51 protein-coding genes (2 of these 51 cut by a window edge) are annotated in these 57671 nt (G+C 39.5%); 39 read left to right on the top strand and 12 right to left on the bottom strand.

Annotated features, from left to right (window positions below; all coding sequences use genetic code 11):
• From pta to BFL47_RS10095, 4 genes are all read left to right on the top strand, one after another.
• A protein-coding gene (pta, locus tag BFL47_RS10110) for a phosphate acetyltransferase (protein WP_069659673.1) crosses the window boundary here: on the top strand, window positions 1-1504 show its 3' portion. Its footprint begins 590 nt before the window's first position; 1504 of the gene's 2094 nt are visible here — the last part of the coding sequence; the start codon falls outside the window, past its left edge; it ends in the stop codon at window positions 1502-1504.
• 18 nt (window positions 1505-1522) lie between these two features.
• Window positions 1523-2722 carry an acetate/propionate family kinase gene (locus BFL47_RS10105; protein WP_069659672.1) on the top strand — a complete coding sequence of 400 codons (1200 nt, stop codon included), beginning with the start codon at window positions 1523-1525 and terminating at the stop codon, window positions 2720-2722.
• A 528-nt stretch (window positions 2723-3250) separates the two neighbouring features.
• Window positions 3251-4264: a sensor histidine kinase gene (locus BFL47_RS10100; protein WP_069659671.1), complete on the top strand. Its 1014-nt coding sequence runs from the start codon at window positions 3251-3253 to the stop codon at window positions 4262-4264.
• Window position 4265: 1 nt separating this feature from the next.
• A complete protein-coding gene (locus tag BFL47_RS10095) occupies window positions 4266-4985 on the top strand; it encodes a LytR/AlgR family response regulator transcription factor (protein WP_069659670.1) in 720 nt (239 codons plus the stop codon).
• Here BFL47_RS10095 and BFL47_RS10090 read toward each other — a convergent pair.
• From BFL47_RS10090 to metK, 3 genes are all read right to left on the bottom strand, one after another.
• Entirely contained in the window at window positions 4982-5719 is a 738-nt protein-coding gene (locus BFL47_RS10090; protein WP_069659669.1) for a lysophospholipid acyltransferase family protein, read from the bottom strand. The genes BFL47_RS10095 and BFL47_RS10090 overlap by 4 nt on opposite strands.
• Window positions 5716-6279, bottom strand: a complete 564-nt coding sequence (locus BFL47_RS10085; RefSeq protein WP_069659668.1) for an NUDIX domain-containing protein — start codon at window positions 6277-6279, stop codon at window positions 5716-5718. The genes BFL47_RS10090 and BFL47_RS10085 overlap by 4 nt, the downstream gene beginning before the upstream one ends.
• Window positions 6280-6349: 70 nt before the next feature.
• Window positions 6350-7603 (bottom strand): methionine adenosyltransferase, encoded by a 1254-nt coding sequence (gene metK / locus BFL47_RS10080; RefSeq protein WP_069659667.1) that lies wholly within the window; start codon window positions 7601-7603, stop codon window positions 6350-6352.
• A 225-nt stretch (window positions 7604-7828) separates the two neighbouring features.
• Between metK and BFL47_RS10075 the strand changes: the two genes are divergently transcribed.
• From BFL47_RS10075 to BFL47_RS09940, 27 genes are all read left to right on the top strand, one after another.
• Window positions 7829-8701, top strand: coding sequence for a diacylglycerol/lipid kinase family protein (locus tag BFL47_RS10075; RefSeq protein ID WP_069659666.1), 873 nt, complete (start codon window positions 7829-7831; stop codon window positions 8699-8701).
• A 5-nt stretch (window positions 8702-8706) separates the two neighbouring features.
• The gene (locus BFL47_RS10070) at window positions 8707-9048 is read left to right on the top strand and encodes a translation initiation factor (RefSeq protein ID WP_069659665.1); all 342 of its coding nucleotides are present in this window, start codon (window positions 8707-8709) and stop codon (window positions 9046-9048) included.
• Window positions 9049-9326: 278 nt separating this feature from the next.
• Complete coding sequence (locus BFL47_RS10065; protein WP_069659664.1) at window positions 9327-10154, top strand: MotA/TolQ/ExbB proton channel family protein; 828 nt, start codon at window positions 9327-9329, stop codon at window positions 10152-10154.
• Between the two features lie 93 nt (window positions 10155-10247).
• The gene (locus BFL47_RS10060; RefSeq protein ID WP_069659663.1) at window positions 10248-10868 is read left to right on the top strand and encodes a biopolymer transporter ExbD; all 621 of its coding nucleotides are present in this window, start codon (window positions 10248-10250) and stop codon (window positions 10866-10868) included.
• A 21-nt stretch (window positions 10869-10889) separates the two neighbouring features.
• The gene (locus BFL47_RS10055) at window positions 10890-11432 is read left to right on the top strand and encodes an ExbD/TolR family protein (RefSeq protein WP_069659662.1); all 543 of its coding nucleotides are present in this window, start codon (window positions 10890-10892) and stop codon (window positions 11430-11432) included.
• 47 nt (window positions 11433-11479) lie between these two features.
• Entirely contained in the window at window positions 11480-12310 is an 831-nt protein-coding gene (locus BFL47_RS10050; protein WP_069659661.1) for an energy transducer TonB, read from the top strand.
• 228 nt (window positions 12311-12538) lie between these two features.
• Window positions 12539-13435 carry a PstS family phosphate ABC transporter substrate-binding protein gene (locus BFL47_RS10040; protein WP_069659659.1) on the top strand — a complete coding sequence of 299 codons (897 nt, stop codon included), beginning with the start codon at window positions 12539-12541 and terminating at the stop codon, window positions 13433-13435.
• A 7-nt stretch (window positions 13436-13442) separates the two neighbouring features.
• Window positions 13443-15104, top strand: a complete 1662-nt coding sequence (locus tag BFL47_RS10035) for a tetratricopeptide repeat protein (RefSeq protein ID WP_069659658.1) — start codon at window positions 13443-13445, stop codon at window positions 15102-15104.
• 54 nt (window positions 15105-15158) lie between these two features.
• The gene (locus BFL47_RS10030) at window positions 15159-15533 is read left to right on the top strand and encodes an NADH-quinone oxidoreductase subunit A (RefSeq protein WP_069659657.1); all 375 of its coding nucleotides are present in this window, start codon (window positions 15159-15161) and stop codon (window positions 15531-15533) included.
• 106 nt (window positions 15534-15639) lie between these two features.
• Complete coding sequence (locus BFL47_RS10025) at window positions 15640-16182, top strand: NADH-quinone oxidoreductase subunit B (RefSeq protein WP_069659656.1); 543 nt, start codon at window positions 15640-15642, stop codon at window positions 16180-16182.
• Window positions 16182-16679: an NADH-quinone oxidoreductase subunit C gene (locus BFL47_RS10020; RefSeq protein WP_069659655.1), complete on the top strand. Its 498-nt coding sequence runs from the start codon at window positions 16182-16184 to the stop codon at window positions 16677-16679. The genes BFL47_RS10025 and BFL47_RS10020 overlap by 1 nt, the downstream gene beginning before the upstream one ends.
• 2 nt (window positions 16680-16681) lie before the next feature.
• Entirely contained in the window at window positions 16682-17890 is a 1209-nt protein-coding gene (locus BFL47_RS10015; RefSeq protein WP_069659654.1) for an NADH-quinone oxidoreductase subunit D, read from the top strand.
• On the top strand, window positions 17883-18422 hold the full coding sequence (locus BFL47_RS10010) for an NADH-quinone oxidoreductase subunit NuoE family protein (protein ID WP_069659653.1): 540 nt from the start codon (window positions 17883-17885) through the stop codon (window positions 18420-18422). Before BFL47_RS10015 ends, BFL47_RS10010 begins: the two co-directional genes overlap by 8 nt.
• The gene (gene nuoF, locus BFL47_RS10005; protein ID WP_069659652.1) at window positions 18422-19789 is read left to right on the top strand and encodes an NADH-quinone oxidoreductase subunit NuoF; all 1368 of its coding nucleotides are present in this window, start codon (window positions 18422-18424) and stop codon (window positions 19787-19789) included. Before BFL47_RS10010 ends, nuoF begins: the two co-directional genes overlap by 1 nt.
• An 18-nt stretch (window positions 19790-19807) precedes the next feature.
• Window positions 19808-20815 (top strand): 2Fe-2S iron-sulfur cluster-binding protein, encoded by a 1008-nt coding sequence (locus tag BFL47_RS10000; protein WP_069659651.1) that lies wholly within the window; start codon window positions 19808-19810, stop codon window positions 20813-20815.
• On the top strand, window positions 20815-21864 hold the full coding sequence (gene nuoH / locus BFL47_RS09995) for an NADH-quinone oxidoreductase subunit NuoH (RefSeq protein WP_069659650.1): 1050 nt from the start codon (window positions 20815-20817) through the stop codon (window positions 21862-21864). Before BFL47_RS10000 ends, nuoH begins: the two co-directional genes overlap by 1 nt.
• A 5-nt stretch (window positions 21865-21869) precedes the next feature.
• Entirely contained in the window at window positions 21870-22367 is a 498-nt protein-coding gene (locus tag BFL47_RS09990; RefSeq protein ID WP_016196927.1) for a NuoI/complex I 23 kDa subunit family protein, read from the top strand.
• 54 nt (window positions 22368-22421) lie between these two features.
• A complete protein-coding gene (locus BFL47_RS09985) occupies window positions 22422-22919 on the top strand; it encodes an NADH-quinone oxidoreductase subunit J family protein (protein ID WP_069659649.1) in 498 nt (165 codons plus the stop codon).
• Entirely contained in the window at window positions 22919-23248 is a 330-nt protein-coding gene (gene nuoK, locus BFL47_RS09980; RefSeq protein ID WP_069659648.1) for an NADH-quinone oxidoreductase subunit NuoK, read from the top strand. Before BFL47_RS09985 ends, nuoK begins: the two co-directional genes overlap by 1 nt.
• A gap of 67 nt (window positions 23249-23315) precedes the next feature.
• Window positions 23316-25226, top strand: a complete 1911-nt coding sequence (gene nuoL, locus BFL47_RS09975) for an NADH-quinone oxidoreductase subunit L (RefSeq protein WP_069659690.1) — start codon at window positions 23316-23318, stop codon at window positions 25224-25226.
• A 23-nt stretch (window positions 25227-25249) separates the two neighbouring features.
• Window positions 25250-26728 carry a complex I subunit 4 family protein gene (locus BFL47_RS09970; protein WP_069659647.1) on the top strand — a complete coding sequence of 493 codons (1479 nt, stop codon included), beginning with the start codon at window positions 25250-25252 and terminating at the stop codon, window positions 26726-26728.
• A 30-nt stretch (window positions 26729-26758) separates the two neighbouring features.
• Window positions 26759-28138 (top strand): NADH-quinone oxidoreductase subunit N, encoded by a 1380-nt coding sequence (locus BFL47_RS09965; protein WP_069659646.1) that lies wholly within the window; start codon window positions 26759-26761, stop codon window positions 28136-28138.
• A 32-nt stretch (window positions 28139-28170) separates the two neighbouring features.
• Window positions 28171-28806 (top strand): DedA family protein, encoded by a 636-nt coding sequence (locus BFL47_RS09960; RefSeq protein ID WP_069659645.1) that lies wholly within the window; start codon window positions 28171-28173, stop codon window positions 28804-28806.
• Between the two features lie 18 nt (window positions 28807-28824).
• Complete coding sequence (locus tag BFL47_RS09955) at window positions 28825-29370, top strand: inorganic diphosphatase (RefSeq protein ID WP_069659644.1); 546 nt, start codon at window positions 28825-28827, stop codon at window positions 29368-29370.
• A gap of 6 nt (window positions 29371-29376) precedes the next feature.
• On the top strand, window positions 29377-30702 hold the full coding sequence (locus tag BFL47_RS09950; protein WP_069659643.1) for a hemolysin family protein: 1326 nt from the start codon (window positions 29377-29379) through the stop codon (window positions 30700-30702).
• Window positions 30703-30710: 8 nt separating this feature from the next.
• Window positions 30711-31409, top strand: coding sequence for a 16S rRNA (uracil(1498)-N(3))-methyltransferase (locus BFL47_RS09945; protein WP_069659642.1), 699 nt, complete (start codon window positions 30711-30713; stop codon window positions 31407-31409).
• Window positions 31410-31423: 14 nt separating this feature from the next.
• Window positions 31424-32086, top strand: coding sequence for a DUF4159 domain-containing protein (locus BFL47_RS09940; protein WP_069659641.1), 663 nt, complete (start codon window positions 31424-31426; stop codon window positions 32084-32086).
• A 34-nt stretch (window positions 32087-32120) separates the two neighbouring features.
• Here BFL47_RS09940 and BFL47_RS09935 read toward each other — a convergent pair whose 3' ends face one another.
• Window positions 32121-33683 (bottom strand): SUMF1/EgtB/PvdO family nonheme iron enzyme, encoded by a 1563-nt coding sequence (locus BFL47_RS09935; RefSeq protein ID WP_069659640.1) that lies wholly within the window; start codon window positions 33681-33683, stop codon window positions 32121-32123.
• 103 nt (window positions 33684-33786) lie between these two features.
• Between BFL47_RS09935 and porV the strand changes: the two genes are divergently transcribed.
• Window positions 33787-34947 carry a type IX secretion system outer membrane channel protein PorV gene (gene porV / locus BFL47_RS09930; RefSeq protein ID WP_245681343.1) on the top strand — a complete coding sequence of 387 codons (1161 nt, stop codon included), beginning with the start codon at window positions 33787-33789 and terminating at the stop codon, window positions 34945-34947.
• A gap of 49 nt (window positions 34948-34996) precedes the next feature.
• A complete protein-coding gene (ispF, locus tag BFL47_RS09925; RefSeq protein ID WP_069659639.1) occupies window positions 34997-35494 on the top strand; it encodes a 2-C-methyl-D-erythritol 2,4-cyclodiphosphate synthase in 498 nt (165 codons plus the stop codon).
• Here the strand turns inward: ispF and BFL47_RS19605 are convergent.
• Window positions 35483-35638 (bottom strand): FeoB-associated Cys-rich membrane protein, encoded by a 156-nt coding sequence (locus BFL47_RS19605; protein ID WP_131677823.1) that lies wholly within the window; start codon window positions 35636-35638, stop codon window positions 35483-35485. The two genes, ispF and BFL47_RS19605, sit on opposite strands and share 12 nt — an antisense overlap.
• Window positions 35639-35747: 109 nt before the next feature.
• Between BFL47_RS19605 and typA the strand changes: the two genes are divergently transcribed.
• Both typA and BFL47_RS09915 read left to right on the top strand, forming a co-directional pair.
• Window positions 35748-37553 (top strand): translational GTPase TypA, encoded by a 1806-nt coding sequence (gene typA, locus BFL47_RS09920; protein WP_069659638.1) that lies wholly within the window; start codon window positions 35748-35750, stop codon window positions 37551-37553.
• Between the two features lie 495 nt (window positions 37554-38048).
• The gene (locus tag BFL47_RS09915) at window positions 38049-38942 is read left to right on the top strand and encodes an FkbM family methyltransferase (protein WP_170827300.1); all 894 of its coding nucleotides are present in this window, start codon (window positions 38049-38051) and stop codon (window positions 38940-38942) included.
• A gap of 233 nt (window positions 38943-39175) precedes the next feature.
• Here BFL47_RS09915 and BFL47_RS09910 read toward each other — a convergent pair whose 3' ends face one another.
• Window positions 39176-40669: a polysaccharide biosynthesis C-terminal domain-containing protein gene (locus BFL47_RS09910; RefSeq protein WP_069659636.1), complete on the bottom strand. Its 1494-nt coding sequence runs from the start codon at window positions 40667-40669 to the stop codon at window positions 39176-39178.
• 64 nt (window positions 40670-40733) lie between these two features.
• Here BFL47_RS09910 and BFL47_RS09905 point away from each other — a divergent pair, with 64 nt between their 5' ends.
• The 4 genes from BFL47_RS09905 to BFL47_RS09890 are packed head-to-tail and all read left to right on the top strand — an operon-like array spanning window position 40734 to window position 44707.
• A complete protein-coding gene (locus tag BFL47_RS09905; RefSeq protein ID WP_069659635.1) occupies window positions 40734-41753 on the top strand; it encodes a glycosyltransferase in 1020 nt (339 codons plus the stop codon).
• Between the two features lie 15 nt (window positions 41754-41768).
• The gene (locus BFL47_RS09900; RefSeq protein ID WP_069659634.1) at window positions 41769-42692 is read left to right on the top strand and encodes a glycosyltransferase family 2 protein; all 924 of its coding nucleotides are present in this window, start codon (window positions 41769-41771) and stop codon (window positions 42690-42692) included.
• Window positions 42676-43950 (top strand): glycosyltransferase, encoded by a 1275-nt coding sequence (locus BFL47_RS09895; RefSeq protein WP_083257104.1) that lies wholly within the window; start codon window positions 42676-42678, stop codon window positions 43948-43950. Before BFL47_RS09900 ends, BFL47_RS09895 begins: the two co-directional genes overlap by 17 nt.
• Complete coding sequence (locus tag BFL47_RS09890; RefSeq protein ID WP_069659633.1) at window positions 43943-44707, top strand: glycosyltransferase family 2 protein; 765 nt, start codon at window positions 43943-43945, stop codon at window positions 44705-44707. Before BFL47_RS09895 ends, BFL47_RS09890 begins: the two co-directional genes overlap by 8 nt.
• Here the strand turns inward: BFL47_RS09890 and BFL47_RS09885 are convergent.
• The 6 genes from BFL47_RS09885 to BFL47_RS09860 form a co-directional block, all read right to left on the bottom strand.
• Entirely contained in the window at window positions 44704-45903 is a 1200-nt protein-coding gene (locus BFL47_RS09885) for an anhydro-N-acetylmuramic acid kinase (RefSeq protein WP_069659632.1), read from the bottom strand. The two genes, BFL47_RS09890 and BFL47_RS09885, sit on opposite strands and share 4 nt — an antisense overlap.
• Before the next feature lie 80 nt (window positions 45904-45983).
• A complete protein-coding gene (locus BFL47_RS09880) occupies window positions 45984-47807 on the bottom strand; it encodes a glycoside hydrolase family 35 protein (protein ID WP_069659631.1) in 1824 nt (607 codons plus the stop codon).
• Between the two features lie 10 nt (window positions 47808-47817).
• Window positions 47818-50253 carry a sugar-binding domain-containing protein gene (locus tag BFL47_RS09875; RefSeq protein ID WP_069659630.1) on the bottom strand — a complete coding sequence of 812 codons (2436 nt, stop codon included), beginning with the start codon at window positions 50251-50253 and terminating at the stop codon, window positions 47818-47820.
• A 22-nt stretch (window positions 50254-50275) separates the two neighbouring features.
• A complete protein-coding gene (locus BFL47_RS09870; protein ID WP_069659687.1) occupies window positions 50276-51973 on the bottom strand; it encodes a RagB/SusD family nutrient uptake outer membrane protein in 1698 nt (565 codons plus the stop codon).
• 10 nt (window positions 51974-51983) lie between these two features.
• A complete protein-coding gene (locus BFL47_RS09865) occupies window positions 51984-55178 on the bottom strand; it encodes a SusC/RagA family TonB-linked outer membrane protein (RefSeq protein WP_083257103.1) in 3195 nt (1064 codons plus the stop codon).
• Between the two features lie 111 nt (window positions 55179-55289).
• Window positions 55290-57671 carry the 3' portion of a hybrid sensor histidine kinase/response regulator transcription factor gene (locus BFL47_RS09860; protein ID WP_069659629.1) on the bottom strand. The gene runs 1758 nt beyond the window's last position, so the window shows 2382 of its 4140 coding nt (coding positions 1759-4140); its start codon lies beyond the right edge, outside the window; the stop codon is at window positions 55290-55292.

The raw sequence follows: 57671 nt of genomic DNA, 5'->3' as shown, positions 1-57671 counted from the left end.
CTTATTAGCTATTATTCCTGATGATAGGGGGTTAGAAAGTCCTTCCATGAAAGAAATTTACGAAAACTTAGGTGGTAAATTACTCTTTGGCGAAGGTCAGCTGGCTAATCAGGTTGATAACTTCGTTACTGGAGCGATGAACGTTCCTAACTTCCTAAACCATATTAAAGAAAACGTACTGATTGTAACTCCTGGTGATCGTGGTGACATTATCCTTGGAGCCATGCAGGCCAATCTGTCTACCAACTATCCTAAAATTGCAGGTATTGTGTTAACAGGTGGTTTAATTCCGGAACAACCAATTTTAAGGTTACTTGGTGGTTCTCAAACCATTTTCCCGATCATTGCGGTTAAAACAGGTACTTTCCAAACAATCACCCAAATTGATGGCATCAAGCCAAAAATTACTACCGATAATGTGAATAAAATTCAACTGGCCATCGATACGTTCAGTAAGTACATGAACATTAAGTCTCTGGAAGAAAAGATCGTCACTTTTACATCAGAAGGTATCACTCCTCATATGTTCCAATATCAATTGGGTCAATGGGCTAAGCGGACCATCAAAAATATTGTATTGCCAGAAGGTCAGGATGACCGGATCCTGAAGGCCGCTACCCGCTTAATTAACCAGGGAATTGTGAACTTAACTATCCTTGGTGATCCGGAAGTTATCGCAGCATCTGTTAAAAGACTGGGATTGGATCTTGACTTTAATAAGGTTAAAATTATTGACCCTGTTAAATCTGAGTACTTTGAAGATTATGTGTCAACCTTGTATGAGTTAAGGAAAACAAAGAATGTAAACATGAGCATGGCTCGCGACTTAATGACCGATGTTTCTTACTTTGGAACCATGATGGTTTATAAGGGACATGCCGATGGTATGGTTTCCGGAGCGGTGCATACTACTTCTCATACGATCAGACCGGCTTTACAGTTTGTCAAAACTAAACCAGGTACTTCAGTGGTATCTTCCGTATTCTTTATGTGTCTTCCTGATCGCGTATCTGTTTTTGGAGACTGTGCGGTTAATCCAAACCCAACTGCCGAACAATTGGCTGAAATTGCGATCTCTTCTGCAGAAAGTAGTATCCGTTTTGGTATCGAACCACGTATCGCTATGCTTTCTTACTCATCAGGAACATCCGGCGAAGGTGAAGACGTAGAAAAGGTTCGTCGTGCTACTGAAATCGTGAAACAAAAACGTCCTGATTTGAAAATTGAAGGACCTATTCAATATGACGCTGCTGTTGACCCTATCGTTGGTAAACAAAAAATGCCTGATTCTGAAGTAGCCGGACAAGCAAGTGTGTTGATTTTCCCTGATTTAAATACAGGTAACAATACCTATAAAGCAGTTCAAAGAGAAACCGGTGCCTTGGCAATCGGACCAATGCTTCAGGGTTTAAATAAACCCGTTAATGATTTAAGTCGTGGTTGTACTGTTGATGACATATTTAATACTGTAATTATTACAGCTATTCAAAGTCAGCAGAATTAATTTTAATAAGATAGACACATGAATATATTTGTTGTTAACTGTGGTAGCAGTTCCATAAAATACCAATTATTTAAATGGCCTTCTGAAGAACCTATCTGTAGTGGATTGGTTGAGCGTATTGGTCTCGAGAATTCCATTATTACGCATAAGGTGTATACTTCAGCTGGCGAACAGGTTATCAAACGTGTGTTAGATTTACCAGATCATGATGCAGGTATGCAACAAGTAGGCGCATTGCTTACTGAGCCTGGCATTGGTGTAATTCAAAATCCGGAAGAAATTGAAGCTGTAGGTCACCGTATTGTTCATGGTGGTGAGTCTTTCGTTCAAACAACTATTGTTACTCCGGAAGTAAAGGAAGAAATTAAGAGACTGGCTATTTTAGCTCCTCTTCATAACCCTGGTCATTATGTGGGTATCAATGTAGCACAGAAGATTTTTTCAAAAGCAACTCATGTAGTTGTTTTTGATACTGCATTCCATGCCACTATGCCCGAAAAGGCATTCCGATATGCTATTCCTGAATCTTTCTATACTGATTATGGTGTGCGTGTATATGGATTCCATGGTACCAGTCATAAATATGTAAGCGAACAAGCTATTGCTTACCTTGAAAAACCTGATGCCAAAATTATAACCATTCACCTCGGAAATGGCTGCAGTATGGCGGCTGTTGATGCTGGCGTTTGTGTGGATACCAGTATGGGCTTAGGTCCGTTGGACGGCTTGATTATGGGCACCCGTTGTGGAAATATCGACCCTTCTGTAGTGTTCTTCCTAGTTTCTCAATTGGGATATGATATTGCTCAGGTTGATAATTTGTTCAACAAACAAAGTGGTATGCTGGGACTAACCGGTTTCAGTGATATGCGCGACATTCTGAAAGCGATTGATGCTGGAGATGAGAAGGCTAAACTTGCTTACGATATGTACGCATACCGGATCAAGAAGTATATCGGATCTTATGCTGTAGCAATGAATGGTCTTGATGCCATCATATTTACTGCAGGAGTAGGCGAAAATGATGATTATTTGAGGGAAGCAGTATGTGCGGGTATGGATTTTACCGGCATTAAACTGGATACAGAAAAAAATCATAAACGTGCAAAGGGATTGAGAGAAGTAAATCTTCCTGATTCAAGAGTTAAGGTGCTGATCGTTCCAACCAATGAAGAATTGGAAATTGCAAAAGAGTGTTTTGAGCTTTTAGAAAAGTAGATTCAACAAAGGATTTAAGGCATTATTGAGTTCTTTTTGATCCTTTTTAAATAACTAGTTGTTCGAAGGTCGTTTCCATTCAGTGGGAACGGCCTTTTTTTTTGTCCTTTTTTTAAGCTGGAAGGGGTGCTTGGAATAAAAAAGGGGGCGATGAAAGAAGATTAGTGTTAACTACTGATTAGCCTAACCCTATTCTAAAAGGGAACAACCTAATAGTAACTAGTCATCAGATTATGGGTGAGGCCACAGTGACGCCACGGTGAGGCCACAGTGAGGCCACCTTTTACTGCAAAAACGTGGCCTCAACGTGGCCTCACTGTAGCATCACGCTAGCATCAAGGGTAATCTTACCTTAATCGGGTTATAAGTATACTACTCCTTGATAATATTTCTCATTGATGATTTCTTTGCTGCTTTATAAAGCGCACCATGCGGAGTTGCTGCTAAATTTGGTGCATTAGAAGACAAACCTATCCTGTTGGTATAATGCTTTCTGATATTTAATTTGTTTATAGCTACTTTAGGCTGATGAATAAGTTGCGAACAGCATTCCTTCATGTCTTCATATGGATAGCCATCTTGTTGTTGTTTATTTATGTGTCGAGTAGAAACGGTGCAGTAAAAGACTCCATCGTAATCTTTTTATATTTTGGCCTGGTCAATATTGCGATTTTCTACATCAATTACCTCTATATTTTACCCAACTATTTAAATAGCCGAAGGTATCTGGGATGTACACTTAGCATTATTTTGCTTGTCCTTTTTTCTGCATGTGTTAAATATGCCATCGCTAGTATCTTCAGTGAAATTATTTTAGTTCAGGGACATAACCAGGATTACTATGTTAATTTTTGGGAATACCTTTTTATAGCCACCATTACAGGGACATTTTTTGTCTTTTTAAGTACGGCTTATAAGTTTACGGTGGACTGGTTCCTGAATGAAAAGATCAGGAAGAGTCTGGAGAATGAAAAACTCAGTACGGAACTTGCCTTTCTCCGCTCGCAAATTAACCCGCATTTTTTATTCAATTCCTTAAATAATATTTACTCCCTGGCTTATCAGCAATCCGAAAAAACCCCTGAAGCTATATTGAAACTATCTGAAATTATGCGGTATATGCTGGAAGATAGTAATGAGCCCAAAGTGCCGTTGCACCGGGAGATCAGGTATTTAAAGAACTATATTGAACTACAGACGCTGCGGTTTAAAAATGGGGCTTTTGTTGATTTTGGGATCAAGGCTGTGGAGGATCAGATACAGATCATCCCGCTGATATTGATCGCTTTTGTTGAAAATGCTTTCAAACATGGAATTGTATCCGATGCAGATCATCCGGTTAAAATTGATCTGCAGGTGCAGCATAATTTGATGATTTTCGAGGTATGGAATTTGAAAAGCGCTCAGAATAAAGATAATACAGGAGGGATTGGATTAAGTAACGTGAAACGACGATTGGAATTGTTGTACGAAGGCCGTTATGAACTGCTGATAGATGAGACGATTTCTACCTACTATTGCAAATTAGCCTTACATTTATAATATGATACGCTGCCTCGTAGTTGATGATGAACCTTTGGCTCTTGATATATTAGTTGATTATATCGCTAAGGTTCCAGATTTGAAATTAGTTAAAGCGACGACCAGCGCATTTGAGGCACTAGCTTTGGCGCAGGAAGAGGATATCGACCTTATCTTTCTGGATGTGCAGATGCCTGAGCTTACCGGGATCCAGTTTTTAAATATTATAAAGGGTAAGTGTAAGGTGATTTTGACGACGGCTTATTCGCAATATGCACTGGATGGTTATGAATTGGATGTTGCCGATTACCTCTTAAAACCGATTGCCTTTGATCGTTTTTATAAGGCTGTAGTAAAGGTGCAGCAGCAACAGAGTTTGCTGGCACCGGCAGTCTTGGTCCCTGAAAAGCAGAACAATGGGGTACCCGATTTTATATTTGTGAAAACTGAACACCGGATTCAGAAAATTTATATCAATGATATCCTATATATTGAAGGGTTAAAAGACTATATCTCCATTTTTACGGCTTCAGAACGGATTATTACGCTGCAGTATATGAAGAAAATGGAAGAGGTGTTGCCTTGTGCGATTTTTGCAAGGGTTCATAAATCTTACATTGTGGCTATTGATAAGATTGAGAGCATTGAAAGGGGAAGGATTCAAATTGGGGATAAAATTATTCCGATAGGGGATACTTACCGGGAGGCGTTTTTTAATAAGATCCAGGATCGGAATATTTAAGCTATAAATTCTCTGATCTGTTTTTCAGCTTGCAGAATCACTTCATCTGGAGAGAGTCCGGCGGCATCAACGGGTTTGAGTACTGTAAGTTTCATGTGTTCACCAAAGCTGAGTGGGTACTTACCGTACCGGGTTAACTTCCAGGAATTCTCAATGGCAATGGGTACGACAAGTGCGTTGGGTGCCCTTTTAAGGATCGTAGTCACTCCGCCAAGTATAAAAGGTTTCATGCAGCCATCTTTAGAGCGTGTCCCTTCAGGGAAGATGCCTGCGGACCAATTGTTTTCCTTCATCCGTTTGGCAAGTTTCAATATTTCGGCAATGGATTGTTTGGGATCTTTGCGGTCGATGTTTGCTGCACCACCATATTTAAGATTGAAAGAAATACTTGGAATTCCTTTGGTGAGTTCAATTTTGGAAACAAATTTAACGTGATATCTTCGTAAGAACCAGATCAGGGGAGATACGTCGTACATGCTTTGATGGTTGGCCACAAAAATCAGAGGTCTTCCTATGGGCAGATCGTATTCGTTTTTAAACTGTACCCGGCATCCTACTATATAATAGGTAGCGACTAAAAAGAAGTTCATGATATCAACGGAAAGTTTATGTCCGGCATACCCCCCGAATTTAAGACTTAACCACTGGATGGGGTGAAAGATGACGAGGAATAAGCCAAACATCAGGTAATGAATCGGAGACAGGATATAGCCGAGGAGCTTTTTTACTTTCATGCTAGTTTATTTTCTAACAATAAGATCTTCACTTTCAAAATAGCGGCTATGCTCATGGAATCGGTGATTCTATTGTCGAGCACCATCTGATAGGCTTGTTCAAATGGCACGCGTTTGAGTTGAAGTTCTTCGGTTTCTTCGGGCTCTGCCTGGCCTAGTTGAAGTCCGCGTGCCAGATAGATGATTCCGAATTCGTCAGATACTGAATTGGAAAGATGAATATGCTGCAATTCGGTCCAGTTTGATGCGGTTAATCCGGTTTCTTCCAGCAATTCTCTTTTGGCAGATTCAAGCGGGTTGATGCCTAATGGCCCACCACCTTCTGGGATTTCCCAGCTGTATTGATTCAGGGCAAAGCGAAACTGACCAACAAGCCAGATATGAAGGTCCTCATCCAGGGCGATAATACCTAATGCGAAGTTTTTGAAATGCACTTTTCCGTAAATACCATTCCCACCGGAGGGGTTAAGTACCTTATATTCGGTTACATTTATCCATGGGTTGGTGTAAACTTCATTCTGAGATAAGACTTTCCATGGATTAGTGTCTTCATTTATCATGGTGCAAAGTACTAAAAAAGGGGCTGTAATTACAGCCCCTTTTATTTAAAAATAGTTTTTCGAGTTCACCTTAAAGGCCAAAAGCAGCTTTCACCTGATCCTGGTAATCTAATTTTTCCCAGGTGAAAAGTTCTACCTCTATGGTTTTCTTTTCGCCATTGGCACCTTCGAAAACCTTAGTTACGATTTCATTTTCTCTTCCCATATGTCCGTAAGCAGCTGTTTCAGAATAAATCGGGTTGCGGAGTTTTAGGCGGGTTTCAATTCCATAAGGAGTCATATCGAAAAGCGCGGTGATTTTCTCAGCAATTTCACCGTCTGTCAGGTTTACTTTAGCGGTATTGTAGGTGTTCACATAGATCCCCATAGGGTCTTTAACGCCAATAGCATAAGAAACCTGTACCAGAATTTCATTACAAACACCTGCTGCTACGAGGTTTTTGGCAATATGACGTGTTGCATAGGCTGCTGAACGGTCAACTTTAGAAGGATCTTTACCTGAAAATGCACCACCACCGTGAGCACCTTTTCCTCCATAAGTATCCACAATGATCTTACGACCAGTTAAGCCGGTGTCGCCATGCGGACCACCGATTACAAACTTGCCGGTAGGGTTAACGTGGTATTTTATTTCTCCGTTAAACAGTTGTTGCAAATTTGCAGGAAGTTGAGCCTTTATTCTTGGAATAAGGATAGTGATCACATCTTCTTTGATCTTGTCCTGCATTTCCTTTTCAGGAGCAAAGTCATCATGTTGAGTGGAAATTACGATGGCTTCAATACGGATAGGGCGATGATCATCGCTATATTCGATAGTAACCTGTGATTTTGCGTCAGGGCGCAGGTAGGAAATGTCTTTGTTTTCGCGACGTAAAACAGCGAGTTCAACAAGGAGTTTATGGGCTAAATCTAATGCTAAGGGCATGTAATTAGTGGTCTCACTTGTGGCATAACCAAACATCATTCCCTGGTCTCCTGCACCTTGCTGTTGCTTTTCCTGTCGGTCTACTCCCTGATTGATATCGGCTGATTGTTCATGGATGGCAGATAATATGCCACATGAATTTGCTTCAAACATATATTCAGACTTGGTATAGCCGATTTTTCGGATTACATCACGGGTGATTTTTTGAACGTCAAGGTAAACTGTTGATTTTACTTCTCCGGCAAGTATTACCTGTCCGGTTGTTACCAATGTTTCGCAGGCAACTTTAGATTCGGCATCCCAGGCTAGAAAGTTATCAATTAATGCATCGGATATCTGATCGGCCACTTTATCAGGATGACCTTCAGAAACTGATTCGGACGTAAATAAATAGGGCATATTAAATAGTTTTAGAAATAAGATAAGCTAAAACGGAAGGCATGCAGCTAAGATTGCGCGAAGAAGTAAATAAACAGGTATTAGCGATTTTTTTACGTGGTTGCAATCTCATTCCTTTTCGGAACAAAGCAAATCAGTCCACTTAGCGCTGCAAATTTATAAGATTTTTTATATTATGAGAAATTAAAACCTAATTTAGCCCAAGAATATAAGAGGCATAACTGGTTGAAAAAGAATATACTATTTATCATAAATCCAATATCGGGAGGCAAAAACAAGCTTGACTTCCCTTTTTTAGTAAAAAAATACCTTGATAATCGTCTTTATACAGCTGAATTCGCTTATACAAACCGACCAAAACATGCCTTTGAAATGACGCTTGAAGCGGTTGATAAAGGTGTTGAGGTGGTTGTGGCAGTGGGTGGAGATGGAACTATAAATGAGGTTGCTTCTGCGATTTTGGGAAGTAAGACCATTATGGGGATCATTCCGTGTGGTTCGGGTAATGGCCTTGCCCGTTCGTTAGGTATTCCACTGAATAAAAAAAAGGCAGTGTTGCAATTAAATAAATGGAATACCCGTTTAATAGATTCGGCCTGTTTAAATGAATACAAATTTTTTAATATGGCTGGTTTGGGTTTTGATGCCTATATTAGTCATAAGTTTGCTTCATTAAAGGGTAGGGGCTTTTCGGGATACGTTAAAACTGCTTTTTCCGAAGTGATCAATTATAAGCCAGACCGGTATAGAATAGACATAGATGGGAAAGAATATATACGGGATGCCTTTATGATAAGTATTGCTAATTCCAGTCAGTATGGAAATAATGCGCATATTGCGCCGAAGGCACTGCTTGACGACGGACTTCTGGATATTTGTGTGATAAAACCTTTTCCTCTATATCTCTTTGTTTCAATGGGTTTGCGAATGTTTGCGAAAACTTCTGAAAAATCGAGGTATGTCGAAATAATAAAAGGGAAAACTATACGTATACAGTCTGATAATAATGCAATGGTTCATATTGATGGGGAAGCAATAAATCTAGGGAAGGAAATCTTGATTAATGTGAACCCTTTGTCTCTTTGTGTTTTATATTAGCAATAATGTCAAAAAAAAACAACATTAACGGAGTGGTTTATTCGACGGATCCAAGTTTCGAGTATGACTATGAAGTTACACCTGAAGCAATAACTTTAGGTGCGGGGCAACAGGATTTACGGGTTCAGCTTGACAAAAAGCAAAGAAATGGGAAAGCTGTTACATTAATAACTGGTTTTAAAGGAACGGTTACTGACCTTGAAATATTAGGAAAGAAGTTAAAAACCAAATGTGGTGCCGGTGGGGCTGCAAAAAATGGAGAAATTATTGTACAGGGCGATTTTCGTGATAAAATCTTAGATTATTTAAAATCTGAGGGTTATAGAGTGAAAAAATCAGGTGGATAATGCAAATATGAGCTTAAGTGTGATTTTTTAGTTCATTTAGCATCACTAATTTGTAATTTTAGAAAAAAATCGTTTTTATTGTATAATATTGTTAAAAATAAAGACGGATTAATTAAACAATGTCAGTTCAGTAAATAATGCTATAGGGGTGATTTAATTTTAAATGTAATTAGAATCACATTTTATTAGTTTTAAAACTTCTATTTTTGTTATCATAATTTTCAATAAATCGTAACTATTATATTTTAATTAACACTAAAAACTAAATTTCAAGAAGAATGGCAACCGCACCAAAACCAACAACTGCGAAGAAAGAAAGCTCTGGTTCAAGCATTTTTGCAAGTCTAACAATCGTTATCTGTATCGTTATTGGAATCCTTATTTGGAAGTTCGTTATGGGACATCCATCAAATTTTGACGGAGGAGATCCAGAATTAGGTCACCCACTACCCGGAAACTTTTTCGGTATGATTTACAAAGGAGGAGTTATTGTACCAATGCTTTTTGGTATGTTTTTAATGGTAATCGTATTTTCAATTGAGCGGTTTATCGTAATTTCGAAAGCTGCTGGATCAGGCAGTGTAGAACATTTTGTTAGAAAGATTCAGTCTTTATTATCAGCTGGAAGCATTGACACAGCGATTGCTGAATGTGACAAACAAAAAGGATCTGTTGCAAACGTGATTAAATCAGGTTTGAGAAAGTACAAAGAAGTGGAAACAGACCAGACAATGGATATTGAGCAAGCTTCATTAGCAATCCAGAAGGATATTGAAGAAGCTACTTCTTTAGAAATGCCAATGTTGGAACAAAACTTAACAATCATTGCTACCCTGGTATCTACAGGTACATTGGTAGGTTTGTTAGGAACAGTAACAGGTATGATCAAGTCGTTTGCTGCCTTAGCTACAGCAGGTGCTCCGGATCAGGCAGCATTAGCAAATGGTATTTCTGAAGCGCTTATTAATACTGCAACCGGTATTTCGGTATCAACAGTAGCGATCATCATGTACAATATCTTCACATCGAAAATCGATAAGTTGACTTATTCAATTGATGAAGCAGGTTTCTCAATTGTTCAGACTTACGCAAGTACACATAAATAATAATTGATAAAAATATTTCGGATGGTCTTATGGAATATCCGAAATATTTTCATCAATAGGTAAAGAGATTAAGGAATCATATAAAGTAGAACGATGCCTAGAGTAAAAGTACCAAGAAAGAGTACCGCAATTGATATGACGGCAATGTGTGATATGGCTTCCCTGTTGTTAACATTTTTTATTTTAACAGCAACAGCTCGTCAACCAGAAGCCCTTATCGTTGATACTCCTTCATCAACAGTAAAAATTAAAGTTCCAGAAGTGGACATTGCTACGATAACAATTGGAGGTGGCAAAGTATTCTTTGGAGTTAAAGGGACTATGATCCGTGAGCGGGTGTTACAGAAAATGTCAGAACGTTACAAGGTTCCATTTACACCAGCACAAATAAAAAGATTTTCCTTGATGGAAGGGTTTGGAGTTCCGATTAGTCAGTTAGGTCAGGTCATTGATTTGAAGAGTGAGGAAAGGAATAAACCAGGGCTTCAAACGGGAATCCCTATTGATTCTGTAAATGGAGCAGCTTCACAATTGCATGAATGGATTTATCAGTCCCGTATTGCTACAAAAGAATTAAACGACAAGCAAATGCGTGTTTCCATTAAGGGTGATTCAGATGAAGAGTATCCAACAATCAAAAGGGTAATTAATATTTTACAAAAACAAAAGGTAAACAAGTTTAGCTTGATTACTTCAATGGAAGCTCAGGACTAACAATTACAAACGTAAAATAACATGGCAGAATTAGATAGCGGCGGCGGGGGTAATCATAAGGGTGGTAAAGTAAGAAGTAAGAAACAGTCAACACGGGTAGATATGACACCTATGGTGGATTTAATGTTCTTATTGATTACCTTCTTTATGCTAACAACTACTCTTGCAAAGCCACAGGCAATGGACCTGGCAATGCCAGATAAGGATGATGTGAATCCGAATGAGCAGTTAGATGTAGCGGATACACGTACAATGACTGTTTTGTTAGGTAACGCAAACCGGATAGAATGGTTTATTGGTATCGCTGGAAATTCATTAACACCTCCAACAGTAGAGAATTTTGGCAAGAATGGTATTCGTAAAACGATTATCGGTAAAGCCAAAGATATTAAAGCAGCTACCGGAAAAGATATGATTATCATTATTAAACCAAGTGATAAATCAAATTACAAAAATTTGGTAGATATTTTGGATGAAATGAAAATCACGAATACCAAGCAGTACGCGATTGTAGACATCAGCGCTCCAGAGGTAGATCTCTTAAAGCGTGATAAGATTTATTAAAATAGCCCAGATGGATAGGTTCCATATTGGGATGAAACAAATTTAAAATGGCAAAATTAGATATTTTTAACCGTGAGTGGATAGATGTTATCTTTACTGATAGGAACCAGGCTTATGGGGCTTATCAGCTAAGGAAAGATAATAACAAGACCACGAACAAGGCGATGGTTATAGGAGCAGTGCTTTTTATACTTGTTATGTCAGCGCCTCTTATTGCCAAATTCTTAAAAGGGATTGTTCCTGAGAGTGAAAGCGACAAGGTCATTCAGACTGAGGTTGTTTTAACACCACCACCGCCAGTAGATGAGCAAGCACCACCTCCCCCTCCTGCTGCGGAACCACCGAAGCCTAGAGTAGATCAGGTTCGTTTCCCGCCACCAGTAGTAGTTCCTGCTGATAAGGTTAGAGATGAAGAACCACCTACGGTTGAGGAATTAAAAGTCGCTGATCCAGGTCAGAAGACCTTAGCAGGAGATCCAAATGCAGAAATCAGAATTGATGAACCAGTTGGTACTGCTCCTCCGACAAAAGCAGCGGTTGTAGAAGATAATGCGGTATATGATTTTGCTAGTATTGAGCAAATGCCGGAATTTCCGGGTGGTATGCCTAAGTTCTATGGTTATGTAGGAAAAAATTATGTTTATCCTGCTGCTGCCAGAGAGCAAGGTGTTTCAGGCCGTATTACCATGAGCTTCGTTGTTGAAAAAGATGGTAGTTTAACTGATATTAAAGTTCTGAGAGATCTTGGAATGGGTACAGGTGAAGAAGCGGTAAGGCTCTTGAAAAAGGCCCCCAGATGGAAGCCCGGTATTCAAAATGGAAGACCAGTTCGTGTTCAGTATACATTACCGATCATGCTGAATCTGGAGGGACAATAAATGTTTAATAATGAAAATCAGCAAAAATCGCCCCAAAAGCGATTTTTGTTCATTTTAGGGTCAGTCATGTTTGTTTTCTATTTGGCATTAGGACTGGCTTTAATCTTTTGGGATGATATTCCATTAACCCTTAATAAGACATATCGGATTGCTTTAGGTTCTTTTTTGATCCTATACGCTTTCCTAAGATTGTTGAGAGTATTACAAACCAAGCGGGATTAATTAGATATGAAATATTGGTTTTATTTATTTGTGCTGACAGGGATCGTGTTTACATCCTGTAAAGGTAAGGAGACTGAAACGGAAACAACAGGAACAACCAAAATGTTGGTTGATGAGAGTGTAACTCCTATCATCGAGGATGAACTGGTTGTATTTGAAAATATCTATAAACAGGCAAAAATATCAGCCAGCTATGACACTGAAAATAATGTGATCAGAGACTTTCTTGCAGATAGCGCTCGTATTGCTATTTTGACACGAAATTTAAGGCCTGATGAAGCAAAAATAATTCAAAACAGAAAGTTACTAATACATGTTAATCGTTTTGCAATTGATGCAATAGCACTGGTAGTAAATAAATCAACCGCTGATACATTGATTACTGTTCAGGAACTTATTGATATATTGCAGGGTAGAACTTCGAGACGTCAATTGGTGTTTGATAATGCGAACTCTAGTACGGTACGATATTTAATGGAGCTGGCTGAAGTTAAACAATTACCTCAAAAAGGGGTTTATGCTTTAAATTCAAATCAAGAAGTAATTAAGTATGTACACAATAATTTGGGTTCAATTGGTGTTATAGGTTTCAATTGGATTAAACAGCCTCCTGTGGAATTAGAGGGTATTGTAGCAGAATTAAAGTTGATGAGGGTTAAAAACTTACCTGGTAAGCCAGGGTCAGATAAGTATTATATCCCAAACCAGGATAATCTTGCACAAGAACAATATCCGCTAAGCAGAAATGTTTATATAATTAACTGCCAGGCAGGAGGAGGTCTTGGCTTAGGATTTGCTTCTTTTTTAGCTGGGGAAGTTGGGCAGCGGGTTGTTTTGAAATCAGGGCTTATGCCTGATAGTATTCCGACCAGAGAAATATTAATTAGAAAAAATAAAGAATAGATAAACTATGAATATTATAAGAAGAGCAATACAAGTGAGTCTGTTATTAGGAGTTGTGGGGACAACGGCTTTAGCGCAAAGTTTAGGGGATGCGAAAAAGGCGATTGATGCGGAACAGTATCAACAAGCTAAAACTATTCTTAAAAAACTAATAGCGACTCAGCCCACTAGTGGCGAGAATTATTTTTATTTAGGAAATGTATATTTGAAAGATGATTATACTGATTCCGCAAAGACGACTTTTACAAAGGGCGTAAGTTCAAATGCTGAGTATGCTTTGAACTATGTGGGGCTGGGAACAATAGATCTTGATGCCAAAAATCCTACCGCTGCGAAAGTTAATTTTGATAAGGCTATCTCTTTGGCTAAACGTAAGGACAACAGTCCGTTTTTGTATATAGGTAAAGCTTATACCAATGCAGATGTACCTGATTATGCTAGTGCATTAACTAATTTAGAGAAGGCTAAGGCTATAAATGAAAAAGATGCTGAGGTTTTTTTAGCGATGGGCGACGCTTATCGTGGCGATAAGAAAAACAGTGAGGCTTTTGGAGCTTATCGCACTGCTTTTGATATGGATAAGACTCTTTTAAGAGCAGAAATTGAACAAGGTAAGTTGATTAAACAATCTAAAGCATTTCAGGAATCTGCTGATAAGTTCAAAAGCGTTCTTGCTATCAATGCAAACTATGCACCAGCATATCGCGAGTTAGCAGAAACTTATTATTTGTGGGCTAAAGCTGAACCTCAACAATATGCGGCGAGGATTAAAGAAGCGTTGCAGTTTTATACTAAGTATTTGGATTTAACTGACCGTTCATTGGAATCCAGAATGAGGTATGCTGACTTTTTGGTTTTAGCAGGTGAGTATAAAGCACTTGAAGCAGAAGCTCAACAGATGATTAAACAAGATAAGGCTAATCCAAGGATCTATCGTTATCTAGGTTATTCATTGTATGAAAACGGTAATTTTGCCGGTAGTGTTCAGGCAATGAAAGATTTTATGAGTAAGGTTGATCCAAAGCGTATCATTGCACAGGATTATTTATACTTGGGTCAGGCACAATTAAAAGCAGGTGATTCTACAGGTGTAGTAAGTTTAACTAAGGCTGTTGAGATTGACTCTGCTTACGCAGAACCAATTAGTGAATTGGCTAAAGCAGAATTTTCTGCAAGAAAATACGGTTTATCAGCAGATCTGTATGAGTTAGCTGTTAAGAATGCAGCATCCAAAACTTATTTGTTTGACTACTTCTATTTGGGAATGGCAAACTACTTCGACTATGCAAGTAAAACTCCTGCAGTTCAAAAGACGAGTAAGGAAGCGTTGGTAAGAGCAGACTCAGCATTTAGTTTAGTTTCTCAAAAATCGCCTAGTACTGCTGATGCGTATTTGTATCGTGCAAGAACAAACAGATTATTGGATGATGACCAAAATTCAAAAGGATTAATGGTTCCTCATTTTGAAAAATACATTGAAGTAGTTTTAGCTAAACCGGATGGTCTTACAGATGTAAGAAATAAGAAAAATTTGGTTGAATCTTATAATAACCTTGGAGCTTATTATTTGAAGACAAATCAGGCTAAATCAAAAGAGCTTTTTAATAAGGCTGTCGCACTTGATCCAACTAATGAATATGCATTAAGCGTATTGAATACCTTAAAATAAAATAAAGAGCCTAATACAGGCTCTTTATTTATATTTGCAAAAACATTTAATTCTATGGAAGTTCAAAGTGTACCGGTAGATTACTTACCTATTTTGTTTCAAATGCTTGTTGCATTAGGTTTTGTGGTCTTGACAATGACTATAACGCATCTGATTGGGCCTAAACGGAAGACTGCAGATAAGTTAAGTCCTTTTGAAGCAGGTATAGAAGTTATAGGGAATGCGCGAACTCCGGTTTCTATTAAGTATTTTCTAGTAGCAATTCTATTTGTTTTATTTGACATTGAGGTGATTTTTATGTATCCATGGGCGGTAAATTTTCGCGAATTTGGTGTAGATGGATTAATTGAGATGTTTATTTTTATGGCTACTTTGCTATTGGGATATATTTATATAATAAAGAAAAAAGCAATTGAATGGGGAGATTAGAATGTTTCTAAATAACCAAGCTGTTGTAACATGCAATTCTAAATTTGTAAATTTGGGCTCATTTCAAACGTATTGGAATGAGTTTTTTTAATTCAAAAGAAATAAGATGAGTGATATAAAATTAGCCGAAGCACCTGCGGGTATTGAAGGTTCAGGTTTTTTTGCAACTTCTTTTGATAAAGTGGTCGGCTTAGCTCGTGCTAATTCGTTATGGCCATTGCCTTTTGCAACTTCTTGTTGCGGAATTGAATTTATGGCAACCATGGGAGCACATTATGATTTGGCAAGATTTGGATCAGAAAGGCCTTCTTTCTCTCCACGTCAGGCAGACATGTTGCTTGTTATGGGAACGATTGCGAAGAAAATGGCGCCTGTTTTAAGACAGGTTTATATACAAATGGCAGAACCACGTTGGGTTATTGCTGTTGGCGCATGTGCGACAAGTGGAGGAATTTTTGATAGTTACTCTGTGCTCCAGGGAATAGATGAGGTGATTCCGGTAGATGTATATGTACCAGGATGTCCGCCCCGACCAGAAGCTATATTAAGTGGTGTACTTAAGCTTCAAGACTTGGTACGTAATGAGCCGATGCGCCGCAGAAACTCAGCTGAATATAAAGAGTTACTCAATAAATACGGTATTCAGTAATGGAAAAGATAAGCAACACCGCTTTAATAGAACAAATATCGGCTAGGTTTGGTGACCAAGCTTTTGAATTCAGTGAGCCAATAGGTTTGCTAACTTTTGAGACGAACAAAGAAACGATCATTGATGTGCTCACTTTCCTGAAAACGGAACTTGGTTTCAATTTTCTTACTGATATAACAGGGATACATTTTCCAGAAGCAAAATTACCTATAGGAGTGATTTATCATTTGCATAATTTCAGGCAAAACGTACGTATCCGAATTAAGGTTTTTCTGGAAGATGAACATCCATCTATACCAACAGCCTTCGTTTTATGGAAAGGTGCGGATTGGATGGAACGTGAGACATATGATTTTTACGGGGTAAACTTTGAAGGGCATCCCGATCTGCGCCGTATATTAAATATGGATGACATGATCGCTTTTCCAATGAGAAAGGAATTTCCGTTGGAAGATCCTAATCGTGTTGATAAAAAAGACTTTTTCTTCGGAAGATAAACATGAATGAACCCACTATAACACACGCATTAGATCGTAAAGAGACGACTACGCTAAATCTTGGTCCAACTCACCCGTCTACGCATGGGGTGTTCCAGAACGTTCTGGAAATGGACGGTGAGCGTATTATAAGTGGCGTTTCTACTATTGGCTACATACACAGAGCATTTGAAAAAATAGCTGAGCACAGGCCTTATTATCAGATCACACCATTAACAGACCGGATGAATTACTGTTCTTCCCCTATCAATAATATGGGATGGCATATGACAGTTGAGAAGTTGCTAGGTGTTCAGACCCCTAAAAGGGTTGATTACATGCGTGTAATTGTGATGGAGCTGGCACGGATATCGGATCATTTAGTTTGTAACGGAATATTAGGAGTAGATACTGGAGCTTACTCCGGATTCTTATACTTAATGGAACAGCGTGAGCACATTTATGAAATCTATGAGGAAATCTGTGGGGCACGCTTAACTACAAATATTGGACGAATAGGTGGATTTGAACGCGACTTTAATGATATCGCTTTTGCTAAAATTAAGAAGTTTATCAAAAATTATGTTCCTGTTCTAAAAGAGTTTGAGGTTCTTTTTACAAGGAGTCGCATATTTATGGATCGTACGGTTGGAGTTGCTGCAGTAGATGCACAGACTGCATTGGATTATAGTTGGACCGGCCCGATTTTACGAGCATGTGGTGTTGATTATGATGTTCGTGCTAATGAGCCATATTCTTCTTATGAAGACTTTGACTTTGATGTTCCTGTTGGGGAAACAGGTGATGTATATGATCGGTACATGGTTCGAAATGAAGAAATGTACCAGAGTATCCGCATTATTGAACAAGCTTTAGAAAAGATTGAAAAGGAGCCTAAAGGTATATTTCATGCCGATGTTCCTGATATTTACCTTCCTCCAAAAGAAGAAGTATATAACAACATGGAAGCCCTTATTTATCATTTTAAGATTGTGATGGGTGAGATTGATAGTCCAAAAACGGAAGTTTATCACTGTGTTGAAGGAGGTAATGGCGAACTTGGTTTTTATCTGGTAAATGATGGGGGACGAACTCCATATAGATTGCATTTCAGAAGACCTAGTTTTATAAATTACCAGATGTATGCTCCGATGAGCAGTGGAATGTTGCTTTCGGATGCTATAATTAATTTAAGTAGTTTAAATGTAATTGCGGGAGAACTAGATGCTTAAAATATCTGAAACAGATGAAATTATTTTTACTCCTGAGCTATTAGTAAAGTTCAACGAGATTTTGTTACGCTATCCGGAAGATAGACAAAAGTCCGCGTTATTGCCCATACTTCATCTTGTACAGGCAGAATACGGTTGGGTGAGTAGTCCATTGATGGATAAAGTGGCCGATTTTTTACAGCTTAAACCTATCGAGGTGTATGAAGTGGCTACCTTTTATAGTATGTTTTTTCTTAAACCTCCAGGTAAGTATATGCTGGAGGTTTGCCGTACAGGACCTTGTTGTCTTATTGGTGCTGAAACGATCATGAAACACATAGAAGAAAGGCTGAATGTAAAAGAGGGAGAAGTGACAGCCGATGGCTTGTTTAGCTGGAGGGGAGTAGAGTGTCTTGCGGCATGCGGTATGGGACCTGTGCTTCAAATTGCACCTGAGTACACCTTTTATGAGAATTTGACGGCTGCATCGGTTGATGAGCTGATTGACCGGTTACGTCTAACAACTGCTGAAAAGGCACAAATAATAATATAATGGGACGGAAATTATTACTTGAAAATATAAACGTTCCTGGAATTAACACTTTTGAAGTATATCGCAAACATGGTGGTTATCGTGCTGTAGAAAAAGCTTTAAAAACAATGTCTACTGAGGATGTTGTAGAAGAAGTGAAAAAGTCAGGTTTAAGAGGACGAGGAGGAGCAGGGTTTCCTACAGGGATGAAATGGAGTTTTCTTGCCAAACCGGAAGGAAAGCCAAGATACCTGGTGTGCAATGCTGATGAATCGGAGCCAGGGACATTTAAAGACCGTTATTTGATTACCCATATTCCTCATCTGTTAATCGAGGGTATGATAGTCGCGAGTTATGCTCTAGGTGCAAAAACATCATATATCTATGTAAGGGGTGAAATGATGCCCCAGATAAGGATTCTTGAACGAGCAATTGCTGAAGCAAAGGCTGAAGGTTTCCTGGGTAAGAATATATTGGGAACGGGTTATGATCTTGAATTATATGTACAACCTGGTGGTGGTGCCTATATTTGTGGTGAAGAAACGGCCCTTATTGAATCCCTGGAAGGAAAAAGAGGTAATCCAAGGATTAAACCTCCGTTCCCTGCTATTTCAGGTTTGTATAATTGCCCTACTGTAGTCAATAATGTAGAATCAATAGCTGCTGTAGTTCCTATAATTAATGATGGCGCTGATGAATATGCTAAGTTGGGAATTGGAAGAAGTACGGGAACAAAGCTTATATCTGCTTCTGGCAACATTAAGAACCCAGGTGTTTATGAAATTGAACTGGGAGTTCCTGTAGAAGAGTTTATTTATTCGGATGAGTATTGTGGCGGAATGGCTAATGGGAAACGACTAAAAGCTGTGGTAGCCGGAGGTTCTTCTGTACCTATCCTTCCTGCTAATCTTATTTTGAAACTAACTACTGGTGAAAATAGACTGATGTCTTATGAATCATTAGCTGAAGGAGCATTTGCTTCCGGGACCATGTTGGGTTCGGGCGGTTTTGTGGTTTTTGATGAGGATCAGTGTATCGTTAGAAATACCTGGAACTTCGCCCGGTTTTACCATCATGAAAGCTGTGGTCAGTGTTCTCCTTGTCGTGAGGGAACGGGTTGGATGGAAAAGGTACTTCACCGGCTTGAATATGGTCATGGTAAATTAAGTGATCTTGATTTACTGGTTGATGTAGCGAAAAAAATAGAAGGAAATACAATTTGCCCATTGGGTGATGCGGCTGCCTGGCCTGTTGCCAGTGCAATTCGTCATTTCAGAGATGAGTTTGAATGGCATGTATCACATGCTGAAGAAGCGATGGGAAGAAATTACGGCTTGGCACATTACGCAGATCCTTTGCCAAAGGCCGAAACAGTTGCTGCTAATTAATATAAATGGTCCTTTAACATGTCTGAAAGAGTTAAAGTAACAATAGATGGTATAAGTATTGAAGTGGATGCAGGAACAACTATCCTGAACGCTGCAAGGCTTATCGGCGGAGATATTGTTCCTCCGGCAATGTGCTATTATTCGAAATTAGAAGGTAGTGGCGGAAAGTGCCGTACTTGTTTGGTTAAAGTAAGTAAGGGTTCTGATAAAGATCCTCGCCCAATGCCTAAACTGATTGCTTCATGCCGTACCGGCGTAATGGATGGTATGGAGGTTCAAAATATTACCTCTCCTGAAGTGATGGAAGCGAGAAAGGGTATTGTAGAAATGTTGCTGATTAACCATCCGTTGGATTGCCCGATATGTGATCAGGCTGGAGAATGTAAGTTGCAGGATTTGAGCTATGAACATGGTAGCGAGGCAACTCGTTATGAGTTTGAACGGAGAACTTTTGATAAAATAGATATTGGGGATAAGATACAGCTTCATATGACACGCTGTATTTTATGTTACCGTTGTGTTTATGTGGCTGATCAGCTTACTGATCAACGTGAGCATGGAATTCTAGGTAGAGGTGATGCGGCTGAAATTTCAACTTACATTGAAAAAGCGATTGATAATGACTTTTCTGGAAATGTGATTGACGTCTGTCCTGTTGGAGCGCTTACCGATAAAACATTCCGGTTTAAAAACAGAGTTTGGTTTACAAAACCTGTAGATGCGCATTGCGACTGTGATAAATGTTCGGGAAAAGTGACTTTATGGTATAAGGGTGAAGAGGTTCTTCGAGTGACAGCGCGTAAGGATGTAAATGGTGAAGTAGAATCTTTTATTTGTAATACCTGTCGTTTTGAAAGGAAAAATACAAGTGAATGGACGATTGAAGGACCTAGGAAGATTTCGCATCATTCAGTGATTTCTTCCAATCACTATGAGTTATTGGACCCGCCTGCAGTAATCAGAAAGAATCCTGCTTTGAAAGAGGCGAATATTGAAGAATTTGAAAGAGTAACCAGACATTATTAATGGAATTAACATTTGTTATAGAAAAGGTAGTTTTAGTATCAGTTATATTTCTGATTACTTTAGGCATTGCAGCGTATTCTACGTTGGCCGAAAGAAAAATTGCCGGTTATATTCAAGGTCGGGTAGGTCCGCACAGGGCCGGTCCTTTTGGTGTATTCCAGCCTTTGGCTGATGGAGGTAAGATGTTCTTTAAGGAAGAAATTATTCCTTCTCAATCAAATCCTTTCCTTTTTATTGCAGCACCTTGCCTGGCTCTTCTAACAGCAAGTATCGGGAGCGCGGTTATTCCATGGGGACAAGATGTTACGATAGGGGACCGTGTGATACAGCTTCAGGTTGCCAATATTAATGTTGGAATATTATACATATTTGGTGTGGTATCTCTGGGTGTTTATGGAATTATGATTGCCGGTTGGTCCTCTAATAATAAATATTCTCTTATGGGATCTGTTCGTGCAGCTTCACAGAATATTAGTTATGAAATTGCAATGGGATTATCCTTGATCGCACTTTTAATGGTAACTCAGACTTTATCCATGAGGGAGATCGCTGAGCAACAAAATGGATTTTGGCAAAACGGCTGGTTTTCATGGAACATATTTTGTCAGCCTATCGGATTTCTTGTGTTTATAGTTTGTTCTTTCGCAGAGTGTAACAGAACACCTTTTGATTTACCTGAAAGTGAAAATGAACTAGTTGCCGGATATCATACCGAGTACTCTGGGTTTAAGCTGGGAGCATTCCTGTTTTCTGAATATATTAACATGTTTGTATCTTCAGCTGTCATGTCTACTTTATATTTTGGTGGATATAATTTCCCATTTATGAATGATCTGGGTCTGTCATCGAATATCATTGCTGTATTAGGAGTTCTTTTCCTTTTTGCCAAAATATTCTTTTTCATCTTCTTTTTTATGTGGATTCGCTGGACGGTTCCACGGTTTAGATATGATCAGCTGATGAATTTGGGATGGAAGGTTTTAATTCCGCTCTCCATAGCAAACATTGTAGTAACTGGAATTTGGATTACGGTTAAAGATTTATTATAAAATTTATGGAGTCCTTAAGTAATAGAAAAAAAGTACTAGAACAGAAGCCAATGAGCTTTGGGGAGAAGATTTATCTTCCATCCATAGCAAAAGGTCTGGCTATTACATTCAAGCATATTTTCAAGAAGAGGGAAACTATTTTTTATCCTGAAGAGCTTAGGCCGATGTCCGAAAACTGGCGTGGTCTGCATTCTCTTAAAAGAGATGAGAATGGTAAGGAAAGGTGTACTGCTTGTGGATTGTGTGCTTTGGCATGTCCTGCTGAGGCAATTACCATGGAAGCTGCTGAACGCAAGAAGGGTGAAGAGAATCTATATCGAGAAGAAAAGTATGCCGCTGTTTACGAAATAAACATGTTGCGCTGTATTTTCTGTGGATTATGTGAGGAAGCTTGTCCTAAAGAAGCAATCTATCTGGATGGTCCCTTTTTGGAGGCCGATTATCTCAGAAAGGATTTTATCTTCGGGAAAGATAAGCTCGTTGAGGAACCATTGAAACCATAAAATATTATAACTTTGATTCTATAACTGCAAATTAAAGTAAAATCCACTGAGTTAATGAACTTATTCTATTTCGTTGCTTTTCTATCTGTCTTTTTTTCACTACTGGTTATTTTTTCTAAAAACCCAGTATACAGTGTGTTGTATCTGATTGTGACATTTTTCACTTTTTCCATACATTATATCTTACTTAATGCACAATTTCTGGCTATTGTAAATTTCATTGTATACATGGGAGCTATATTAGTCTTATTCCTATATGTGCTCATGCTTTTAAATCTAAATAAAGAATCGGAACCGATGAAATCTAACCTCTTAAAGGTGGTTGGTGTTATCGCAGGTCTTTGTTTGCTTTTAACTGTAGCAGGCTCGTTAAAATTATTACATGTATCAGATCCTGTTCTTTTAAAGAACCCTGATATAGGATTAGTTCGAAATCTGGGAAAGGTGTTATTTAAAGAATTTTTACTTCCTTTTGAAGTGTCATCTATTTTGCTGCTTTCAGCGATGGTAGGTGCTGTATTATTAGCTAAAAAGGATATAACTAAAGTATAATGGAAACAGTTACTCAATCAATTCAAGGTATACCATTAAATCACTATATCTTATTAAGTGCCATAATTTTTACAATTGGAGTTATTGGTGTTCTGATAAGAAGAAATGCAATTATTATTTTCATGTCTGTTGAACTGATGTTAAATGCAGTGAACCTTTTGCTAACCGCTTTTTCCGTTTATTGGGGAGATGCGTCGGGACAAGTGTTCGTGTTCTTTATCATGGCTCTCGCTGCTGCAGAGGTAGCGATAGGGTTGGCTATTTTGACTATGATATACAGGAATACAAATTCCACAGATATCAATATATTGAACAGATTAAAGTGGTAAAATATTAATTGTTTTTAAAGCAGATATTTCTCATTATTTATATAAACAAATACGGACAAGATTCATGTTGATAAATTTAGTTTGGTTAGTTCCATTGTTTCCACTGGTTGGATTCCTGATCAATGGTTTAGGCAGGAATGTTTTGCCAAAAGGAGTTATAGGGTTTATTGGAAGCCTAAGTATACTGCTATCTTTTATCGTTAGCATTGGCATCTTTACTGAACTAAATGCTTCAGATATTAAATCTTTTTATATTCCATTGTTTGATTGGATTCACACAGCTGCTGTAAAAGTGCCTTTTGCTTTTCAGATTGATCCTTTGAGTTCCATCATGCTGTTGATAGTAACTGGAATAGGGTTTTTGATTCATGTTTATTCCATTGGGTACATGAAACTGGATACTGGATTTGGGAAGTACTTTTCTTATCTGAATTTATTTATTTTCTTTATGCTGCTCCTGATCCTTGGATCAAACTATGTAGTGATGTTTATTGGTTGGGAAGGAGTTGGTTTATGCTCTTACCTATTAATTGGTTTTTGGTTTACTAATCCCTCATTTGCAACGGCTGCTAAAAAAGCTTTTGTAATGAACCGAATAGGTGATCTGGGCTTTTTAATTGCCATATTTATCATATTTGCCACTTTTGGAAGTGTAGAATTTGGTGATGTATTTATGCAGGCAGCTAAAATGGAATCTGGTAACACTACTTTGTTATGGATCACCATGCTATTGTTTGTTGGGGCAATTGGAAAGTCTGCTCAGGTTCCATTGTTTACCTGGCTACCTGATGCAATGGCTGGACCGACACCAGTATCCGCGCTGATTCATGCCGCAACCATGGTTACCGGTGGTGTTTACATGATCATCCGGTCAAATATATTATTTACATTATCACCAATTACACTTCATCTGGTTGCTGTAATAGGAATTATTACGGCTATACTAGCCGCTGCAATTGCTGTATCTCAAACCGACATTAAGAAAGTTCTTGCTTACTCTACTGTTTCGCAGTTGGGTTATATGTTCTTAGGTTTAGGCGTTGGAGCTTATACCGGAGCGTTGTTTCATGTAATTACCCATGCCTTTTTTAAAGCTTTATTATTCCTTTGTGCAGGCTCTGTGATTCATGCAATGAGCAATGAACAGGATATGCGTAAAATGGGTGGGTTAAAGAAAAAGCTACCAATTACATTTTTAACCATGTTGGCAGGTACGCTGGCAATCTCTGGAATCCCTCCATTCTCAGGTTTCTTTTCTAAAGATGAGATTCTAGCCCATGCTTATGAGCAGAGTCCTTTATTATGGATAATAGGGGTGATCACGGCGTTGCTTACCTCTTTCTATATGTTCAGAATGTTATATCTAACCTTTTATAAAGGTTTTCGGGGAACACAAGAGCAGGAACATCATCTTCATGAATCACCTGCAACGATGACTATCCCTTTGGTAATTCTTGCAGTTCTGGCTGTATTCGGAGGGGTGATTGGAATACCTGAAATTTTAGGTGGACATCATTGGTTGGCAGGCTTTCTTGCTCCCGTCTTTGAACATCAAGGCCTGGTTGTAGCCACAACAGCGCCTCTAGACCATAGTACAGAATTAATTCTGATGGCTATTTCAGTTGGAGGAGCAATTATTGCTGCGTTGTATGCCTACTCCCGTTATGTAAAGGGCAGCCATATTCCTGCAGTAGATGGGTCGTCAAGAGATCTGCTCTCTAAGCTATCTTACAACAAATTTTACGTTGATGAAGTATATGACTTTATTATTGGTAAACCTTTAAATGCCTTGTCATCCTTTTTCTACAAGATCATTGATAAAGGAGCGATAGATGGATTTGTCAATGGATTAGGTAGGGCCACATCGGAAGGAAGTAAAGTTTTGCGCCTTTTGCAATCAGGAAATGTAGGGTTCTATATTTTTATGATGATTACAGGAATTGTGGCATTACTTGTATATGGATTTTATAATATATAATAGAGAAGGATAAGAAACGATAAATGGAAATTTTACTGCTCATATTTTTGCCCTTAGCTGGTGCCTTGATTTCATCATTATTTGGTGAAAGGCAGCAGGTAAAGACTTTAGCTTTTATCTGGTCGCTGCTTTCTTTAGGACTGACAGCTTACCTTCTTTCGGTTTTCAATCCAGAGAGTTCTGCACCGCAATTTGTTGTTGACCATTCCTGGTTAAGTTACTATGGGATTCGGTTTAAAGCTGGAATAGATGGTATCAGCATGATCGTGGTACTTCTAACCAATGGCTTAATGCCTTTGATTATTTTATCTAGTTTTAAGCATACCTATAAAAGACCTGGCTCTTTTTATGCATTGATTCTGTTGATGCAAAGTGCTTTACTATTGGTATTTACAGCACTAGATGCATTTCTTTTTTATATAGGTTGGGAAGCATCTTTAATACCTATTTATTTTATCTGTGCTATATGGGGTGGGGAAAATAGAATAAAGGTTAATATGAAATTTTTCATATATACTTTTGCCGGTAGTTTAATTATGTTGCTGGGAATCATTTACCTGCATCTTCAAACTCCGGATAAAAGCTATGATCTTCAAGCTTTTTATGACTTATCTTTAAGTACTGCTGAACAAGGCTGGATTTTCTGGGCTTTCTTTCTAGCCTTTGCAGTTAAAATGCCCGTATTTCCCTTCCATACCTGGCAGCCTGATACTTACACAGAAGCTCCTACTACGGGAACTATGTTGCTTTCCGGTATAATGCTTAAAATGGGTATTTATGGTGCAATACGATGGTTGATCCCAGTAGCTCCACTTGGTTTCGCTGAATGGGGACAATTCGCGTTAATACTTTCTATCATAGGTGTCGTTTATGCATCCATTATCGCTTTTACTCAAAAAGACGTCAAACGGTTGGTGGCCTATTCGTCAATTGCACATGTAGGCTTAATTGCAGCTGGAATTTTTGCATGGAATACCAATGGTTTACAAGGAGCAATGATCCAAATGATCAATCATGGTATCAATGTATTCGGAATGTTCTTTGTTTTGGACATCATCATCAGAAGACTCCATACCCGTGACAGCTTTGAAATGGGCGGTATAGCAAAAGTTGCACCACAACTTGCCATTGCATTCCTGATTATAATTTTAGGAAGTATTGCACTTCCGTTAACAAATGGATTTATAGGAGAATTTCTTCTCTTATTTGGGATCTATCAATATAATATTTGGGCTTCATTAATAGCAGGATTAACGATAATATTGGGTGCGGTGTATATGTTAAGACTGTATCAAAGAGTCATGTTGGGCCCTACAAATGCTTTGACATTAGGTTTCAAAGACATTGACGGAACAGAAAAGCTAGTGCTTGGAGTGGTTTGTGCCCTGATTATTATTATTGGCGTATATCCAAATCCGATTTTACATATATCGGAAGCCACAGTTAAGGCATTGGTGGATATGGTAGACGGGAAAGTCCATGGTATTAGTACCACATTCTAAATTAAGAACGAGGGATACAGAATAAATAAAATGAGCGCATTAATTACGATAACAATTTTAGCATTACTTCTCTTATACCTGGGACTTTTCAAAGCGAAAAAGGCTCTTTTGCCTGTTGCATTGATAGGTCTTATGGTGGCACTGGTTTTGTCCTTAATGGAATGGAACAGTAATGCCGCGCCAATTTTTAGCGACATGATGCTATACGACCGTTTTGCGATAGCATTCTCTGGTATAACTATTTTTTCGACTATATTAATTATAGCTTTATCAAAAGACTATTTTGAAAGGATTAGTTCTAATGTAGCCGAATATTATGCGTTAATCTTGTTTTCATTGGCAGGAATCATCTTAATGGTTTCCTATCATAATCTTTCCATGTTGTTTATTGGAATTGAGATCATGTCTGTGAGTTTATACATCCTTGCAGGTATAAAGAAAAGAGATTTTGCCTCTAATGAAGCCGCTTTAAAGTATTTTCTGATGGGTGCTTTTTCTACAGGTATTCTTTTATTTGGTGTGACTTTAATTTATGGTGCCTCAGGATCATTTGATCTGGAAGGAATCAAACAGTATATTTTGAAAGATCCAACAGCCGTATCTCCGCTCTTGTATACCGGAATAACACTTCTGATTGTAGGTTTATCTTTTAAAGTAGGGGCAGCTCCTTTTCATTTCTGGGTGCCAGACGTATACGAAGGATCTCCATCTCTTATTGCGGCTTACATGAGTACTGTAGTTAAAGTAGCGGGATTTGCTGCCTTTCTCCGTTTGATCATGTTTAGTTTTGCTCCATTACAGGATTTCTGGATCCCAATGATTATTGGAATGTCTGTTCTCTCCTTATTAATAGGAAATGTAACGGCAGTTTACCAGCAACATTTTAAAAGGATGCTGGCATACTCCAGTATTTCTCATGTAGGATACATGCTATTTGCCATCATAGCGCTTAATGGCTCATCTGATAATGCCGTATTTGTATATGCCGCAGCTTATTCAGTTGCTACTATTATTGCCTTTGGTGTATTGATCTTATTGCAGGGACAGGTTGGCAACGATAGCTTTGATAGTTTTAACGGCCTTGCCAGAAAGAATCCTTTTATTGCCTTAACTCTTACCATCGCCATGTTATCACTAGCAGGTATCCCGCTTACTGCAGGTTTTATCGGTAAGTTTATGATGTTCTCAAGAGCATTGTCTTCTTATCATATTTTTCTTGTCGTATTTGCCGCACTCAATGCGATGGTAGGGATCTTTTACTATTTTAAAGTTATTGTAGCCATGTATTTTAAAGAAGAAGATCGTAAAGAATTAATTGTTCCTATTTACTTCAAGCTTGTTCTTGGATTTTCTGCCTTGGTAACGATTGTCTTAGGTGTTTATCCTGATTTTATAGCAAGCCTTATTTAATATAAATATTCGTAGCTTTACGAATATCCATTATGTACGAATTCTGGAATTATCTTCAACATCTAATAAATCCTGAACTCCTACTAAGAGAAGGAGGATTTTATGTCTTGTTATTTGTGGTCTTCGCAGAAACAGGATTGTTTTTTGGGTTTTTTCTTCCAGGCGATTACCTCTTATTTTTGTCAGGTATGTTCGTCGCTACAAACAAGTTAGACGTTTCTATCTACACCCTCATTACAGGCCTTATTATTGTCGCTATACTAGGAAACTTCGTAGGCTATTGGTTTGGAAGACGAACGGGACCTGTATTGTATTTACGTAAGGATTCCCTGTTTTTTAAGAAAAGATACCTTCTCGCTGCTGAAGAATATTATCGAAAGCAAGGTGCATTTGCATTAATTATGGGAAGATTTATTCCCATTGTACGAACTTTTGCTCCAATAGTAGCTGGATTAATTAAAATCGATAGCAGAAAATTCGCTTTGTATAATATGGTAGGTGCGTTTCTTTGGGTAACTTCCTTAACCTTAATAGGCTTTTTCCTTGGTAGAAGGTTTGAGAAACAAATAGATCAATATTTGTTATACATAATCATAGGTTTTATACTAATTACAGCTATTCCATTAGTGTATACCTATTTAAATAGAAATAGAAAAAAAATAGTCTGACCACAAATAAAAACGAAAATGAGTAATTCAAACGCCTGGCATAATGTCTCTCCAGGAAAAAATCAACCTGAATTTGTTAACGCAATAATTGAAATCCCAAAAGGTTCAAAAGCGAAGTATGAACTCGACAAAGAAACTGGCCTTCTTCGCCTTGACCGTATTCTTTTTTCATCAGTTATGTATCCTGCAAACTATGGGTTCATTCCACAAACATATTGTGATGATGAAGATCCATTAGACATCCTTGTACTTTGCTCTGCTGATGTAGTTCCATTGGCGCTTATTGAAGCGAAAGTTATTGGGGTGATGCATATGGTTGACAATGGCGAACAAGATGATAAAATCATTGCAGTTGCTAAAAATGATATGTCTGTTAATTACATCGACGATTTATCAGCCCTACCTCCTCATACCATGAAAGAAATTGTTCGTTTCTTTCAGGATTACAAAGTACTCGAACATAAAAATGTAACCATAGAACAGCTTATGGGTAGAGAACAAGCATATAAAGTTATTCAAGATGGAATAGATTTATACAATGAAACTTATTTAAATAAACTATAAAAATAAATGGGAATCCAAATATTTTGGACTTTTTTCCTTGTTGTATTAAATGGCTTTTTTGTAGCCGCAGAGTTTGCAATAGTAAAGGTCAGGGCCTCACAGATTGAAATTCAAGCAAAATCTGGAAGCCGCATTGCCAATACGGCCAAACATATCACCCAGCACTTAGATGGATACCTGGCTGCAACACAGTTGGGTATTACACTTGCATCTTTAGGGCTGGGATGGGTCGGTGAGGAAGTAATGGAGCATGTATTACGAAATATTCTGGTAAGCTTTGGTGCAGACCCAGCGTTTCTTGAATCGTTTACTAAAACTGCTGCACCTATTATCGCTTTCACATTTATCACTATATTACATATTGTTTTCGGAGAACTTGCTCCTAAGTCTATAGCGATTCAAAAGCCTATTGCTGTAACCATGGCTATATCATTGCCTCTTCATTACTTTTACATGGTTTTTCGTCCCTTTATATGGTTGCTGAATGGCTTTGCTAATCTGATATTAAAGCTGATAGGAGTAAATGCTATAGGTGGTCATGAGGCTGCTCATAGTTCTGAAGAACTTCAATATTTACTCGAACAAAGTAAAGAAAGTGGTGCTCTGGATAGTAATGAGCATGAATTGATAAAAAACGTATTCGACTTTAATGAGCGTGTCGTTAAAAATATTATGGTTCCCCGAACCAAAATGTCAGCAATAGAACTTACTATAGCTCCCGAAGAAGTAATCGCAACAGTCGTTAGAGAGGGATATTCGCGTATTCCTGTTTATGACGAGACTATAGATAAAATTGTGGGTATTATTCACGCCAAAGATATCCTCCCTATCATTGCTAATAGGAAGGAAATGTTGGTTAGCAATATTATCAGAAAACCCTATTTCATTCCTGAATCAAAGAAAATTAACGATCTGATGGCTGAGTTTCAGCTTAGGCGCATTCAAATTGCAATTGTATTGGATGAATTTGGTGGTACTGCTGGTATGGTTACTCTGGAAGATATCGTAGAAGAACTTGTCGGTGAAATTCAGGATGAGTTTGATGAAGAGAAACCTATTGTAGAAAAAGTATCTGACCATGAGTTTATTGTCAATGCCTCTGCCTCTATTTATGACGTTAATGAACATCTTCCACATGATTTGCCTGAGGATGAAGATTATGATACAGTAGGTGGTCTTGTTGGCGATCTGTTTGGTAAAATTCCTGAAGTAGGCGAACGCAAAGAGTTTTACGGATATGTCATTACAATAATGAAAAAGACAGAACAAAATATCGAATCTGTAAAATTAGACCTGGTAATTACCCAGGAAGATATGGTAGATGAACGTTAATTCTGATTATGCATTTGTTCTATACTCCGGATATAACGGGAGATCAATACGACCTAAATACAGAAGAAAGTAAACACTGTATCCGGGTATTGCGACTCCAGCAAAATGATATCATCCAGCTGATTGATGGTAAGGGAGGTCTTTACGAAGCTAAAATCGTTCAACCTGATCCAAAAAAAACGTCCCTGACCATCGTTAATTGTGTCAGAGAATATGGTAAAAGAAACCACTATTTACACATTGGAATCGCTCCAACCAAAAATATGGAACGATTGGAATGGTTTGTCGAAAAAGCCACAGAGATTGGTATTGACGAAATCACCCCTCTCATTTGCGACCGCTCCGAACGAAAAGAAGTGAAGTTTGAAAGGCTTAATAAAATCATTACATCAGCCGTAAAACAGTCTATTAAAGCTTATCATCCTCAATTAAATGAACAGGTACGGTTCAAAGACTTTGTGAAAAAGGATACCGGCCAACGTTATATTGCCCATTGCATGGAAGGAAACAAGAAGTATTTTTCAACTGATTTGATAAAATACGATCGGTATACCGTGTTAATTGGTCCTGAAGGCGATTTTACGCCTCAAGAACTTGAATCTGCTCTGTCTAATGGCTATCAATCACTCACTTTGGGTACAAGTCGCTTGCGCACTGAAACAGCAGCCCTGGAAGCTTGTTTTGAGCTTAACTTTCTCAACCGATAAAAAAGATATAGAAGATGAAAAAGACAGGATCTTTGGCCATGCTCATTGTGTTATCGATCCTCTTTATTTCTGCATTTGCTCCATCATTTAAAATAGCCAGACTTAAGTATAATGGAGGAGGAGACTGGTACGCAAACAGAACGGCGCTTCAAAATCTGGTAAATTTTTGTAATCTAAACCTTTTAACCAACATAGATTCCGAGGAAGGTATTGCAGATGTAGGCAGTGCTACACTTTTTCAATACCCCTTTGTCTATGCAACCGGACATGGAAATATCCTGTTTTCAGAAGCAGAAGCCAAAAACCTAAGAAAATATCTAATAGGTGGAGGATTTCTCCATATAGACGACAATTACGGGCTTGACAAGTATGTAAGGCCTCAGATGAAGAAGGTTTTTCCAGAGTTGACTTTTGTTGAGCTCCCTGCTTCCCATCCTGTTTATCATCAGAAATACGAATTTTCCGGAGGGTTACCTAAAGTGCATGAGCATGATGGTAAGCGATCTCAAGGTTTTGCCTTAATCCATAAGGGAAGAATGGTTTGTTTCTATACCTACGAATGCGATTTAGGGAACGGTTGGGAAGATTATGGAACCTATGAAGGTGACTCTGAAGCCACTCGTCAAAAAGCCCTTAAAATGGGTGCAAATCTAATTCAGTATGCATTAGGGCAGTAAGATGCCCTAATGCATAACAAGGATTGAAGAATAGCTATTTAGCTTTTTTTCTTTTTGGAATTGAAAAGTTTTTCTGACCATTTGTATTGATCACCGGAGAACCAACCATACTCATTGCGCAACGGAAACCTACTTCAGCGCTTGTTTCATCTTCAGGCATAAACCTTCTTGTGGCAGGATTTAACCAATAAGCGCGATCATTCCATGATCCCCCTTTATAAACCTTCGAACGGTCATTTACTAAGGTCGTTACCCCATATAAGTCCTGGTTAACTGAATCCTTAAACCCTCTCATGTCGTTAGTGAATTTAGGCTCTGATAAAACAGTTGCACTATCCGTTTGCCCGTTCACTTCAGCCCAGGTTTGTTTCCTTCTGCTTGTAGCAGGATCTTTGATTGGCCGGCCATATTTATCCTTGGCAAAGGTGCCCTTTTTAGCATCGGCCATTCGTTTATTCACATATTCATTTCCACGAAAAGGATTAAAGTCATTAAAATCTTCAAACGACATTTTTCTGTATGTGTCAGCAACCCATTCATTGACATTTCCAGCCATATTATACAAGCCAAAATCGTTAGGCATATAACTTCTTACCGAAGCAGTAATATCAGCCTTATCATTCAGTCCACGGGCAACGCCCATATTATCACCTTCGCCTCTTTTAAAATTGGCCATTATAAGACCTTGCGTTTTTCTTGAAGCAGAACGAACTCCTAATCCACTCCATGGATAAATTCTTCCATCTTCAATATTTTCGTTAGCAGAATTGCCAGACAAAGCAAGGGCAGCATATTCCCACTCCGCTTCAGATGGAAGGCGATAATGCTCCTGTAATACACCATCTTCTTTTCTAACCGGACGACGAGCACTATTGCTGCCTTTATTTCCCGTAGCATTGGCGGCAGGATTCAAATTTGAAGGCATTCTCTTTCCATCAATACCCTCACCCTGGTATTGACCATTCAAATAAATATCTGTATTAAAAGGATCAGAAGTAGCCTTCCCTCCCTTACTTGCCAGTGTTGCAAAATCAACCATTACGCCTCTGGAACGCAGAATCTGTTCATTAACCCTGTCTGTACGCCATTCAGCATACTCTTTGGCCTGATCCCAACTGATTCCAATTACGGGATAATCCTGATAAGCTGGGTGCCGAAGGTAATTTTCTACATAAGGTTCGTTATAGGAAAGTGGACGACGCCATACCAGGGTATCAGGAAGCGCATTATAGTAATACTCACGGTCATTCGGGAAATTCCGTTGAATCCAATATAGATATTCACCCCAATTTACATTCGATACTTCAGTTTCATCCATATAAAAAGACGGTACTGTTACTCTTCTTTTTATATTATCATATTCATAAGCAAGGTCTTCCTGTAAGCTTCCGCCCATTACAAATGTTCCGCCTTCTATTGCAACTAAACCAGGACCAGGTGCTGGTTTAATATTTTCAGCAACAGTAAAACCGCCATTTTTGCTGTCATTATAAGCCCATCCAGTGTTTGATGATGCGCTCTTGGTCTTACATGATGTAACTAAACCAACTATTCCAATGAGGATTCCTGAGACAAAAAATATTGATAATCTTTTCATTTAATGTTTAAAACATTGAATTGTAAAAATAGCAAATAATCGAGTACTTAACAAAAATAGCAAGGTAAAAGCCTTTTTTATATTAATATCCCTACTTTTATACATGATCTTGTGTTCCAGCCGAACTGTATTTGTGTTCACCTTTCTATTGTTGTTTTGCTTAATCGAAAGCAAAGCACAAGTTGCAGGGTATACGGGAACGGTACTAACAGAAAAAATTCAAACCGCAGTGCCCTTTTTGTTGATCAGTCCTGATGCCCGCTCCGGAGCTATGGGCGATGCCGGTGTTGCAACGTCTCCTGATGTGAATTCGATCCATTGGAATCCCTCTAAAATAGCTTTTGCAATCAGTAAATCGGCCATTTCTTTGTCTTATACCCCCTGGCTGCAGCAGCTTGCTCCTGATATTTACATGGCTTATTTAAGCGGATATTATAAAACGAACAGTAGAAACACAATCGGTCTTTCCTTTAAATACTTTTCCATGGGTGAAATTGAATTGCGCGATGCCTCATCTGCAGCAAACGGAACCTATAATCCAAGCGATTTCTCCATTGATGGAACATTTGCCAGATCCTTTGGTAACTCGCTCTCGCTGGCTACCACTTTCCGGTTTATTTACTCAAAAATAGCCAGTGATGTCCTGGTGAATAGTCAGCAATCCAGTGCAGGTACTGCTTTTGCAGCAGATTTATCAGCCTATTATAAAAAGGAAATTCAACTGGCAGGGAAACCATCAGACCTTGCCTTTGGAATTAACCTATCCAATATAGGGAACAAATTAAGCTATCTCAATGATGATAACAAACAATTTTTGCCCACTAACTTAAAAATTGGCAGTGCATTAACGCTACACCCTGATAGTCAAAATCAACTTACTTTGGCGTTGGATTTCAATAAACTTCTGGTTCCTACTCCTCCTCAAACGGATGCTGAAGGAAACATTAGTGCTGGAAGATCCAACGATAGATCGGTTGCATCCGGTATATTCGGCTCCTTCTCTGATGCGCCTGGTAGTTTTTCAGAGGAATTAAAGGAAATAAGTATGGGTGCTGGACTGGAGTATCTTTTCGATCAGAAGTTTGCATTGCGTACCGGTTATTATTACGAAAATCCGTATAAAGGGGAGAGACGTTATCTAACCATGGGAGCCGGCTTCAAATACAGTCAATTAAATCTTGATTTCTCTTACCTGCTGGCTAGTATTCAACGAAGTCCGCTTGCTAATTCTCTGCGCTTCTCTCTAATGTATGCCATTAAATAATAATAGCCTTCCATAATTAGCCCTCAAAAACATATAAAAGAATAACAACATGAAAATAAGAGTAGGATTTGGCTTTGATGTCCATGAATTAAAAGAAAATCATCCATTTATTGTTGGCGGAGTTCAGTTAGAACATCATTCAGGAGCATACGGACATTCCGATGCGGATGTATTGCTCCATGCTATTTGCGATGCGTTATTAGGTGCAGCGAATCTTGGAGATATTGGTCAGCACTTTTCTAATCAGGATGACCGGTGGAAAGGAATTAGCAGCATGGTACTGTTTAAAGAATGCGTTCGCCTCATTACTGAAAAAGGATGGCGAATTGGGAATATAGATGCCATGATCTGTCTGGAAGCCCCCAAACTTAACCCACACGTTCCAGCAATGAAAAAAAATATAGCCGAATCAATTGGTATAAGCGAAGAGGATATCTCCATAAAAGCAACGACCAATGAAAAAATGGGATTTATTGGTCGGCAAGAAGGCGTAGTTGCCTATGCCGTTTGCCTGATAGAAAAAGTTGTCACCAGTTTAGTCCTTTAGCTTTACCCCACTAAAGTCCGCTCCACACTTTCCACAGCCAGATGCGCAGCCACTTTTAGCATGCAAACTTCTGTATATAAGGCGGCCTATATAGGCTGCCGCTAAAATAAATAACACCAAAACAAGTACTTCCTGGATGCCCATGTACAAAGGTATAATTTTATTACTCCCTGATTGTCATTATATTTTAAAGTTCAAACACACTTTCTCACGATAAATATTGTACCTTTGCAAAAAATTTTTAGGGCATTTCATGCAGAATATCAGAAACATTGCAATCATTGCACACGTTGACCACGGTAAAACTACCCTTGTTGACAAAATTTTACACTCTTGCCAGTTATTCAGGGATAATGAAGAAACTGGTGAATTAATTCTGGACAGCAACGATCTTGAACGTGAGCGAGGAATTACTATTGTAGCTAAAAACGTATCCGTTAATTATAAGGGAGTTAAGATCAATATCATTGATACTCCTGGTCACGCCGATTTCGGTGGTGAAGTAGAACGGGTTCTTAAAATGGCTGATGGTGTAATCTTGCTAGTTGATGCATTTGAAGGAGCGATGCCTCAAACTCGTTTTGTTACTCAAAAAGCATTGGCATTAGGATTAAAACCTATTGTTGTTGTCAACAAAGTGGATAAAGAGAACTGTCGTCCGGAAGAAGTTTACGAATCTATATTCGAACTTTTCTATAACCTGGATGCTACAGAAGATCAGTTAGACTTCCCTGTTATCTACGGTTCATCTAAACAAGGATGGATGAGTACAGATTGGAAAGAAAAGACAGAAGATATATTTCCACTATTGGATTCTATCCTGGCTAACATCCCACCAGCACCTGTATCCGAAGGAACTTTACAAATGCAGATCACATCATTGGATTATTCCTCTTTCGTAGGTCGTATTGCAATTGGACGTGTTGCCAGAGGCGTGGTTAAAGAAAATATGCCAGTTTCGTTGGTAAAACGTGACGGTACGATTCAAAAAACACGTATCAAGGAGCTATATACATTCGAAGGACTAGGTAAAATCAAAGCGAAAGAAGTTAGCGCAGGTGATATCTGTGCGGTAGTTGGTATTGATGGTTTTGATATTGGTGATACCATTGCTGATATTGATAACCCGGAACAACTTGCTGTAATCCATATTGATGAGCCAACAATGAACATGTTGTTCACCATCAATAACTCACCATTCTTTGGTAAAGAAGGAAAGTTTGTAACTTCCCGTCACTTACGTGAACGTCTTTTCAAAGAAATGGAGAAAAATCTTGCCCTTAAGGTATTGGAAACCGAATCTCCTGATTCTTATCTGGTATACGGTAGAGGTATTCTACATTTATCTGTATTAATCGAAACCATGCGCCGCGAAGGCTATGAGCTACAGGTTGGTCAGCCACAGGTAATCCTGAAAGAAATTGATGGTAAAAAATGCGAACCGGTAGAAGTACTGATCGTTGACGTTCCCGGAGAAGTTTCAGGTAAGGTGATTGAACTAGTAACTCAGCGTAAAGGTGAATTACTGATTATGGAACCTAAGGGCGATTTACAACATCTTGAATTTGATATTCCAGCTCGTGGTATCATCGGATTAAGAAACAACGTTTTAACTGCAACAGCAGGTGAGGCAACTATGGCACACCGATTAAAAGGCTATGAGCCTTGGAAAGGAACCATTCCAGGTCGCTCGAACGGAGTTTTAGTATCTATGGACAAGGGTATGACTACTGCTTATGCAATTGATAAATTGCAGGACAGAGGTCGTTTCTTTATCGATCCGGGAGTTGATGTTTATGAAGGTCAAATATTAGGCGAGCATATCCGCGATAATGATTTGGTTATTAACCTGACTAAAGGGAAACAATTAACAAATATGCGTGCATCCGGTACGGATGATAACGCTCGTATTTCTCCTGCAATCAAGTTCTCTTTGGAAGAAGCAATGGAATATATTCAAAGTGACGAGTATATTGAAATTACGCCTAAGAGCATGCGCCTTCGTAAGATCTATTTGAACGAAGCTGAACGTAAAGTGAACGCAAAGAAATTTGTTTAAATATTAGGATTGGATCCGGAAGCTCTTCACATATAAGGGCTCTAAATTTTAATCGATATCAAAAGGCTGAAGAATTGGATTTATTCCTTTTTATTTAGCCTTTTTTTATGCGATAAATTGTTCAAATAAACCTTTACTTACTATAATTTGTAGGGGGATTAATTTTGGTCTTATTTTCAAATGATTCATTACCCGTGCGGAAAAGGTGCGGAAAAGGTGCGGAGAAGGTGGGTATTATCTGCGCAATAATCAATAGCCAAACTACTTTCAGTTGGAGGCATAGTAATATCAATTTAAGGATGCACTATGGGTTTAAATAATCAATTTTTCTTTTAAAGAAAAAGTAAGATATGGTTTTATTTCTCACATACTTGTCTTTTATATAAAGGCTTCAGAATATAACTTGAATTAGGATCAAACAAGACTTTTCCCCAAATAATAAAATACATTTTAAATTGCTTTTTACCGAAAAGGTTCTACTTTTATTTCATGAACATGCTGGATAAACTAATATACAAAGTAACGTGTCGTATAGCTAGTTATAAAGGGAAAAAGGATGCTGAGACAGTGCGCAACACCATCTTGACCTATTTTAGTGCTAATCCTCCAACGGATCCTGAATATCAGCAAGCTGTAGAACACCTGAAAGTTCATCCGTTAGCTGTATTCTCCGGATCATTTAGCAATAGATATAATTATCAGGATATCGAAGTTTTTAAGGATCCTTCAAACAGTCTTTCCTTTGTCAATCATCAGGGCCATCGGTTGTACTTCAAAAGGTCATATAATACAACCACGATCAAAATGCTTTATAACGGGTTGCTTAAAGAGCAGGATCCTGATTCTCCCCATCGTTATACCAATGATCAGTTTTCACTTAAACAAGGTGACATCCTTTTTGATGTTGGCTCAGCTGAAGGGATCTTTCCACTTTCGAATATCGAACAGATAGGAAAGGTCATCCTTTTTGAACGCGATCCCGAATGGTCTGAAGCACTTCAGGCAACCTTTGCTCAATGGAATAACAAGGTGCAGATCATTTCTAAATTTGTTTCTGATAAAAACGACTCTGATAATATCAGTATCGATACCTTTCTTGCAGAAAAAGCAATAGTACCCCATTTCGTGAAAATTGATGTTGAAGGAGTGGAAGATCAGGTGTTAAAAGGAATGGATCAGACTATACGAAAATACCATCCCAAAATAGCGCTGTGTACCTATCATCAACAGGGCGACTTCAAACGATTTAGTGTAGAGCTAGCCGAAAAAAAGTATAAAATTGAATCCACTAAGGGATTAATGTACTTTTTAAGTAAGGACAAAAACGAAACACCTCAACCTCCATTTTTTAGAAAAGCATTAATAAGAGCGACACCGCTAGTCGTTTAAGTTATCCGATCAATACAATATAGCTTTATGATTAATTAGGCTAAAAATTTGAGGGTGTGACTTTGATGCAATTTATCCAGCAAGTGCTTCTTTAAATCAGGAACCCAACGAATAAGCCTTTTGTAGGTGACAGCATTTTTAAATAAACAGCTGATATTTGAATGTTAACTAGATGCTTTTATAATAAGTAGACATTCTTTAGAAGAGAAGAATTGAAGATGGATTTTGAGCGATTATTTATTCATCCCGATTATATTTTTCACCTTTAAAAGTGAGCTATCAATCAAATTGTTAATATCCTGCGAAAACTTTGAATAATACACTGTTCCCCCAAATAATACGGTCACCAGTCCCGTTCTCATAATTCCGTCAGCAATGAAGTTCGGTAAGGCCGGAATGAAATGAACCAGATAATAAGTGACCACACCGGTAAGAAGTACCAGAGGTGTGTTGTAATTGAAGGGCTGCAACTTAAACACAAAGAGGATAAACAGGTACCGGGCAAGGTTAAAAATGAAAAAGGTAAGTGCTGAAGCAATAGCCGCACCCGTTATTCCATAAAGAGGTATAAAGATCAGGTTCGCCCCGATGGTAATCGCGATCAGCGAAAAGTTGAAAAAGGAATCGTACTTATAATATTTTGACGTAGACAGAATCACTCCGTTAACCCCCGTTGAGGCGTCAATCAGATAACCCAATCCCACAAAAAAGATTACATACCTGCCGGCAGCATATTCAGGCGGCAGCACATGATAAATGTTTTCAATGTTTACCCAAATGAGGGTAAATAAAAATAGCGTGCTGATAATCTGACTGATACAGCTTTTTCGATATACCGAAGCAATGCCGGCCATATCGTTATCCTTCCATGCCTGAGCGATAACCGTATAGGCAATGCTATATAATGAGCGCGCTGGTAGACTGATGATCGTGGCGAAGGCAAAAGCCAAACTATAGATCCCGGTATTGCGCAAGCCAAAGGCCTTATTAATCATGTACATATCCGCATTCGCTATAATAAAAGGAGAGGCACCGGTGAGGATTCCAAAGACGGATAACTGTATCATCTGCTTTCTGATGACTGGTGTGAGAAATTTAAAATCAACTCGGAAAGAAAGCTGATTGCGTTGATGTAAACGATACATCAAGATTCCTGTAGGAATAATATTGGCAAGTAGCCATGCCCACATAAAATAGGCAAAATCCAAAATTGAAAAGAGAAGCAAAAGTAAGGCGATCAACACAAATAAACGTTTGGCAAATTCTGTTAAAATCCTGCCAGTCGTGGTATCATATAACATCCGAGCATACAACTCAAACACATTAAAAAATAGGGTGAAAAAAGTTAAGGGAATTAAATACCAGAAATACTGGTCAAATAAGTTACTCCCCGAAGTTTTCTGTTGTACAATCTCATCTTTAAACAAGGCGACCAGCACCATGAAAATAGCAAAACCAACAATGGAGATTAAACAGGCGAGTCCCAAATAACCATGATCATGCGTTTTCCCATCTCTAAAATAAGGAAAAATCCGTGCGGTAGCATTAAATCCAAGCACAGAAAATTGGGCAAAAAGTATTGGAAATAACCCTAGAAGGCCAATTAAGCCTACTTGTTCGGGACTAAGTACCTTCGGTTGTAATAAGTAAACAGAAAGAAAACCGATTAATACGCCCAGATAAGAGTAGAAGGTTCCTTTTAAAGTTTGCTGCTGAATAATTCCCATCAGAAATTAAGGTGGTTTTTAGCTTGTAAAATCTTCTTATCTATCGTAAACTTGCAAGGATAAGATGTCAAAGATAACATATAATATTTGTGTGTTAATTGTTACCTATGGTGATAGGTGGTTATTATTAAAGCAAATTCTAAACAGTGTGATGAACCTCGATCCGGATGTCTCTAATATCCTGGTCGTAGACAATGCTTCCACATACAGCGTTGAAGATAACTGCAGGGAATTGCAGGACCACAGGGTTAAAGTGATCACCCATGCAGATAATGAAGGCTCTGCAGGCGGTTATAAAGCCGGGATGGAATACTTTATCAACCATACTAACGCCGATTTTCTGTGGCTTCTGGACGATGACAACCTTCCTCATCAAGATGCACTAAAGAATCTTCTGGGTGCCTGGGAAAATAACAGCGATACCTTAAAGCAAGATCAACAAGCCTTGTTTTCTTTACGGCTGGACAGGAAACAGCATCTCAATATTGCAGGGGGTGAAAATGCGAATCGTTATTATCGGGTTCCCAATAGTTTTATGGGCTTCAATCTTTTTCAAATTCCCATTAACCAATACTATAAATTCCGCGATAAATTCCGCAAAAGCAGACCCTTGAAAGCGCGTGCAGTGATGCCTTATGTGCCTTACGGCGGTTTGTTTATACACCGGAAGCTGATGCAAAAAATAGGATGCCCCGATGAACGCTTTTTCTTATATGCCGATGATTCCGAATATACCTATCGCATCACACAGCAGGGAGGAGCCATCTGGCTTATTTCCAATAGCCAGATCGAGGATATTGACCGCTCATACGGGGTGACGTACATACCAAAGCCATGGCGCTCCATCTATTTGGATCAGTGGAGCTTCCGCAGCTATTACCAGGTGCGCAACAGTATTTTCTTTAATTCCACCACTGCTGTTACAAACCCGGTTATATATCAACTGAATAAATCTTTATACTTGTTTGGCCAAAGGATCGTCAGTATCTTGACTGGCAAACAGAAAAACTATACTAAATTTTTAAAAGCAGTCCATGACGGATTAACAGGTAATCTAGGACTCGTCAATACTGAAGAGTTGTAATTTAAAATCAGATCTATGCAAAATTTTGCTCCTATCGCACTTTTCGTTTATAACCGTCCTGACCATGCCCGCCGGACCATTACCTTTCTGCAGAAGAATTTTCTGGCTGATGAATCCCGTTTGTTTATATTTTCCGATGGAGCCAGAGATGGTGACGAAGAGAATGTAAAAGCGGTTAGAGACCTGATTAAAAGTGTAGATGGTTTCAAATCTGTTGAAGTGATCAACAGGGATAAAAATTTTGGATTAGCTAATTCTGTTATCGATGGGGTGAACCGATTAACCCACCAATATGGAAAGGTTATCGTTTTCGAAGATGATGTCATCACTTCTCCGTATACAATTCAGTATTTCAATGAAGGATTAACAAAATACCAGGGCGTAGAGCAGGTGATGCACATCACCGCTTTCATGTATCCCCTGAAAGTCAATAATCTTCCCGAAACCTTTTTACTACGCATAGCCAGCAGTCAGGCATGGGCAACATGGGATAGAGCATGGAAGAAATTTGAACCCAATATAGACACCATTATCTCTAAGTTCGATGCCAGTTCAAAGTACCAGTTTCAGTTAGAAGGATCAATGAACTTCTGGAAACACGTTATGGAGTTCAAGCATGGAAGGAATAATTCATGGGCCATCAGATGGTACTCATCCGTATTCCTCAACAAAGGACTTTCTTTAAATCCGGCCGTATCGCTGATTGAAAATATAGGGCATGACGGTACCGGAGTACATTCCGGCGTAAGCACCATTTATGCAGGAGAAATGAATAATTTCAGGATCTCTAAATTTCCTGATGTAATCAAGGAAAACGAAATCGCCTATCGGGCAGTGAAAGATTTCCTGAAGCATCGCAAGGGAACCTATCTGCAACGCGGAATCCGGTATTTCAATCATATAATTACCAAATGGAAAATTAATGCCCGTAATAAATAAAAAGCGATTGAAGGTTATACATCTCAATACCTATGACGGCAACGGTGGGGCAGGAAGGGCGGTATTACGCCTAAATCAAGGGTTAAAGCTGCTGGGTATCGATTCGCAGGTAATTTGCCTGTATCAGTTTAATCCGCAATCCGGTGTAACGGCCATTTCGAATACATTTATAGGCCGCATCAAGGCAGTGTTTAATATCCTAGCCGAGCGCTTTTTGATTAAGCCCTTTTTAAAAGGAAAGCAGATCCCTTTCTCCCTGCAGCGTTTTGGTATTTCGCCCTCAACGCTTAAGGTCCTTCAGGATGCAGATGTCATTCATATCCATTGGATCAATCATGGCTTTCTATCCCCATCAAAGATGGGCGAGCTGGCGCAACTGAATAAGAAGATTTTCTGGACTCTTCACGATAGTAATCCTATAACCGGTGGTTGTCATGTGCGTTACGGATGTACTCATTTTAAGCAGGAATGCGGAGCATGTCCAGCATTAAAAAATCCATCAGCAAACGATCTTTCCCACCGTACCTGGCTTGCGAAAAGTAAAGCCTATCAGGAATTCAATTTTACATTTATTGCCCCCAGTATCTGGATGGGACGATGTGCCCTTGAGGCCTCCCTCTCTGCGAATAAGCAGGTACGGGTCATCTCCAATGCATTGGAAACCGATATCTTCAAACCTTTAAATAAAGTCGAATGTCGAGCTGAATTCGGTATAGATCCACGGGCCCAGGTCATCCTTGCAGGCTACATGCCATCCGAATCCGATCGTCATAAAGGACTTCTGGAGCTTATAGAAGCCATTACTCATTTACTGGCGCATCCTGGGGTAGACAAAGGCCGGATAATCCTTTTATTTTATGGCAGCAATGCCGAGGGGCTCCATCTCGATATTCCCATTCCCCATCGTTTTATGGGCAAAATAAGTAGTGATTTAGTGTTAGTCAAGCTGTATAGCCTTTCCGATGTATTTGTTTTTCCTTCACTGGAAGAAAGTATGGGTTATACCGCCTTAGAAAGTTTATCATGTGGTACCCCCGTTGTTGCATTCCGGACATCAGGTGTCACCGATATTGTGCAGCATGGCATTAATGGCTACCTTGCGCCGCTAAAGGATACAAAAGATTTAGCGAATGGAATTTATACGATCCTGAATAATCCGGATTATGCCAGTCTTAGTCTGGCTGCAAGGGAATGGGCATCTGAGAATTTCAATCTGCAAACTATAGCGCAAAAACATTCAGATCTTTACCATGAATAATCAGGATCACCAGCCCGTTTTAAGTATCATTACCGTCGTATATAACAACGTAAAGGCTATTGAACGCACTATCCTTTCTATCCTTAACCAAACGTATCCCGCTATTGAATACATCATCATTGATGGCAATTCAACGGATGGCACAATGGAGGTCATTACGAAATACCAATCTCAAATCACCAAACTTGTCAGTGGAAAAGACAAAGGAATCTACGATGCCATGAATAAAGGACTCGCCCTGGCCACCGGAGACTATGTTTTGTTTATGAACTCTGGAGACGAGCTTTATACTCCGGATACAGTAGAACAGGTATTTGCCTCTGCAGAAGATGCGGATATCTATTATGGTGAAACGGAAATGTACAATGAGCAATGGGAAAGTTTGGGCCGCAGAAGACATCAGGCACCCACTACTTTTACGCACGACAGCTTCCGCTATGGCATGAGCATCTCTCATCAGGCCATTTATATCCGAAGGTCTTTAATTTCCCCTTACGACCTGCAATACCAGCTCAGTGCCGATATCGACTGGATCCTTAATGCCGTACAGAAAGCAAAGAAGATCAGTAATACCAATCGTTATGTCGCCAAATACCTGGTGGGAGGGATGTCGAAAGCCAAACACCGCCAAAGTCTGCAGGAACGTTTTCAAATCTTCACTAAACACTATGGTTTAATCCCTAACCTGATTAATCACGTGGTTATCGCCGCAAAGCTGATCAGTTATTACCTGAAACATAGAAAGACAAACGATTAACCCGGAAAACTGATCTTCCCCAGCGATACAGAAGGGAAACCAATGTTATCGCCATAGTCAACCGCACCACCCGCTACCGCCTCATTGGCCAGTAAAGCAAATAATACCGCTTCTTTAGCATCCGGATCTATACCCAATGCCGCTGTAGACTGGATCGGACCTAATTTGAAATGCTTTTCAATTTGCTGCATCAGTAGCGGATTATGCATTCCACCACCGCTTACATAAATCTCAAAAGGCTCAGCCTCAGGCACACTTTTGTTAATAGCCAGGATAATACTCTGTGCCGAAAAAGCAGATAAAGTGGCCATTACATCTTCATGTTTCAGGTCAGTTTTATACGATTTAGTAATAGCAAGTTGCAAATAAGCCAGACTGAAAAGTTCAGGACCAGTAGTCTTGGGGAACCCGGCATTAAAAAACGGATTGTCGAGCAAAGCCTTCAGCAAAGGTTGATTAATCGTTCCAGAAAGGGCCAACTTTGCACCTTCATCATAATACCTTCCAGGATAGTTTAACTGCATATACTGATCCATGAGGGTATTTCCCGGACCAACATCTGTAGAAAAGATGCCCTTTGGTGTTTTGCAGGCAGGCAAATAAGTAAAGTTGGCAATCCCGCCTATGTTGAGCATAATTCTGGCGGTATGCATACTGGAAAATAAAAGATAATCGCCATATACCGCCAGCGGAGCACCTTCTCCACCTGAAGCAATATGCTTTTGTCTGAAATCGCTTATCGTGATAATTCCTGTTTTAACCGCCAAGTGATCACCATCCCCAATCTGCAGTGTGCCATTTCCATACTCTTTTAAACGATGCAGTGATTTTGGTGCATGAAAGATAGTCTGGCCATGACTGGCAATGAAATCAACAGTCGAAGGCTCTAAATCCCATTTCTTTAAGCAGGATAACACTAATTCCCCAAAATAAGACCCTATAAATTCATTCAGTAAAGTAACCTTTTGTATGTCGGCAACCCGTTTTGAAAAAATGGATTTCAAATCCTGCTTGAAAGGCTCCTCATAATTAACAGTAGTAAAGTTTAAAACTTGTACTTCCGTATCGTTGCCGCTACCTTTAAATTCACACAAAGCAACATCCAATCCATCGAAAGATGTACCGGACATTAACCCTATGATTCTTTTAACCGGTTTGGAAGATAATTGATAAAGTTGACTGATATTTCTATTCATGATTTATTATTATCCTGAACCAATATCAATTTTTTAATATCAAAAAACAAATTTTATTGAAAAGATGCACGGGTATTTCCTTACTTTAATTCATTCAGAATTGGTTTACCTAAACTGCTCAAAACCTTTTGTTCCGGTTTGATAAGTTCTAACACCGCCACCTCATTTTTCCCACTCTTCAGCCATTCTGCCGGAAGATAAATTGTTTGCTGCGGACCGATGCTCCAGTATTTACCCAGGTTATGCCCGTTTACCCAGATCATTCCCTTACCCCATTTTCGTAGATCTAAATAAGTATCCTGCACTTTAGATACATCAAATGAGGCGTAACTAAGAGCAGGACCTGATGAATTTTTAACCTCTCCAGTTATCTTATTGTTATCTACCTGATCAAAAGGCAATCCATACATTTTCCAGGATGATATAACTTTTTTATTCAAAGTAACCTCCTGAGTAATCCCCTTTTTGTTTTTCAACAGATTTGGACCAAAGTTAACCCTGCCCATATTCTCTACCAGAATGTCCAGCGTCACTTGCCCTTTGGGCAGATTAACCAGCAGACTATCCTGATCCATCCTTCTGTCCAAAATTCCAGCTCGTTTACCATTGATAAAAACCAATCCGTAATCCCGCAATTCTTTAATTTTCAACCAGCCTTTAGTACCACCCGGAACCGTTGTACGATACAACATGTAACCGTAAGCCTGATTCATATCTTCAAAAGTAAGCGGATGAGTACTGACCTTTGGAGTCCCTAGAAGATCAAAAACTGAAACCGATTTGGTAAAGGTAATGTCCGCCAATGCTGCCGCAGGTTTAGGAGCAGGCACATCAGGCAGTTCCTGACCAGCAGGAAGATGTTTTCTAATCACCTCACGAAACTGCATGAATTTATCCGTAGCATTTCCCGCTTCATCCAAAGGCGCATCATAATCATAACTGCTGATCTGAGGTTCATAAGGCGTGGAATCCTTATCATTTGCCCCGTTCATAAACCCCCTGGTGCTGCCACCATGAAACATATACATATTGATCGAGATGCCGGCAGCAAGTGCCGTATCCAACCGGCCGGAGTAATCTTTAGCAGGTACAGTATGATGCGGAGTACCCCACCAATCGAACCAGGCAGGATACCATTCTGCTATGAAATAAGGCCCCTTACCTTCATGATATTTGTTCACAATTTCTTTAACTTGCTGAGGGTTATCAATACCATTAACTCCGGGAACAACGCCATGCAAATATCCATTTTTTACATCTTTTGCGGGATCACAGGTAGATAGCAGACCATCAAAACCTGCATCCTTAAACAGCTGCTCGTTGATTTTCATGTATTCCTGATCACTGCCATACGATCCGTATTCATTCTCCACCTGCACCATCAGGATATTACCGCCATGGTTTACCTGTAAACCTGCAAGCTGTTTGCCTACCTCGTTAATGTATTTTCGATACTCTTCCAGATATTGTTTTTCCTTACTTCGTACAACCAGTCCTTTTTCATTCTGAAGCCAGTAGGGATAGCCACCGAATTCCCATTCCGCACATACATAAGGACTTGGACGCAAGATCACCCAAAGTCCTTCTTCTTTTGCAATTCGCACAAATTCAGCAATATCATTATTGCCTGTAAAATCGAAATGATCTTTTTCCGGTTCATGCAAATTCCAAAATACATATGTACCGATGGTATTCAGCCCCATTGCTTTGGCCATTTTCATACGGTCACGCCAGGCTTCCCTGGGTACACGAGGATAATGCATTTCACCTGATATAATCTGAAAAGGTTTTCCATCCAGTAAAAATGTAGAATCAGCTAAACCAAATGTATGTTCCGTCCGGCTTTTACAGCTGTTCAGCATCAGTAAGGCCATGATTGAGAAAAGAAAAGAATTGAATTTCATTTTTTGCGTATTAAATATTTACCTGAGTAGAAGAAGCACCTGGATAGCTCAAAGTTAGCTTTGCCGGCTTGCCTCCATTTGCCTTTTTGATGTATATAATAAGTTTTCCGTTTCTAACCTGATGCTGCTGGTCTGTAAAGGAATCATGAGCTGCAGGGTCTCCGTTTTCTATTCCCTGAATGACAACATCGTCATTGGTTTTTACCGTTAACATACCATCTGCGAGATACACTGGTACCCCTTTTGAGTCATGCACAGATACCTCAATCTGCTGATAAGGCGAAGCTTGATCAATTAGCTTATCCCGGTAAACTGCGGCCTTAATAACAGTAGCCGGACCGGCTGTGCGAATTGCATCACTGCTAACCTCTTTCCCTTGCCGGTACCCTTTTACTGAAAGTTCTCCAACAACAAAATCAATCGGATCAAATAAAACCAGATGATCTTTCGGAACTACTTTTTTACCCAATGAATGGCCATTTAAAAACAGCTCCGCTTCATCACAATTTGAATAACAGCTTACTTTGCTTTTAGATCCCGCAGTCCAGTTCCAACTCCGCCCGGAAAGTCTGGCATTTCGCACAGTCCTTTCTGAAGCCTCACCATCAAAGGTGTTTAAATAGATGACCGGCTCTTTCAACCATAAACTTGACCGTAAGTAATAAGCTGATTTTTCAAACCCTGCTAAATCAAGTAACCCTGCCTCATTACTTCTGGATGGCCATTTCCCTGCTTCTCCTAAATAGTCAATGCCTGTCCATAAATATTGTGCAGATATGTATTGATTGCTGTCCACCGCATTCCAGGCAGATACATGCATTCCGTTTTCACTACCATAAATAATCCGTTTAGGATAGTTCTCATGGTCCTCTTTATACCGGTATTCCTGGTAATTATAGCCCACCACATCCAGGTTATTTGGATAATCTGTTGTATTCGACATGACCACACCAGCAAGAGCAGCTGTAACGGGGCGACTACGGTCTACACTCTTAACCGCTGCAACCAATTTTTTGGAGATCTCCGCCAATCTGCTTACCGGCGGATGATCCTGCATAAAACCCTTTCCATAGATCTGCGGATTGCGTCCACTGTCGAGCACCGCATGCGTATATGGGTCATTTGGGTAATCGATCTCATTACCGATGCTCCACATGATGATGGAAGCATGGTTGCGACTTCGCAATACCATATCTTTTACGTCCCGCTCCGCCCATTCCTTAAAATACTCATGATAGCCGAATTGAGCAGGTTTCCCCACATTCCAGCCCTCCACCCATTTATTTTTACCATATTCCCACTCGTCAAAAGCCTCGTCCATCACTAGAAAACCCATTTCGTCGCATAGGCGGTACAAGTATTCCGCATGCGGATTATGACTTAGGCGGATGGAATTACAACCCACGGCTTTTAGTTTCCGCAGACGGCGGACCCATACTTCTTCAGGAACGGCTACCCCAAGTGCACCCGCATCATCATGAATACATACCCCCTTTAATTTCATGGCCACATCATTCAGGAAAAAGCCTTTATCCGCATCGAAGTGAATACTACGAAAACCGACCTCATCCTGCCAATGATCCATCTGTTTACCATTTTGCCATAGACTAACGCGCAACTGATACAAATTAGGCTGATCTACCGACCATAACAGTGGTTTGTTTACCGTAAAATTCAAATCTGCAGGAGCACTTCCATTTGCCGGAACCTGAAGAGAAAGGTCTTTCTGCGCGGCTACCCGACCTAAAGCATCGGTTAACGAAGTCTTGACGGTAATCGCAGCAATCGCCGACTGATGATTCACAATAGATAGGTTAACCTGCGCATCAGCCTTAGCCTGATTTACCAATGGCGTGCTGAAACCAACGCCCCATAATTTCAAATGAACAGCTTCCTTTACCTTGAGATACACATTCCTGTAGATTCCCGAACCGGTATACCACCGGGAGTCAGCAAATTCACTATGATCCGCTTTCACTGCGATCACATTCTTTTCAACCTGATTGACATAAGGCGTAATGTCATACTCAAAAGGTGTAAAACCATTTGGACGTTTACCTAAGTAATGGCCGTTTATCCACACTTCGCTGTTCATATACACGCCATCAAAGTAGATATAGAGCCGTTTACCCTTTTGTGCCTGACTCAGGCTAAAACTTTTTCTATACCAGCCGATCCCACCCGGTAAGTATCCCGTGGCACTGGCCCATTGATTACTAAACGGCCCCTCAATGCTCCAGTCATGCGGTAATATAACACCCCGCCAATCCTGATCAGAAAAAGTAGCACTTTGCGCCTCCTTTAAATCACCCTTATGAAATTTCCAACCTGTATTAAACGATTCTTTTTCATTCACATTCTGAGCGAATGCCGTTTTTCCGTTCAATAAAATTAGAAGGAGCAAAAGGGGTATTATGATTCGTAATGGTTTGATAGTAAGTTTCATTTGAGCTAATATCTATAAATAATTAATAACCAGGATTTTGTTCCAACTGTCCATTGGAGGCTTGTATTTCTGTTCGGGGAATAGGCAGCCAATAATGTTTAGTTTCAAACTTACGTCCGTCAAGAGCTATCTTTGGCGTGTAAGAAAACCCAGTAGCTGTTTTGGTAATGATCACCCCTGCAGCTGGTTTATTCTCAGTTACTTCTGCTATTTTCCAGCGGCGTACATCATAAAAGCGATGCTCTTCAAAGGCTAGTTCAACCCTTCTCTCATAACGTACAGCATCACGCATTTGTACCTGTGTTGAGCCTGTAGCTAAGGCGGGCATACTGACACTTGGTCTTGCCCTAACGAGGTTTACCGCTTGCCTTGCCGAGAAAGTGGAGCCCGAAGGAACCACATCAGGTCCATACGCTTCATTCGCAGCTTCCGCAAAGTTTAGCAATATTTCCGCATACCTGAAATAGATCCAGGGCTGAAATCCTGCATTACCCCATGGGTTTTGTAAGGGATAAGCGTCATTCATGAACTTCTTTAGGTAATAACCAGTCTTTGTCGTGTTCCAGTTATCGATCCCATCCTTGCTATCCTTTCCTCCAGGAATAAAAGTTTCAATAGCACGTTCCCGGTAAGTCGCACCATTATATAGAATGGTTGCCGCAAAACGAGGGTCCCGGTTGGCATACGGGTTATTTGCATCAAACCCTGATGTAGGATCAGTAATAGCTTTGCCATTTGCCATTTCGTAATCATTAACCAGGTTTTGCATAGGCGCATTACCTGCCCAACCACCGTAGCCATTAGGTCCGTTTGCTATCTCTAAATGGACATGATTGGCATTTTTAGTAAACAGCCGTTCAAAAATGGCCTCATTGGTTTCATTCGTTAAAAATAGCTCTCTATATCCCCCGGTGTAAATACCGTATTTATTCAAACTGATCACTTGCTGGGCAGCAGAGGCGGCATCAGCCCAACTACCTGTATTATACAAGGGACTGGCCGCATAAAGCAGCAATCTTGATTTAAGCGCTAATGCAGCACCTTTTGTTGCACGTCCTAACATCCATGTCCCACTATTATTCAAAGGCAGTTCCGCAGCGGCTTCATTTAACTGAGCCACCACATAATCGATCCCTTCTTTCAGGGTAGCCCTGGTAAATAGGGAAGGATTCTGCAGGTCATCTGTTAGATTTGTTACTTTATCGCCCATTAAAACCACGCGGCCATAATTCCTGATCAGATCCTGATAGCGCATAGCTCTTATAAATTTAAGTTCGCCATCGATCATTTGCTTATGGCCCGCACTCATTTCAATTTTGGTAAGAACACTTAAAGCATAGTTTATTTCACGGATCCCCCTATAGCTCCTGGCCCAGAAGATGCCTGCACTTCCCAAGTTTTCTGGTGCCAGCTGTCCTCTTTGGATCAGCCAGGTAAAATCATCATTGTTATAGACCGATTCATCTGTAAACGAACTCATCATACTGTACTCAAATCCCCTTCCAAAACCAGGATCTGATCCATCTGCTTCCTTATCCTGTAACCGGGTACCTATATAGCGGTTGGTGACATACGCTTCAAAAACAGAGGTGTCCGTTTCAATAGCTGAGGTTGCAATCCGATCGGTAGGTTCTACGTTTAAAAAATCTTTTTTACATGCCGATAACGTCAGTAATGCACATAACATTAAAAATAGTGGCTTTATATATCGAGTTTTCATGGTCTTCTGTTTAAAATTTAACGTTAGCGCCCAGGTTGATAATTCGTTGCTGTGGATAAAACTGTCCGCTTCCATTTTCCCCTTCTGGATCATAATCTTTCACCTTGGTAAAAGTGAACAAGTTGAAGGCGCTGGCATATAATCGTAATCCCGATACCTTAATCTTGGAAAGAAAAGGAGCTTTGATGTTATAACCTAACTCCACATTCTTAAGCCTCAAAAAAGCAACATTGTTTAACCAAAAGGTATTAGGGAACTGGCCGCCGCTGATGGCATTTGACGCACGATCCGTAACCCGCGGATATGTGCCGTTTAAATTGGTTGCACTAAACCGGTTATCGGCCCAGCTGCTATAAAAGTTACCTACACTGCCTGCTTCCGGTAAAACGTATTGACTCACTCGCGCTTGTCCGGAAAAGAGCACAGACAGGTCAAAGCTTTTATAAGATGCATTTAAAGTAAAACCGTAGGTAATTTGTGGGATATTCGCATATTTTGAACGCGTCTGGTCGTCCGCTGTGATCTGCCCGTCGTCGTTATAATCTTCGTAGATCAGGTCACCAATTTTAGCACCAGATACATGCGGATAAGCATCCAGGTCCGCCTGTGTACGAAAAAGGCCAATGCTGTTATACAGCAGGGAAGTGTTGAGTGGACGTCCTGTTTTCCGCTGATAATCAAGCGTACCCGCTGCTTCATCAATGAAGATGACTTCATTCTTCGCATAGGTGATATTTCCGGAAATCCCCCAATTAAATTCATGGCCCTGCTGACTGTAACCCAGAGTGCCTTCAAACCCTTCACTATTTATTTTGCCTATATTTTCAGAGGGCACTAAAGGCTGCGAAGTATCCGTAACAAAAGGATTTACGATGCCTGAAGAACCCGGTAAAGAGGCATTTCGTGTGGTCAGAATATCAGCTCTCTTCTGGTTAAAATAGATCGCTTCAAAAGATATATTTTTAAATATAATACCATTGATTCCAACATCCAGTTTTTTAGATACCTCCCAGGTGATATCCGGATTAGCTAGCTTAACCAGGTTAACCCCTGGCTGAATCGTAGAGGATCCACTCGCTGGTAAACTGGCAACGAAACCGTTCCCAACCAAAACATAATTATCAAAATACTGGAAGCCTTTTACATTGTCATTACCCAATGAACCATAAGAAGCCCTCAATTTCAAGTCGTTAATGAATTTTACATTACTTTCAAACCACCTTTCTTTCGAAATACGCCATCCTACAGATGCAGAAGGGAAGTACCCCCATTGTTTACCCTGAGGGAAGATCGAGGACCCATCCACACGTAACTGACCTTCAAATAAATACTTCTCATCAAAATTATAAGCGATACGACTGATAATGCTTCGTCGTGTATAGTTAGTGCTGTAGCCAGAATTTAAAAAATCGGTTGCAGCAGTACCACCCTGAGATAATTCAGGTAATGAAGTAGATAGAAAGTTCAGGCGTTGGGTGTCAAAGTACTCGTAATGGTCGTCACTTTGTTCATAACCAACAAAAGTACTGAGGTCATGTAATCCAAAACGACGGGCATAATTCAATTTAATATTCGAAGTAAGCAAGGCCTGATTACTGTGTTTTTCGATCAACGTCGCCTTATTGTTGTTACCGCCAACAATTACACTGTTATATAGATCTGTTGCTGCGTCATAACGGTAAAGCAGATAAGGTTTGTTAAAACTTTTACTGAACATATTAGACTTATCAACAGAGAAGAACCCGTCTACCGATAATCCCTCAACTCCCGGAATCAGTAAAGTAGCCCTTAAGATCCCGTTGAATGTCTGAGTAGGGTTATTTACCGTTCCACCAATATCAGTTACCTGTGCTGCAGGGTTTGCGTTTTCAATACCTGTTGTCGGCAGGCCATTGGTATAATAGGTCGCTGCAATTGGCTTAGACCTATAAATGGATCGGAAAATATCCCCTCCACCCACCAGAGGATACATACGGTCTTCCTCTCTTCCTGATAAAGACATTCCAACCTTTAAAATCTTTGAGATATTAGCGTCTACATTGGATCTGAAATTATATTGCTTATAGGTAGTTGCCCCATTCTTATACAACCCATCCTGGTTAATGGTACCCATGGATAAGAAATACTTCACATCATCACTTCCACCGCTAATGGATAGGCTATGCTGATTCTGCATGGTCACATCTTTTAAGGTTTCTTTGATCCAATCCGTATTGGGATATAACAAAGGATCCGATCCATCCCTGAACTTTTGAATCTGCTCATCTGAGTACGACTGATTCAGACCACCATTTGGATTTGAGTCATAATTGATCTCATTCATGATCTGCGCATAGGTGGGTGCATCAGCCATCTGAGGTAAACGTGTTGGTGAACTAAAGCCCTGATTAAAGCTATAGTTGATAGTCGGCTTGCCCGATTTGCCCCTCTTGGTGGTTACTAATATAACCCCATTTGCTGCCCGGTTCCCATAAATCGCCGCCGATGCATCCTTTAAAACCGATACACTTTCAATATCATTTGGGTCAAGCCGCTCCAATCCGCCAATCTGTCCTGGAATCCCATCTACAACAACAAGTACACTGTTGCTTCCTGTTGTAGCCAAACCCCTGATCGTGATGTTGGAACCGTCATAACCCGGCTCACCACCCCGGTTATTCACGATCACACCTGAGAATCGTCCTGCTAAAGAGTTAGACAAGTTGGGCTGCGGACTTCTAACCAGTTCAGCACCTCTAACCTGGGAAATAGATCCTGTTAAAGTGGCTTTTTTCTGTGTTCCATAACCAACTACAACCACTTCATTTAATGATTTTGCGTCAGGCGTAAGCTGAATATTTAAAATGGTTTTTCCGGCGAGATGAACTTCCCTGCTCGTATAACCTATAAAGGAAAATACAAGTATCGCATTGGGATTGCTTGTTTGAAGTGAATATTTTCCGTTTGCATCTGTTATCGTACCGGTCGCGGTGCCCTTGACCTGAATACTTACCCCCGGCAATGGAGTGGCTTTTTCATCTGTTACTGTCCCGGTCACCGCGTTTTGCCTTACTGAATTGGTCAGGGGAGTAGTTTTAATTCCAGTTGGCACAGTCGCAAACCCCTCTTCCACCGTGAATAAAATAAGAACACATGCAGTAATTGCTATGCCATATTTATAATTAAAAATAGGTGGGGACGAACAAAAGTGTATGATTTTTTTCATGTCCTTGAATAATTTAGTTTGTATAATTGGTTTTACAAAAGCTAAATTCGAGGTAAAAAAATAAATCAAAAGGGGGCAAACAGGGATAAATAGAGCGGTAAACGGATATAATTATTTAAATCGCATTAAATCCTGATTTAAAGATAGATTGTTAGAAAAAGTTTTACGATATTTTTTGATGTACTGCGAAGGATTCATATTGAACAACTTGTTAAACTGTTCCCTGAAATATTTGGAATCGTTAATTCCTACCAGATAAGAGGTTTCCAGAATAGTATTATCCGTGTTGATGAAGATCTCTGCTGCTTTCCTCAGACGTATAAAACGGATGAAACTATTGGATGACTGTCCGGAAATCGACTTGATCTTTTTGTAGAGTTTTGAACGCGACATACCAATCTCCTCCGCCAATACCTGGATATTAAATTCTGGATCAATCAGATGTTTCTCCACAATCAGGATACAGCTATCCAGAAAATCTTTGTACTCGTTGGAGATCTTTAAGTTATGCGCATTCAGTGTAATTTCATTGTAGAAATACTTTTGCAGGTTATTCTTGCTTTTAAGGATACTCGTTACCCTGGCAATAAGAATCTCTTTATCAAAAGGTTTACTGATATAATCATCCGCTCCCCCTTCAATACCCTTCAATTTTATTTCAGATGATGAACTTGCTGTTAATAGGATGAACGGAATATGAGATAAGGTAATGTCCTCTTTAGTCACACTGCATAATTCAATTCCACTCATTCCAGGCATCATGACGTCGCACAAGACTATATCAGGGACAAATTCTTTAATCAGCTGCAATCCATCATGCCCGTTATCCGCCTCGTAAAGCTTATATTCCAATTTGAAAAGCTGTTTCAGGTATTCACGAATATCTTTATTGTCATCTATAATCAGCATGCGCTTCATATCTGAGGTCAGCTCTTCATTAAAAAAAGTTTCATCAGCCGCCTCCACAATAGCATTTGCCGATATTTCATCCTCAATCAGTTCTTTAAGAAATACAGAGCTGGTCTCCAAATCATCCAAATCATCCAGAATCAACTCAGGATTTAAATGCGTTTTGCCTTTTAGTAGTTGGATCCTGAAGGTGGTACCCTCTCTCTCTTTACTTACATAAGAGATAGATCCACCATGGCTTTCAATGAAGTTCCGGACGATAAATAAACCGATCCCAAAGCCTCCCTTCAATGAGTCATTGCTCCCTGGTTCCTGGTAAAATCGGTTATAGAGCTTTTCTCCAGTACTCTCAGGGATTCCGCAACCGGTATCTTTGATCTCAATATGAATTACACCGGAATCCTCCCTCAAACTAAAGTTTACCGAACCATGTTCAGGCGTGAATTTAATCGCGTTTGAAAGCAAATTAAACAACACAATCTCCAGTTTTTCCCTGTCCGCATACACATCAATTAGCGTAAGGATACTGCTAAACACAAAATTTATATCCTTTGACTTCGCCTGATGACTAAAACACAGGAAAACCTCTTTACTTAAATTAACCAAATTCAGCTTCGATACCTTTAGCTTATCCACTTTTAAATCAGCCTTTCTGAATAACAACAGCTGATCCACCAGACTCAAAAGTCTTTTTGCGTTCCGGTAAACGATGTTAAGGTTCGTGGTGTCCACATTTTTATCATCCTTATACAGGAGTTCTTTTACCGGATTAATAATTAAGGTAAGCGGCGTACGAAACTCATGTGAGATGTTAGTAAAAAAAGATAATTTCCGTTCATTCAGCTCTTTCTCTTTTTCTGCCTCAATATGAGCTACTTTAATTTTATACCTCAATTGCGCTTGCCTGTCGCGATATAAAATGTAAGCGTAGATCAAGCCCCCAATTATGCTCATGTAGATCAAATAAGCCCACCAGGTTTGAAACCATGGGGGAGTAATAATCAGGACTAATTTTCTTCCCGCAGTATTCCAGAGACCATCGTTATTAGAGGCTTTTACCCAGAGAACATATCTCCCCGGGTTTAAGTTCGTATACGTGGCCTTGCGCTGTTTGCCCACGTAATTCCATTTTTCATCAAACCCAACCAGCTTGTATGCGTACTCGTTTTTTTCAGAATGGGTATAGTTCAGGGCCACAAATTCAAAGGAAAATACGCTCTGATCGTGGCTTAACGTGATCTCTTTTACTGAGTTCAGCGCTTGTTTCAATGGGGAGTTTTTGCCCGGTAAAACAGATTTATTAAAGATCTGAAAATCTGAAAAATAAACCGGAGGCAACTGTTTATTGTACTTAATGCGAAGCGGATCAAAATAAACAAGTCCTTGTTTACCTGCTAAATAGATACTTCCATCAGGGGCTTTACACATAGTCGTGCTGGAATATACACCATCTGCCTCATCGAAATTCTTAATAGCCATGGTCGTAGGGTTGAAGGTCGTAATCCCATTTTCCGTCAGCACCCACATGTTCCCTTTGTTGTCTTCCGTGATCTCATTAAAGACATTGCTTGAAAATCCATGTTT

The organism is Arcticibacter eurypsychrophilus (assembly GCF_001730525.1).
Lineage (GTDB): Bacteria > Bacteroidota > Bacteroidia > Sphingobacteriales > Sphingobacteriaceae > Arcticibacter > Arcticibacter eurypsychrophilus.
Note: the sequence above shows the minus strand (reverse complement) of the source record. Positions and strands in the feature narration are given on the sequence as shown.

Bases quoted from the DNA above. Each gene is read 5' to 3' on its own strand.
- BFL47_RS10105 (WP_069659672.1), top strand. From the start codon at position 1,523: ATGAATATATTTGTTGTTAACTGTGGTAGCAGTTCCATAAAATACCAA.
- BFL47_RS10100 (WP_069659671.1), top strand. From the start codon at position 3,251: ATGAATAAGTTGCGAACAGCATTCCTTCATGTCTTCATATGGATAGCC.
- BFL47_RS10095 (WP_069659670.1), top strand. From the start codon at position 4,266: ATGATACGCTGCCTCGTAGTTGATGATGAACCTTTGGCTCTTGATATA.
- BFL47_RS10090 (WP_069659669.1), bottom strand. From the start codon at position 5,719: ATGAAAGTAAAAAAGCTCCTCGGCTATATCCTGTCTCCGATTCATTAC.
- BFL47_RS10085 (WP_069659668.1), bottom strand. From the start codon at position 6,279: ATGATAAATGAAGACACTAATCCATGGAAAGTCTTATCTCAGAATGAA.
- metK (WP_069659667.1), bottom strand. From the start codon at position 7,603: ATGCCCTATTTATTTACGTCCGAATCAGTTTCTGAAGGTCATCCTGAT.
- BFL47_RS10070 (WP_069659665.1), top strand. From the start codon at position 8,707: ATGTCAAAAAAAAACAACATTAACGGAGTGGTTTATTCGACGGATCCA.
- BFL47_RS10065 (WP_069659664.1), top strand. From the start codon at position 9,327: ATGGCAACCGCACCAAAACCAACAACTGCGAAGAAAGAAAGCTCTGGT.
- BFL47_RS10060 (WP_069659663.1), top strand. From the start codon at position 10,248: ATGCCTAGAGTAAAAGTACCAAGAAAGAGTACCGCAATTGATATGACG.
- BFL47_RS10055 (WP_069659662.1), top strand. From the start codon at position 10,890: ATGGCAGAATTAGATAGCGGCGGCGGGGGTAATCATAAGGGTGGTAAA.
- BFL47_RS10050 (WP_069659661.1), top strand. From the start codon at position 11,480: ATGGCAAAATTAGATATTTTTAACCGTGAGTGGATAGATGTTATCTTT.
- BFL47_RS10040 (WP_069659659.1), top strand. From the start codon at position 12,539: ATGAAATATTGGTTTTATTTATTTGTGCTGACAGGGATCGTGTTTACA.
- BFL47_RS10035 (WP_069659658.1), top strand. From the start codon at position 13,443: ATGAATATTATAAGAAGAGCAATACAAGTGAGTCTGTTATTAGGAGTT.
- BFL47_RS10030 (WP_069659657.1), top strand. From the start codon at position 15,159: ATGGAAGTTCAAAGTGTACCGGTAGATTACTTACCTATTTTGTTTCAA.
- BFL47_RS10025 (WP_069659656.1), top strand. From the start codon at position 15,640: ATGAGTGATATAAAATTAGCCGAAGCACCTGCGGGTATTGAAGGTTCA.
- BFL47_RS10020 (WP_069659655.1), top strand. From the start codon at position 16,182: ATGGAAAAGATAAGCAACACCGCTTTAATAGAACAAATATCGGCTAGG.
- BFL47_RS10015 (WP_069659654.1), top strand. From the start codon at position 16,682: ATGAATGAACCCACTATAACACACGCATTAGATCGTAAAGAGACGACT.
- BFL47_RS10010 (WP_069659653.1), top strand. From the start codon at position 17,883: ATGCTTAAAATATCTGAAACAGATGAAATTATTTTTACTCCTGAGCTA.
- nuoF (WP_069659652.1), top strand. From the start codon at position 18,422: ATGGGACGGAAATTATTACTTGAAAATATAAACGTTCCTGGAATTAAC.
- BFL47_RS10000 (WP_069659651.1), top strand. From the start codon at position 19,808: ATGTCTGAAAGAGTTAAAGTAACAATAGATGGTATAAGTATTGAAGTG.
- nuoH (WP_069659650.1), top strand. From the start codon at position 20,815: ATGGAATTAACATTTGTTATAGAAAAGGTAGTTTTAGTATCAGTTATA.
- BFL47_RS09990 (WP_016196927.1), top strand. From the start codon at position 21,870: ATGGAGTCCTTAAGTAATAGAAAAAAAGTACTAGAACAGAAGCCAATG.
- BFL47_RS09985 (WP_069659649.1), top strand. From the start codon at position 22,422: ATGAACTTATTCTATTTCGTTGCTTTTCTATCTGTCTTTTTTTCACTA.
- nuoK (WP_069659648.1), top strand. From the start codon at position 22,919: ATGGAAACAGTTACTCAATCAATTCAAGGTATACCATTAAATCACTAT.
- BFL47_RS09970 (WP_069659647.1), top strand. From the start codon at position 25,250: ATGGAAATTTTACTGCTCATATTTTTGCCCTTAGCTGGTGCCTTGATT.
- BFL47_RS09965 (WP_069659646.1), top strand. From the start codon at position 26,759: ATGAGCGCATTAATTACGATAACAATTTTAGCATTACTTCTCTTATAC.
- BFL47_RS09960 (WP_069659645.1), top strand. From the start codon at position 28,171: ATGTACGAATTCTGGAATTATCTTCAACATCTAATAAATCCTGAACTC.
- BFL47_RS09955 (WP_069659644.1), top strand. From the start codon at position 28,825: ATGAGTAATTCAAACGCCTGGCATAATGTCTCTCCAGGAAAAAATCAA.
- BFL47_RS09950 (WP_069659643.1), top strand. From the start codon at position 29,377: ATGGGAATCCAAATATTTTGGACTTTTTTCCTTGTTGTATTAAATGGC.
- BFL47_RS09945 (WP_069659642.1), top strand. From the start codon at position 30,711: ATGCATTTGTTCTATACTCCGGATATAACGGGAGATCAATACGACCTA.
- BFL47_RS09940 (WP_069659641.1), top strand. From the start codon at position 31,424: ATGAAAAAGACAGGATCTTTGGCCATGCTCATTGTGTTATCGATCCTC.
- BFL47_RS09935 (WP_069659640.1), bottom strand. From the start codon at position 33,683: ATGAAAAGATTATCAATATTTTTTGTCTCAGGAATCCTCATTGGAATA.
- porV (WP_245681343.1), top strand. From the start codon at position 33,787: ATGATCTTGTGTTCCAGCCGAACTGTATTTGTGTTCACCTTTCTATTG.
- ispF (WP_069659639.1), top strand. From the start codon at position 34,997: ATGAAAATAAGAGTAGGATTTGGCTTTGATGTCCATGAATTAAAAGAA.
- BFL47_RS19605 (WP_131677823.1), bottom strand. From the start codon at position 35,638: ATGGGCATCCAGGAAGTACTTGTTTTGGTGTTATTTATTTTAGCGGCA.
- typA (WP_069659638.1), top strand. From the start codon at position 35,748: ATGCAGAATATCAGAAACATTGCAATCATTGCACACGTTGACCACGGT.
- BFL47_RS09915 (WP_170827300.1), top strand. From the start codon at position 38,049: ATGCTGGATAAACTAATATACAAAGTAACGTGTCGTATAGCTAGTTAT.
- BFL47_RS09910 (WP_069659636.1), bottom strand. From the start codon at position 40,669: ATGGGAATTATTCAGCAGCAAACTTTAAAAGGAACCTTCTACTCTTAT.
- BFL47_RS09905 (WP_069659635.1), top strand. From the start codon at position 40,734: ATGTCAAAGATAACATATAATATTTGTGTGTTAATTGTTACCTATGGT.
- BFL47_RS09900 (WP_069659634.1), top strand. From the start codon at position 41,769: ATGCAAAATTTTGCTCCTATCGCACTTTTCGTTTATAACCGTCCTGAC.
- BFL47_RS09895 (WP_083257104.1), top strand. From the start codon at position 42,676: ATGCCCGTAATAAATAAAAAGCGATTGAAGGTTATACATCTCAATACC.
- BFL47_RS09890 (WP_069659633.1), top strand. From the start codon at position 43,943: ATGAATAATCAGGATCACCAGCCCGTTTTAAGTATCATTACCGTCGTA.
- BFL47_RS09885 (WP_069659632.1), bottom strand. From the start codon at position 45,903: ATGAATAGAAATATCAGTCAACTTTATCAATTATCTTCCAAACCGGTT.
- BFL47_RS09880 (WP_069659631.1), bottom strand. From the start codon at position 47,807: ATGAAATTCAATTCTTTTCTTTTCTCAATCATGGCCTTACTGATGCTG.
- BFL47_RS09875 (WP_069659630.1), bottom strand. From the start codon at position 50,253: ATGAAACTTACTATCAAACCATTACGAATCATAATACCCCTTTTGCTC.
- BFL47_RS09870 (WP_069659687.1), bottom strand. From the start codon at position 51,973: ATGAAAACTCGATATATAAAGCCACTATTTTTAATGTTATGTGCATTA.
- BFL47_RS09865 (WP_083257103.1), bottom strand. From the start codon at position 55,178: ATGAAAAAAATCATACACTTTTGTTCGTCCCCACCTATTTTTAATTAT.